This is a genomic window from Cryobacterium sp. TMT1-19, from assembly GCF_004403055.1.
Classification (GTDB): domain Bacteria; phylum Actinomycetota; class Actinomycetes; order Actinomycetales; family Microbacteriaceae; genus Cryobacterium; species Cryobacterium sandaracinum.
Window position 1 is genome coordinate 55,887 of record NZ_SOHB01000042.1, and the last position, 55,998, is coordinate 111,884.

55 protein-coding genes, 1 tRNA gene and 1 pseudogene (2 of these 57 running past the window's edge) are annotated in these 55,998 nt (G+C 67.4%); 29 read left to right on the top strand and 28 right to left on the bottom strand.

All coding sequences use genetic code 11. From position 1 onward, the window contains the following. The 11 genes from E3T40_RS11615 to E3T40_RS11665 all read right to left on the bottom strand — a co-directional run. On the bottom strand, positions 1-114 hold the beginning of the coding sequence (locus E3T40_RS11615) for a thioredoxin family protein (RefSeq protein WP_134543667.1). 207 nt of this gene lie to the left of the window's left edge; 114 of the gene's 321 nt are visible here — the first part of the coding sequence; it begins with the start codon at positions 112-114; the stop codon falls past the left edge of the window. Beyond that, positions 114-695 carry a peroxiredoxin gene (locus tag E3T40_RS11620; protein WP_241981763.1) on the bottom strand — a complete coding sequence of 194 codons (582 nt, stop codon included), beginning with the start codon at positions 693-695 and terminating at the stop codon, positions 114-116. The genes E3T40_RS11615 and E3T40_RS11620 overlap by 1 nt, the downstream gene beginning before the upstream one ends. 92 nt (positions 696-787) lie before the next feature. Continuing rightward, positions 788-1,708 carry a cytochrome c biogenesis CcdA family protein gene (locus tag E3T40_RS11625; RefSeq protein WP_134543670.1) on the bottom strand — a complete coding sequence of 307 codons (921 nt, stop codon included), beginning with the start codon at positions 1,706-1,708 and terminating at the stop codon, positions 788-790. Positions 1,709-1,789: 81 nt separating this feature from the next. Then, entirely contained in the window at positions 1,790-2,767 is a 978-nt protein-coding gene (locus E3T40_RS11630; protein ID WP_134543673.1) for a prolipoprotein diacylglyceryl transferase family protein, read from the bottom strand. A gap of 108 nt (positions 2,768-2,875) precedes the next feature. Continuing rightward, positions 2,876-4,093, bottom strand: a complete 1,218-nt coding sequence (locus E3T40_RS11635; protein ID WP_166786625.1) for a M23 family metallopeptidase — start codon at positions 4,091-4,093, stop codon at positions 2,876-2,878. 43 nt (positions 4,094-4,136) lie between these two features. Continuing rightward, a complete protein-coding gene (locus E3T40_RS11640) occupies positions 4,137-4,577 on the bottom strand; it encodes a M23 family metallopeptidase (protein WP_134543678.1) in 441 nt (146 codons plus the stop codon). A gap of 48 nt (positions 4,578-4,625) precedes the next feature. After that, complete coding sequence (locus tag E3T40_RS11645; RefSeq protein ID WP_134543680.1) at positions 4,626-4,844, bottom strand: hypothetical protein; 219 nt, start codon at positions 4,842-4,844, stop codon at positions 4,626-4,628. Positions 4,845-4,988: 144 nt separating this feature from the next. Continuing rightward, positions 4,989-5,594: a DUF305 domain-containing protein gene (locus tag E3T40_RS11650; RefSeq protein WP_134543683.1), complete on the bottom strand. Its 606-nt coding sequence runs from the start codon at positions 5,592-5,594 to the stop codon at positions 4,989-4,991. A 95-nt stretch (positions 5,595-5,689) separates the two neighbouring features. Next, complete coding sequence (locus E3T40_RS11655) at positions 5,690-6,151, bottom strand: hypothetical protein (RefSeq protein WP_104195134.1); 462 nt, start codon at positions 6,149-6,151, stop codon at positions 5,690-5,692. Between the two features lie 102 nt (positions 6,152-6,253). Further along, the gene (locus E3T40_RS11660) at positions 6,254-8,545 is read right to left on the bottom strand and encodes a cation-translocating P-type ATPase (RefSeq protein ID WP_134543686.1); all 2,292 of its coding nucleotides are present in this window, start codon (positions 8,543-8,545) and stop codon (positions 6,254-6,256) included. Beyond that, the gene (locus tag E3T40_RS11665; RefSeq protein WP_104171648.1) at positions 8,542-8,763 is read right to left on the bottom strand and encodes a heavy-metal-associated domain-containing protein; all 222 of its coding nucleotides are present in this window, start codon (positions 8,761-8,763) and stop codon (positions 8,542-8,544) included. The genes E3T40_RS11660 and E3T40_RS11665 overlap by 4 nt, the downstream gene beginning before the upstream one ends. Before the next feature lie 343 nt (positions 8,764-9,106). Between E3T40_RS11665 and E3T40_RS11670 the strand changes: the two genes are divergently transcribed. After that, positions 9,107-9,433 carry a metal-sensitive transcriptional regulator gene (locus E3T40_RS11670; protein WP_304481776.1) on the top strand — a complete coding sequence of 109 codons (327 nt, stop codon included), beginning with the start codon at positions 9,107-9,109 and terminating at the stop codon, positions 9,431-9,433. Positions 9,434-9,473: 40 nt separating this feature from the next. On the opposite strand, the gene E3T40_RS11675 is transcribed toward E3T40_RS11670, so the two are convergent. Next, positions 9,474-10,589 (bottom strand): beta-propeller fold lactonase family protein, encoded by a 1,116-nt coding sequence (locus tag E3T40_RS11675; RefSeq protein ID WP_233194168.1) that lies wholly within the window; start codon positions 10,587-10,589, stop codon positions 9,474-9,476. A gap of 233 nt (positions 10,590-10,822) precedes the next feature. Next, the gene (locus tag E3T40_RS11680) at positions 10,823-11,011 is read right to left on the bottom strand and encodes a MerR family DNA-binding transcriptional regulator (RefSeq protein ID WP_241981764.1); all 189 of its coding nucleotides are present in this window, start codon (positions 11,009-11,011) and stop codon (positions 10,823-10,825) included. 125 nt (positions 11,012-11,136) lie between these two features. Between E3T40_RS11680 and E3T40_RS16605 the strand changes: the two are divergent. Then, positions 11,137-11,709 (top strand): annotated as a pseudogene (locus E3T40_RS16605) (FAD-dependent oxidoreductase); the annotation flags it as partial. A gap of 610 nt (positions 11,710-12,319) precedes the next feature. Next, positions 12,320-12,601: a hypothetical protein gene (locus E3T40_RS16610; RefSeq protein WP_194088388.1), complete on the top strand. Its 282-nt coding sequence runs from the start codon at positions 12,320-12,322 to the stop codon at positions 12,599-12,601. Positions 12,602-12,605: 4 nt separating this feature from the next. Here the strand turns inward: E3T40_RS16610 and E3T40_RS11695 are convergent, their stop codons facing one another. The 5 genes from E3T40_RS11695 to E3T40_RS11715 form a co-directional block, all read right to left on the bottom strand. After that, entirely contained in the window at positions 12,606-13,832 is a 1,227-nt protein-coding gene (locus tag E3T40_RS11695; RefSeq protein WP_134543690.1) for an MFS transporter, read from the bottom strand. Continuing rightward, positions 13,825-14,217 (bottom strand): metalloregulator ArsR/SmtB family transcription factor, encoded by a 393-nt coding sequence (locus tag E3T40_RS11700; protein ID WP_104195137.1) that lies wholly within the window; start codon positions 14,215-14,217, stop codon positions 13,825-13,827. Before E3T40_RS11700 ends, E3T40_RS11695 begins: the two co-directional genes overlap by 8 nt. 211 nt (positions 14,218-14,428) lie before the next feature. Further along, the gene (locus E3T40_RS11705; RefSeq protein WP_104195138.1) at positions 14,429-14,611 is read right to left on the bottom strand and encodes a hypothetical protein; all 183 of its coding nucleotides are present in this window, start codon (positions 14,609-14,611) and stop codon (positions 14,429-14,431) included. Next, complete coding sequence (locus tag E3T40_RS11710; protein ID WP_104195139.1) at positions 14,608-16,560, bottom strand: cation-translocating P-type ATPase; 1,953 nt, start codon at positions 16,558-16,560, stop codon at positions 14,608-14,610. Before E3T40_RS11710 ends, E3T40_RS11705 begins: the two co-directional genes overlap by 4 nt. Beyond that, positions 16,557-16,943, bottom strand: coding sequence for a helix-turn-helix transcriptional regulator (locus tag E3T40_RS11715; RefSeq protein WP_104171653.1), 387 nt, complete (start codon positions 16,941-16,943; stop codon positions 16,557-16,559). The genes E3T40_RS11710 and E3T40_RS11715 overlap by 4 nt, the downstream gene beginning before the upstream one ends. 101 nt (positions 16,944-17,044) lie before the next feature. On the opposite strand from E3T40_RS11715, the gene E3T40_RS11720 reads away from it, so the two are divergent. The 8 genes from E3T40_RS11720 (at position 17,045) to E3T40_RS11760 (ending at position 26,652) form a co-directional block, all read left to right on the top strand. Then, positions 17,045-17,989, top strand: coding sequence for an arsenic resistance protein (locus tag E3T40_RS11720; protein WP_241981757.1), 945 nt, complete (start codon positions 17,045-17,047; stop codon positions 17,987-17,989). A 299-nt stretch (positions 17,990-18,288) separates the two neighbouring features. After that, positions 18,289-19,770 (top strand): NAD(P)/FAD-dependent oxidoreductase, encoded by a 1,482-nt coding sequence (locus tag E3T40_RS11725; protein ID WP_134543696.1) that lies wholly within the window; start codon positions 18,289-18,291, stop codon positions 19,768-19,770. A 110-nt stretch (positions 19,771-19,880) separates the two neighbouring features. Then, entirely contained in the window at positions 19,881-20,243 is a 363-nt protein-coding gene (locus E3T40_RS11730; protein ID WP_241981758.1) for an SRPBCC family protein, read from the top strand. 1,151 nt (positions 20,244-21,394) lie between these two features. After that, positions 21,395-21,718, top strand: a complete 324-nt coding sequence (locus tag E3T40_RS11740; protein WP_104195142.1) for a zf-TFIIB domain-containing protein — start codon at positions 21,395-21,397, stop codon at positions 21,716-21,718. Between the two features lie 132 nt (positions 21,719-21,850). After that, positions 21,851-23,029, top strand: a complete 1,179-nt coding sequence (locus E3T40_RS11745) for a DUF2092 domain-containing protein (protein ID WP_134543699.1) — start codon at positions 21,851-21,853, stop codon at positions 23,027-23,029. Between the two features lie 10 nt (positions 23,030-23,039). Further along, complete coding sequence (locus E3T40_RS11750) at positions 23,040-24,023, top strand: ABC transporter ATP-binding protein (protein ID WP_241981759.1); 984 nt, start codon at positions 23,040-23,042, stop codon at positions 24,021-24,023. Further along, entirely contained in the window at positions 24,010-24,891 is an 882-nt protein-coding gene (locus E3T40_RS11755; protein ID WP_134543705.1) for an ABC transporter permease, read from the top strand. Before E3T40_RS11750 ends, E3T40_RS11755 begins: the two co-directional genes overlap by 14 nt. A gap of 273 nt (positions 24,892-25,164) precedes the next feature. Then, positions 25,165-26,652, top strand: coding sequence for an amino acid permease (locus E3T40_RS11760; RefSeq protein WP_104171661.1), 1,488 nt, complete (start codon positions 25,165-25,167; stop codon positions 26,650-26,652). Here the strand turns inward: E3T40_RS11760 and E3T40_RS11765 are convergent. After that, positions 26,649-27,875 (bottom strand): CdaR family transcriptional regulator, encoded by a 1,227-nt coding sequence (locus E3T40_RS11765; protein WP_104171662.1) that lies wholly within the window; start codon positions 27,873-27,875, stop codon positions 26,649-26,651. The two genes, E3T40_RS11760 and E3T40_RS11765, sit on opposite strands and share 4 nt — an antisense overlap. A gap of 357 nt (positions 27,876-28,232) precedes the next feature. Here E3T40_RS11765 and ald point away from each other — a divergent pair, with 357 nt between their 5' ends. Next, a complete protein-coding gene (gene ald, locus E3T40_RS11770) occupies positions 28,233-29,351 on the top strand; it encodes an alanine dehydrogenase (RefSeq protein WP_104171663.1) in 1,119 nt (372 codons plus the stop codon). A 245-nt stretch (positions 29,352-29,596) separates the two neighbouring features. Here the strand turns inward: ald and E3T40_RS11775 are convergent, their stop codons facing one another. The 5 genes from E3T40_RS11775 to E3T40_RS11795 all read right to left on the bottom strand — a co-directional run bounded on the left by E3T40_RS11775 (position 29,597) and on the right by E3T40_RS11795 (position 35,074). Continuing rightward, a complete protein-coding gene (locus tag E3T40_RS11775; protein WP_134543708.1) occupies positions 29,597-30,286 on the bottom strand; it encodes a TetR/AcrR family transcriptional regulator in 690 nt (229 codons plus the stop codon). Beyond that, positions 30,279-31,580 (bottom strand): ABC transporter permease, encoded by a 1,302-nt coding sequence (locus E3T40_RS11780; protein WP_104171665.1) that lies wholly within the window; start codon positions 31,578-31,580, stop codon positions 30,279-30,281. The genes E3T40_RS11775 and E3T40_RS11780 overlap by 8 nt, the downstream gene beginning before the upstream one ends. After that, complete coding sequence (locus tag E3T40_RS11785; RefSeq protein ID WP_104171666.1) at positions 31,577-32,299, bottom strand: ABC transporter ATP-binding protein; 723 nt, start codon at positions 32,297-32,299, stop codon at positions 31,577-31,579. The genes E3T40_RS11780 and E3T40_RS11785 overlap by 4 nt, the downstream gene beginning before the upstream one ends. 195 nt (positions 32,300-32,494) lie before the next feature. Then, entirely contained in the window at positions 32,495-34,165 is a 1,671-nt protein-coding gene (locus E3T40_RS11790) for a hypothetical protein (protein ID WP_134543711.1), read from the bottom strand. Positions 34,166-34,435: 270 nt separating this feature from the next. Beyond that, positions 34,436-35,074, bottom strand: coding sequence for an MBL fold metallo-hydrolase (locus tag E3T40_RS11795; protein ID WP_104171668.1), 639 nt, complete (start codon positions 35,072-35,074; stop codon positions 34,436-34,438). Positions 35,075-35,129: 55 nt separating this feature from the next. Here E3T40_RS11795 and E3T40_RS17125 point away from each other — a divergent pair, with 55 nt between their 5' ends. The 11 genes from E3T40_RS17125 (at position 35,130) to E3T40_RS11845 (ending at position 44,953) form a co-directional block, all read left to right on the top strand. Further along, positions 35,130-35,510 (top strand): diacylglycerol kinase family protein, encoded by a 381-nt coding sequence (locus tag E3T40_RS17125; protein ID WP_233199372.1) that lies wholly within the window; start codon positions 35,130-35,132, stop codon positions 35,508-35,510. An 11-nt stretch (positions 35,511-35,521) separates the two neighbouring features. Further along, positions 35,522-36,073, top strand: a complete 552-nt coding sequence (locus tag E3T40_RS17130) for a hypothetical protein (RefSeq protein ID WP_241981760.1) — start codon at positions 35,522-35,524, stop codon at positions 36,071-36,073. A 10-nt stretch (positions 36,074-36,083) separates the two neighbouring features. Continuing rightward, positions 36,084-36,156: transfer RNA gene (locus E3T40_RS11805), tRNA-Glu, on the top strand. A 238-nt stretch (positions 36,157-36,394) separates the two neighbouring features. Continuing rightward, on the top strand, positions 36,395-37,420 hold the full coding sequence (locus tag E3T40_RS11810) for a TerC family protein (RefSeq protein WP_104171669.1): 1,026 nt from the start codon (positions 36,395-36,397) through the stop codon (positions 37,418-37,420). Between the two features lie 44 nt (positions 37,421-37,464). Continuing rightward, positions 37,465-38,307, top strand: a complete 843-nt coding sequence (locus E3T40_RS11815) for a PP2C family serine/threonine-protein phosphatase (protein ID WP_241981761.1) — start codon at positions 37,465-37,467, stop codon at positions 38,305-38,307. A 200-nt stretch (positions 38,308-38,507) separates the two neighbouring features. Next, complete coding sequence (gene leuC / locus E3T40_RS11820) at positions 38,508-39,953, top strand: 3-isopropylmalate dehydratase large subunit (protein WP_104171670.1); 1,446 nt, start codon at positions 38,508-38,510, stop codon at positions 39,951-39,953. Between the two features lie 3 nt (positions 39,954-39,956). Beyond that, the gene (leuD, locus tag E3T40_RS11825; RefSeq protein WP_104103024.1) at positions 39,957-40,565 is read left to right on the top strand and encodes a 3-isopropylmalate dehydratase small subunit; all 609 of its coding nucleotides are present in this window, start codon (positions 39,957-39,959) and stop codon (positions 40,563-40,565) included. 98 nt (positions 40,566-40,663) lie between these two features. Further along, complete coding sequence (murA, locus tag E3T40_RS11830) at positions 40,664-41,986, top strand: UDP-N-acetylglucosamine 1-carboxyvinyltransferase (RefSeq protein ID WP_233194190.1); 1,323 nt, start codon at positions 40,664-40,666, stop codon at positions 41,984-41,986. 133 nt (positions 41,987-42,119) lie between these two features. Continuing rightward, the gene (locus tag E3T40_RS11835) at positions 42,120-42,815 is read left to right on the top strand and encodes a 1-acyl-sn-glycerol-3-phosphate acyltransferase (RefSeq protein WP_233194191.1); all 696 of its coding nucleotides are present in this window, start codon (positions 42,120-42,122) and stop codon (positions 42,813-42,815) included. Then, positions 42,805-43,932, top strand: a complete 1,128-nt coding sequence (locus tag E3T40_RS11840) for an NAD(P)H-dependent glycerol-3-phosphate dehydrogenase (protein WP_233199374.1) — start codon at positions 42,805-42,807, stop codon at positions 43,930-43,932. Before E3T40_RS11835 ends, E3T40_RS11840 begins: the two co-directional genes overlap by 11 nt. Beyond that, on the top strand, positions 43,835-44,953 hold the full coding sequence (locus E3T40_RS11845; RefSeq protein ID WP_104171672.1) for a D-alanine--D-alanine ligase family protein: 1,119 nt from the start codon (positions 43,835-43,837) through the stop codon (positions 44,951-44,953). The genes E3T40_RS11840 and E3T40_RS11845 overlap by 98 nt, the downstream gene beginning before the upstream one ends. Before the next feature lie 28 nt (positions 44,954-44,981). Here E3T40_RS11845 and E3T40_RS11850 read toward each other — a convergent pair whose 3' ends face one another. The 3 genes from E3T40_RS11850 to E3T40_RS11860 all read right to left on the bottom strand — a co-directional run bounded on the left by E3T40_RS11850 (position 44,982) and on the right by E3T40_RS11860 (position 47,031). Next, positions 44,982-45,209, bottom strand: a complete 228-nt coding sequence (locus tag E3T40_RS11850) for a sulfurtransferase TusA family protein (protein WP_104171673.1) — start codon at positions 45,207-45,209, stop codon at positions 44,982-44,984. A 35-nt stretch (positions 45,210-45,244) separates the two neighbouring features. Continuing rightward, positions 45,245-46,303: a YeeE/YedE family protein gene (locus E3T40_RS11855; protein WP_134543713.1), complete on the bottom strand. Its 1,059-nt coding sequence runs from the start codon at positions 46,301-46,303 to the stop codon at positions 45,245-45,247. A gap of 212 nt (positions 46,304-46,515) precedes the next feature. After that, the gene (locus E3T40_RS11860) at positions 46,516-47,031 is read right to left on the bottom strand and encodes a DUF3515 family protein (RefSeq protein WP_104171675.1); all 516 of its coding nucleotides are present in this window, start codon (positions 47,029-47,031) and stop codon (positions 46,516-46,518) included. Between the two features lie 24 nt (positions 47,032-47,055). Between E3T40_RS11860 and thiL the strand changes: the two genes are divergently transcribed. Then, entirely contained in the window at positions 47,056-48,063 is a 1,008-nt protein-coding gene (thiL, locus tag E3T40_RS11865; protein WP_369828391.1) for a thiamine-phosphate kinase, read from the top strand. 7 nt (positions 48,064-48,070) lie between these two features. Here the strand turns inward: thiL and rsmD are convergent, their stop codons facing one another. Beyond that, positions 48,071-48,649, bottom strand: coding sequence for a 16S rRNA (guanine(966)-N(2))-methyltransferase RsmD (gene rsmD / locus E3T40_RS11870; RefSeq protein WP_104171677.1), 579 nt, complete (start codon positions 48,647-48,649; stop codon positions 48,071-48,073). A 95-nt stretch (positions 48,650-48,744) separates the two neighbouring features. On the opposite strand from rsmD, the gene E3T40_RS11875 reads away from it, so the two are divergent. From E3T40_RS11875 to E3T40_RS11895, 5 genes are all read left to right on the top strand, one after another. After that, positions 48,745-50,940, top strand: a complete 2,196-nt coding sequence (locus E3T40_RS11875; protein ID WP_104171678.1) for an ATP-dependent DNA helicase RecG — start codon at positions 48,745-48,747, stop codon at positions 50,938-50,940. Positions 50,941-50,997: 57 nt separating this feature from the next. Beyond that, entirely contained in the window at positions 50,998-51,486 is a 489-nt protein-coding gene (gene coaD, locus E3T40_RS11880; protein ID WP_104103054.1) for a pantetheine-phosphate adenylyltransferase, read from the top strand. An 86-nt stretch (positions 51,487-51,572) separates the two neighbouring features. Further along, a complete protein-coding gene (locus E3T40_RS11885; protein ID WP_104171712.1) occupies positions 51,573-52,544 on the top strand; it encodes a MoxR family ATPase in 972 nt (323 codons plus the stop codon). Between the two features lie 58 nt (positions 52,545-52,602). Then, positions 52,603-54,204 carry a DUF58 domain-containing protein gene (locus E3T40_RS11890; protein ID WP_166786626.1) on the top strand — a complete coding sequence of 534 codons (1,602 nt, stop codon included), beginning with the start codon at positions 52,603-52,605 and terminating at the stop codon, positions 54,202-54,204. Next, positions 54,191-55,998, top strand: the 5' portion of a protein-coding gene (locus E3T40_RS11895; protein ID WP_134543719.1) for a DUF3488 and transglutaminase-like domain-containing protein. It continues 634 nt past the right edge of the window; 1,808 of the gene's 2,442 nt are visible here — the first part of the coding sequence; the start codon lies at positions 54,191-54,193; its stop codon lies beyond the right edge, outside the window. The genes E3T40_RS11890 and E3T40_RS11895 overlap by 14 nt, the downstream gene beginning before the upstream one ends.

Here is a 55,998-nt window from a genome sequence, read left to right on the forward strand (position 1 = left end):
GTCGAGGCCGATCGTCTCGACCTGAAAGGAGTAGTCCGCGGCGAGTCGGGACAGTACCAGCTTGGCTTGATCGCAGGCGTGGCACGAGGCTTGCGTCAGTACGGTGATTCGCATCAGGCGTCGGTCCGGAGAGCCTGCATCTGGGTGAGGATCTCGTCTACCGGCACGTACATGGTGTAGTTAGGCGGGCCGTCGTAGTCGGCTCGCCACTCAATTTCCCCCGTCGGCCCAACCAGGATGAAGCTGTGTCCGTTGCGGGATTCACCCATCATTCCGTACTTGTTGGTCTGGTAAGTCAGGGAGAAATCCAGACGGGTGTCGGCCAAAGCGACCGCCGTCAGCTTGTCGTCGGCCATTTTTTGGGCGATCAGGTCCACCGGCCCGCTGGTGATGGTGAGGAGCTGATCGACGCCGACGGACTGCAGCTCGGTCTCGGCGGCGTCCAGATCGCGGATTTGGTCCCAACACGGCTGGCACCCGATCCCCTCATGGAAAAAGAGCAGGACGGACTCGCCACGGTAGTCGCTAAGATTGACCGTCCCCCCGGCCGTGGAAGCGAGAGAAAAGTCGGGGGCTTCCGCGCGCGGGCCGGGAGCACCCACGGCATAACTGACGGAGGCGGTGTTTTCCACAGCCGTGGGGGTCCCGTTCCAAGTGCTTTCCATGACCACCAGGATGGCTGCCGCAACCGCCATGATGCCCACTATCATCGTTGCCCGGCGCAACCCGGTGCTCCTGGCGCGTGACTGCAGGCATGTGCCCGGACGGCCTTTCTTCCGTGATGCCACTACTGTGACTCCTCTGTCTGGGTGCGCGTATGCGCCTGGTCGGGTCGGTTGCCGGAGGCGGTCGGCGTGGCTGCGTGCTTTCGGCTGCGCATCGCCGTCCAGACCAAAGCGCCGAGAGCGGCGAAGACGGCGAGCGTCGATATCCACCCTGGAATGAAGGCCAGGAACTGCTGGATGACGGTGGCCCAGTGCCCCACTGCTGCGGCAAGTTCAACCTGCCACCCGTCCGGTGCCATGCCCGGTCCCTGCACTGCGAGGACGACGGTGAGCACGCCCATGGCGATCATCAACCCGCTTGAGAGCACTGTTCCCACGGGCAACCGCCACCGGGCCCCGGGCCCGATCGGGATGGTCGTGGCCGCGAGCAGGCGACTGGCTCCCCAGTCTTTTCTGTCCCACACCAACGCCAAGGCGCACACGGGAGCGACCATCCCGAATACGTAGGCGACGCCCACTGCGGCGGCGGCCGGGAAAGACGAAGTGGCACCGGAGAGCGCCGCCACTCCGGCGAGGACTGGGGCGCAGCACGCGCTGGCGGCACCGGAGAACACTCCGAGTCCGTACACCGAGCCGATGCCCGTTCCGCCGCCGCGTCCAGAAGGCATCGATAGCATCATTTTCCAGCCCCCCAGGGTGGCAACGCCCACTGCCACCATCGCGAGACCGACGACACTGAAAATTCCAAAATGGTACTGGAACAAAATGCGGCTGAGGAACGCAGCGCCTAAGGCGATGGGGAGGATGATGGTGCCGACCCCGGCGGCGAACACCAGTGTCATGCCGAGGATCTGGCTCCGGCTGCGGAAGCTGGCAGCGAAGAACGCCGGCAACATGACGGAGGCGCAGCATGGGGCCAGGAGGGCCACGACGCCGCCGAGAAACGCTGCCAGGATCGTTGTCGAGAGCAAGACCTGCCCCATGAACGAGCTCCATTCAATACCAGTCGGGCGCATCCCAAACTACTATTCACCATAGTAGTTAAGCGTGGCTGAGCGTTCACCCTACGGCCGACGACGGCTCCTGGAGGCTGCTGCACTGTCTTGAATGACGACGTTTGGCTGGACGGCGGGGGTGACCGCCTGGACGCTTCCGCCATCGATCAACCCGTGGAGTAGCTCGCGGGCGCGCGATCCGAGATTCGCGAAACTTTGGTTCACTGTCGTCAGCTTGGGCAACCAGATCTTCGCGAGCGGATGGTCGTTGACTCCCACGACGCTCACGCCAACCGGAACTGACTTGCCACCGTCGGCGAGGCCGCTGATGACCCCTATCGCCAGGACGTCGTTGCCGCAGAAGATGGCTGTGATCTCACCGATCTTCGCGAGTAGACGGCCGATCTCTCGTCCTGAATGGGGGTCTACACTGGCGTGAATGACCTCGGGTGGGACCACCCCGGCGGTGCGGAGAGCACGTCGCCAGCCCGCGCCTCGGTCGTCTTCTTCCTGCTGTGGGGGAGCGTTGACGTAATGAACTTGCGAGTGGCCGAGGTTCAGGAGGTAGGTGACGAGTTCTTCGGCTGCGCTTGTGCTGACCCGCGCGGTTCCGTTGACAACGCGAGAGACGGTCGCCACGGCAACGCCGGCTAGGCGAGCGATGTCGTTGATGACCGGCTTGGTGTTGTGGTCAGTATCAGGCATTAGCCGGCGCATCGATAGTGTGAACGGGGACCCCCGGTCGAGCCTGCGGAGCCCAGCACCTCGAATTCGGGTCGTCCATAAGTTGGCTCCGGGACACAAATAGTCCGTCGGATGGGTGGCCCCATGGTGGAGCCGCCCGCTGATGACCCCGAAAGGGACCGTCCACAAGGTGAAATCAAGGACGATTCCGGGTCCTCCACCACGGTGGGTAAGCCGCCGGGAAGTCAGGATGAGGGCGGCTGCGATGGCCGCGAGGATGAACAGGGCGTAGAAGTGGAGCAGGATCGGCTCCAGTTGGATGGACCTGACATCGGGGCTCGGGATGCGGGCATGAATGTTCATCAGCGGGGAGATCTTTCGTAAGTTGAGTGTGGATGGCGCGTATTGCTGTGGGGCTGGCGGAGGGGCCCGTCTGATGCTGCCGCGCGTTTTCGGGACGCCCGCCTGGGGCTAGCCAAGGGTGATTCCTCGCGCGCTCATGAAGGGTGCCGGGTCAATGCGCGCTCCATCAACCCGAGCCTCGAAGTGCGAATGGCAACCGCTGGACGCCCCGGTCGTGCCGACGAGGGCGGTCGTCTCGCCGGCGGCCACGCTCTGGCCATTGCCGACAAGGATCTGGCTGTTGTGGGCATAGCCGGTCTGCACACCGTTGCCGTGATCGAGGAGAACCCAGTTGCCGTAACTGCCGAGATAACCGGAGTAGATGACGGTGCCGCCGGTGGCCGCCGAGACCGCCTGCCCGCACCCGGCAGCGATGTCGGTGCCGTAGTGAAAGGCTCCGACACCGTCAACGGGTTTGGAGGCTCGTGGGCCGAAGGAGTCGCCGATCCATCCAGACACAGGAAGCGCCCATCCCCGGCCGCTGAGTTGACCGAGATCGCGGTCCGCGCTCCCAGCGTCACCGCCGGTGCTGGGGGCAGCGGTTGCAGCGGCGGCCGCCGCAGCCGCCGCCGCCGATCGTCGTGCTTCCTCGTCCGTGGCAAAGTCAGCTTCTGTTGCCGCACGATTTTCGGTCAGGACCGCCAGTTGAGCCTGGAGGGTGCCCGAGTTCTGTTCTTGTTCGGTGAGCTTGGTCTCCAAGGCGGTGCTGGCGGTGGTGGCATCGGTCAGAGCCGTCTCCGCTTTCTTGGCCAACGCGCCAAGCTCCTTCTGTGCAACATTCGCCTGGTCGGTCAGGGAGGTCGCGGAGTTACGGTCTGCTGCTGCCTGGTCATAGATCTTGCTTGAACGCTCGGTGAGATTGCTCATGGCGCCGAGCTGGTAGAGCAGCGCGTCGGAGTTTTCTCCTTCAAGGAAGATGTTCATCGAGAGGTCGAAGGCACTCGCACGCGCCAGCAAAGCCGCCAATCGGCCGGCTTGTTGCTGCGAAATGTTGGCGAGCTGGGTCGCTTTATCGGCCTGGCCCTGGAGCGTCGTGGCACGGTAGGTGGCCTCGTCGAATGCGCCTTGAGCGTGCTCGTATTCAGCGCCACGGCGCGTGGCCAGGTCACGGGCCGCAGCCACCTCGGTCGTCAGCCCGGCGATGAGGTTTTTGAGCACTGTGATTTGAGTTTGCTTCGCCGTCTCGTTTGTACGGGAGGTCTCAACGTCTGACCATGACGGGTATTCGGCTGCCGCCGCACGCGGCGCGACCCCGATGATGGCGAGGAGGGAAAGAGTGGCCACCATCCCTCCAGCCCACTTCGGGAGAAGCGGGTGTCGAGGTCGTGATTCAGTTTGCGTCATTGGGGCGAACTCTCTCTGTGAGCCAGGCGAATGGGTCCGTCGGCTTTGAACCGCCGAGGAGGATCTCGAAATGAAGGTGTGGACTGGTGCTCTGCCCGGTGCTGCCGACGTTGCCGACGAGCTGGCCGACGAGTACGGGTTGCCCGATTTCGAGAGCTAGGGTGCCTTCCGACATATGGGCGTAGAGGCTTCTGACCAGGCGGCCGTCGATCATGTGCTCGATGATGGCGTACACGCCGAGTCCGCTGTCGTCGGTTGCCGAGACGTCCTTCACGATGCCGTCCGCGACTGCCTGGCTGGGAGTGTTCACGCCGGGATTCATGTCCAGGCCCTTGTTGAAGCTCGAGCAGCCGTCGCAGGGCGGCACGCGCGGACCGCGGTCCGTCGTGATGAAGACCCCGACTGTGAACGGCCACTGAACTGGCAAAGTCACGTCCTTGACATAGCTGCTCGACCTTTGGTTATAGGCGCCTGGCTACGGCTTCTGCACTCGTCCCACGGTGAAACCGTCGCGCAGGACGCTGACGGTGTCTGCTTCGTTGATGGGCACGACCTGGGGTGAGTCAGCGGCCAGTTGGCTCTGTGGATTCGCCGCGGCCGGGCCGGGTTTCACAGCGAGAGCGGGGAGCGAGACACTGACGGCGAAAAGCGCGACGAAGGCCATCGCCACGACGCCGAACAATCGCCGCCGCACTGGTGGCGGAGCCGGTCGGTCGGACTGTTGTCGGCGCGATTTGTGTGCCAGCCTGCGGGGCTGCCGATGACGCTGGTGTTTTTCTGCCGCCCGCAGAAGGCGACGGGTCTCGATAGGCTTTACCGCCGGGAAAGGTGAGGGGTCCTACGGGGTGGAGAGGATGTCCTTCATGACATCGATCTCATCGGTCTGGCTCGTGACGATGTTCGACGCCATGGCCTTGGCGTCCTCGTTTCGACCTTCATCCAGTTCCAGCTCCGCCATCATGATCGCGCCCTGATGGTGGACGATCATCTGTTCCAGGTATAGCTCGCCGGCCTGCGGGCCCGACGCATTTTCGAGGGCCATCATGTCGTCGTCGGACATCATTCCGTCGGAACCGTCACCCATCCCCGACATCCCATCCATGCCGCCGGTGCTGGTCTCATCGGTGCCCCACTCGGCGAGCCAGTCTCTGAGTTGCTCTATTTCCGGTTCTTGGGCGGCTTTGATCTGCGTGGCGAGGTCGGTGATGCGTACGTCGACCTCGTCCTTGGCGAGGATGTCCTCGCTCATCTCGACGGCTTGCTCGTGGTGGGGGATCATCATCTGTGCGAAAGTCACATCAGCCGACCCGAAAGAAGCGGACGCAGTGGGGGTGCTGGATGACCCGGACGAACTGTCGGGGGCTGTCCCGTTGGTGCAGGCGCTGAGCGTGAGCACGGCGGCGAGGGCCGCCCCCGTCAGAAGGTACTTACGTGATTCGAGCATTGTTTTTCCATTCATTAGTCAGACTTGAGAAACCGAGGCGCCGGCGGGCGCGAGGATGCCACGCGTCCATGGGGGCGCGTCGGCGGCGGTTCGGTCTAAATGCGACTGATGGAAAGAATGGTCAGATTCGGCCTGTGAATATCCAGGACGAGGCGGTGAGAGAGCCGAGCGATGTGTCCGCCCGCGTCGAGCAGTCGGCGGTACGTTGACGGCAACCGAGCCAACAAGATCAATGATGCAATCACCAGCAGAATGGTGCAGGTCATCGCGACGATCGCACAGTCCAACAAGCAGTCGGAACAATCGACGGCTCCGAGACCGGTGTGGGCGATGACGGACATCGCCGGGACTGCGACTGCCGCGACGTTCGGGACGACACCGGCCTGTGTGGTGTGGTCGGACGCAACTTGGGTCCAACCTGTCTCGTGCCCGGCATGCGTTGAGTTCATGGCCAGCACACCGAACAGAAGTGCGGCCATGGCGACCAGCGCCACCAATCCGGACGTGAGGACGGGGCGGTTGCGCGAAGCAATGTGTGCCGTGCTATCCAGCTTCATGTCACCTCCGGTACCGTGCGTGGCGGAGTCGATTCCCGCACATGCCTCCACCAAGAGTATCGACTTTCACATGGTGTGACCTGTGAGATGCGATTCCACAGGTCACCCGATGGTGGCAGGATGTTCGGTGAGCGTTCCGGTAGGTATCGGGGCACTCGCCACGTTGAGTCCGCGAAAGCCGCGCAGCCGGAGGCTGTTGCTCACCACGAAAACAGATGACAGCGCCATGGCCGCGCCGGCGATCAACGGGTTGAGCAAGCCCAGCATGGCCAGCGGGATCGCCGCCACGTTGTAGGCGAAGGCCCAGAACAAGTTGGCCTTGATGGTCGACAGGGTGCGCCGGGAGAGTCGGATCGCATCAGCTGCCGCGATGAGGTCGCTTCTGACCAGGGTCAGATCGCTGGCCTCGATGGCGACATCCGTTCCCGTTCCCATCGCAATGCCCAGGTCCGCGGTGGCCAGTGCCACAGCGTCGTTCACGCCGTCGCCGACCATGGCAACCACGCGACCCTCGCTCTGCAGCTCCCGGATGATCTGAGCTTTCTCGGCCGGCAGCACACCGGCACGAACGTCGCTGATATCGACCTCAGCCGCAACGAAGGCCGCGACGGCCTCGTTGTCGCCGGTGAGGAGCACCGGCTGCAGACCCAGGCGACGGAACTCCGCGATCGCGGCAGCGCTGGTGTCTTTGACGACGTCAGAGACGGCGAGGATACCCCTGGCCTGGCCGTCCCAGGCGACGGCGACCGCGGTTCGACCCTGTGCCTCGAAGGCGGCCAGCACCGTCTCGAGCTCTGACGGAAGCGGGATAGTCCACTGTTCCGTCAGCCAGCGCGGACGTCCCACGAGAACGACCCGACCGCCGACCAGGGCTTGAACGCCGAGACCGTCCGTCGACGCGAAGGACTCGGGTGACGGTAGTTCGCCGGCGCGTTCCCGGGCACCAGACACAATCGCCTGGGCGATGGGATGTTCGGAACCCGTTTCCGCGGCTCCGGCGAGGTGAAGCAAGAGCTGCTCGTCTCCACCAGCGACGGGAACGGCGGCCACGAGCGTCATCCGGCCGGTCGTGACCGTGCCGGTCTTGTCGAGCACGATGGTGTCTACCCGGCGGGTTGATTCGAGAATCTGGGGTCCCTTGATCAGGATGCCCAACTGCGCACCACGCCCGGTGCCCACGAGCAGAGCGGTCGGGGTCGCCAAGCCGAGCGCGCACGGGCACGCGATGATGAGCGTCGCCACGGCCGCGGTGAATGCGACGACGGTCCCTGCTCCGAGCAGCAGCCAGACCACAAGGGTGGCCAGCGACAACCCGATCACGATCGGGACGAAGATCGCTGAGACCCGGTCGGCGAGGCGCTGTACTTCGGCCTTACCGGTCTGCGCCTGTTCGACCAAGCGGCCTAGCTGGGCGAGCTGCGTGTCCGCGCCAACGCGGGTGGCCCGCACGACCAGGCGACCACCCGAGTTCAAGGTGGCGCCGACCACGGCTGCGCCGGGCCCGACCTCGACCGGAACGGACTCGCCGGTGAGCATGCTGACGTCGATCGCCGAGTTACCTTCTACAACGGTTCCATCCGTGGCGATCTTCTCGCCGGGACGGACGACGAACTGGTCGCCGACGACCAGCGACGCGGTGGGGACGGTGGTCTCGACACCATCCCGCAGAAGGGTCGTCTCTTTCGCCCCGAGTTCGAGCAGCGCCTTCAGCGCGGCACCAGACTGTTTCTTCGCACGGGCCTCGAAGTAACGGCCGGCCAGGATGAACACCGTGACGGCGGATGCGACCTCCAGGTAGATTTCATCGGCACCGCTTCCCGGGGTGGTGGTGAAGCTGAAGGCCATGGTCATGCCCGGGACTCCAGCCATTCCCAGGAAGAGGGCGTAGAGCGACCAGCCGAGTGCGGCGAGCACTCCGATACTGATCAGGGTGTCCATAGTCGCAGCACCGTGGCGCAAATTCACCCAGGCAGCGCGATGGAACGGCCATGCTCCCCAGACGGCGACCGGGGCGGCAAGGGTGAGAGCCAGCCATTGCCAATTGGTGAATTGCAGCGGGGGGATCATCGAGAGCAGGAGCACGGGGGTGGCGAGCAGGGTGGACAGGATCAGCCGCTGGCGCAGGCTGGCCACTTCGCGGTCTTGGTCCGTGGGCATATCGAGTGTCGGCGCCTCAGGCGGTTTCGGACGTGCGGCCGTGTATCCGGTCTCCTCAATCACCGCGATGGCATCCTCAACCGTCGTGCCGTCAGGGATGAGGACACTGGCCTTCTCGGTGGCGTAGTTCACCGATGCCTCGACCCCGGGCATCCGGTTGAGTTTTTTTTCAATTCGCGCCGCGCAGGAGGCGCAGGTCATGCCGCCGACGAGAAGGTCGACCTGCTCTCCACTCATCGGGTCGCCGTGACCAGTTCGTAGCCTGCCTCATCGATGGCGGCGGCCACAGCGGCGGGATCGAGGGGTCCGGAGCTGGAGACGGTGACCACGGAGACGCCGCCCGGAACAAGGTCAACGTCCACGGCTTCGGCTCCGGCGACCTGGCCCACTTCGGCCGTCACGCTCTTCACACAGTGAGAGCAGGTCATTCCCGATACCTGGAAAGTGGTGGTCATGCCGGTAGGTTCTGCGGTGCGCTCGGATTTGTGATCGTGCGACCCGCACGTGCACGAAGAGTCAGAAAGGCCAGGGTCGTTCATATTCAACGTCGACATAGTATTCGCGATTCCTTTCGTTCCTCGGCGATCGAAGCAACCGTCGGGACGTACTCCCAGGGGATACACCCACGGTATACCCCAGGGGGGTACCCGGTCAACATGAGACCGGTGCGCACAGTTGGTCACCCCGCCGCGTGTGAGGTATACCACCCGGGGGTATACTCGGAAAATTCAAAGTGCCACCACTCGCCGGCAGGCCACCGGGATCGCGCGGGGCAGACCAGATCGGATACACACATCAATGAGTGATTTCAACGACGAGAGCGCGATGACAACCCACGCTGGCCCGCGCGGCTATATATCGAGCAAAGACGCGTATGTGAAGCGCCTCCGACGAATCGAAGGACAGGCCAGGGGATTGCAGGGAATGGTCGCAGATGAGCTGTACTGCGTCGACATTCTGACGCAGATATCAGCTATGACCAGCGCTCTGCAGTCCGTGGCCTTGGGCTTACTCGAGGACCACATGAGCCACTGTGTTGTTGCCGCTGTCGCTGCTGGCGGTGAAGAAGGCGACGCCAAGATCAAGGAAGCTTCAATCGCAATCGCACGATTGGTCCGCTCCTAACCTCCCCCATGCGCACTGCGCCGCCAGCGCCTGACAGTGCCTAGTGCTTCATCGTCGACGAGTCGCCAGAAACCACCGGAAGCTCCAGCTTTGTTTCCGGGGACGGTTCGACGGTTTGCGTTGAGAAGCTAATTCCATTTGGTGTGGATCCGACCGGGATACGTGCCACGACGGTGAGCGACTTCAGATCGAGGACGGCGACCGTGTCTGCGGCCATGTTGGTGACGTACGCGTGTCGGCTGGAGGGGTCAATGACGACGCCGTGGGCGCCGTCGCCCGTCTTCACGCTCTTCACAACCTTGAATGTATCGACACTCAGGATCGAGACTGTTGTGCCTGGTTCGTCGTCGGTGCCCTGGTTGGCTACCAGTAGGTACTTGTTGTCCGGGCTCACGAACGTCTGGATCGGTCCGGAGCCGACCGCGGTCTTTCCGACCAGCTTGCGGGTGGCCACGTCTACCTTGGCAACGGCATTTTCCCCACTGAGCGAGGCGTACACGAAGCGTCCGTCCGGCGAGAATGCCACTTGGGCGGGCGCCGCGCCGACCTCAATCTCTGCGACCTGTGAGTTAGTTGCGGTATCGACGACGCTCAGAGTCGTTCCGCCGATGTTGGCGACGTAAATCCATTTTCCATCGGGGCTTGGCCGGAGCCCGTGTGGGCCTGTCCCGACGGGGATGGTGGCCACCGACTGCATCGTCGAGGCATTGACTGCCGTCACGGTGTCGTCAGCGTTATTGGTTGTGTAACTCGTCGTGAGATCCGGAGTGACGACAACGTGAGCAGGCATGGCGCCGGTGGCGACCATTCCCGTCACAGCCAACGTTGATGCGTCGAGCTTGATCGCCATAGACGTGGATCCACTGACGGCCCACACGGACTCCCCATCGGCTGTCGCCTGCACATTGTGTGGGCTCTTAAGACCGGTCAGGGTGGTTGCGACCTTGTTCGAGGCCGCGTCGATCGCGCTCAGGCTGGCGCCATCTTCGTTGGCGACCCAGACCGTTCCGGTCACGAGACCCTCATGCATGGCTACCCGGGCCTCCGGGTCATCGGTTGTGGTCATCAGAATTGCCGTCGCGGCCGCCACGATGACAAGGGGGATCGAGCCCATGGCCACTGCACGTCTTCTGTTCATTGCATTCCCGTCACTCATGCCGTTGTCTCTTCGGACGGACCCTCAGCGAGACCATGATTCGTCGAATTGTATTATTTACGATAATACTGCTTTCTATACAGGCCTGAGCAAAAACTCGCCTGCGCATCGGCTGCTGATGTGGTCGCGGCGACCGGCGGTCGGAGCACGTGCTCTCCGATGCCGCTGTTCCCGCAGCCCATGGCACGGTTCAATGTGTTCGACGCGAGGTCTTCAGGTAGTTGCAGATCTCGTCAGGATCGCATCCTGTGGGGTCTGCCGCAGCGACGTCTTGATGGAAGCCGGCAACTGTCGCGCGCCCGCCGAATGAAGCTCAGCCGACTGAGGGTGTCGTGCCCATATTCCCGATACCCCTTCGAGGCTCGCTCCGGCGGAGGAAGCAAGCCTCGATCCTCGACATAGCGCAGCGTTTTCGCCGTCATCCCGGCCACATCAGCCGTTCCTCCTATGCGCACCCTGTGCTCCTGCCATGACCGGACTTGAGGTCCGTGCACACCGCACTGCGCGGCGGCAGCGCGATTGCCGATTGGAAGCACTTGGAGGATTCATGTGTAAAACAACGCCGACCGACTTTGACTTGGCGATCATCGGTTCCGGTGGTGCAGCATTCGCGGCCGCGATCCTGGCGACCAGGCTTGACAAGCAAGTGGTAATAGTCGAGCGTGCAACTATCGGAGGCACCTGCGTCAATACGGGATGTATGCCGTCTAAGGCCCTGTTGGCGGCCGCCGAAGCTCGCCATGTTGCCTTCGATACGAGGCGATTCCCCGGCATCGCAGCCTCTGCGGAGCCGGTGGATATGAAGGAGCTAATCGAGGGCAAGCGCGCTCTGGTCACCACGATGCGGGCCAGCAATTAGGGGGACTTGATCGCCGAATACGATTGGGCCTTCCGTCACGGCGACGCAACGTTTACGGGAACTACGGAGGAGCCGCTACTGGAGATCACCTCGGACGACGGCAGCGTGGAAACCATGCGTTCGGACCAGTACCTCGTGGCCATCGGCTCCGCCCCGTGGGCACCACCCATTGAGGGGTTGTCCGAGGTGGGCTGCCTGACCTCGGCGAACGCCATGGAGCTAGACGACGTGCCCGAGTCATTGCTGGTCCCGGGGGGGGGGGGGGGGGGGGGGGGGGGGGGGGGGGGGGGGGGGGGGGGGGGGGGGGGGGGGGGGGGGGGGGGGGGGGGGGGGGGGGGGGGGGGGGGGGGGGGGGGGGGGGGGGGGGGGGGGGGGGGGGGGGGGGGGGGGGGGGGGGGGGGGGGGGGGGGGGGGGGGGGGGGGGGGGGGGGGGGGGGGGGGGGGGGGGGGGGGGGGGGGGGGGGGGGGGGGGGGGGGGGGGGGGGGGGGGGGGGGGGGGGGGGGGGGGGGGGGGGGGGGGGGGGGGGGGGGGGGGGGGGGGGGGGGGGGGGGGGGGGGGGGGGGGGGGGGGGGGGGGGGGGGGGGGGGGGGGGGGGGGGGGGGGGGGGGGGGGGGGGGGGGGGGGGGGGGGGGGGGGGGGGGGGGGGGGGGGGGGGGGGGGGGGGGGGGGGGGGGGGGGGGGGGGGGGGGGGGGGGGGGGGGGGGGGGGGGGGGGGGGGGGGGGGGGGGGGGGGGGGGGGGGGGGGGGGGGGGGGGGGGGGGGGGGGGGGGGGGGGGGGGGGGGGGGGGGGGGGGGGGGGGGGGGGGGGGGGGGGGGGGGGGGGGGGGGGGGGGGGGGGGGGGGGGGGGGGGGGGGGGGGGGGGGGGCTACGTGGCCCTCGAACAAGCACAACTGTTCTCCCGGCTCGGCTGCGAGGTGACCGTCCTGGTGCGCTCCCGGCTGGCGTCGCAGGAAGAATCCGAGGGCACCCGCGACGTGATCGCCGAGGTGACAAGCGCCACCGGCAAGGAGACAATCCGGACCAGCAAGCTCCTCGTGGCCACCGTACGTAGACCCGCCACCGCGGACCTGCACCTCGACAAGGTCGGCGTCACAGTCGGGACACGAGGGCAGATCGAAGTCTCAGGCATGTTGACTCACACGAAGCCGTAGTCCTTCACCTATTGGCCTCCTGAAGCTGTGTTGACGCCGATGTCCACGACCGGGCCGCCGCGAGTCCGGCGAGTACGGCGATGGCGGCCAGGACGAGGGCAGTCGGGGCAAGTCCGAGCGTTGCCCCGAGGATCCCGGCCAGCGGGTAGGTGATGATGAAGCAGGCGTGGGAGAGCGAAAAATGGGCGGCGAAGACCGCTGGCCGGTTGGTGTCGTCGGAGTAGCGTCGGAGGAGCCGGGCCGACGGCGTGAGGATCAGTGCGGTCGCGGCGCCGAGAACGAACCAGACCGTGAGCACGCCTGGCCAGGCCGGCGCGGAGTCCTGAGCCAGGACCAGCAGCGCGACGGCGACGAGCCCGCTCGGGAGGATGGCGCATCCGGTCAGCATCACGCGTCGATCCGGATAGCGATCCAGCACCCGCGGCAGGTTGAGGGCGACGAGCATGGAGCCTAGTCCGTAGCAGGCGAGGGTGATCGCGAAATCGACCTGGGTTCGTTCAAGGCTGTTCTGCACGAGGATGACGGTGTTGACGATCACCATCGCGGTAGACGCGGCGACGACGAGGTTCATCGCGAGCAGTGCACGGAGCGGCGGGGTGCGCCAGAACACGCGCACGCCTCGAGTGAGCCGGTCGACGAACGGTGCGGCTGCGGTGGATCTCATCGCCGGGAGGGTGGTGGAGAGCACGAGTGTGGCCGAGCCGACGAAGCCGAGCGCTGTTCCCACGAACAGGGAGTGGTAGCTGATCACGGTCAGGAGCGCGGCCGCCAGGATGGGACTGAGCAGGGATTCCAGGTCGTAGGCCAGACGGGACAGCGACAACGCCCGCGTGTATTCGCTTTCCTTAGGAAGAACATCCGGGATCAGCGCCTGGAACGCGGGCGTGAAGGTCGCGGAAGCGGCCTGCAGCACGAAAATGAGAATGTAGATCTGCCAGGCCTCGGTGACGAACGGGAGCGAGATCGCAACCCCGACCCGGAGAACATCTGAGGACACCAGCAGCACCTTGCGGGGGACGTGGCTGGTGAGCGCGGACACGACCGGGGCGACGCCCACGTAGGCGAGCATCTTGATCGTCAAGGCGATGCCCAGGACGATGCCGGCGTCCCCGCCGGCCAGATCGAAGGCGAGCAGCCCCAGTGCGACGGTGAGCAGGCCGGTGCCAATCAGCGCCACAACCTGGGCGCTGAACAGTTTTCGGTAGGCGGTGTTCCGCAACACGTCACGCATGCGCGTCCACCTCAAGTTCTGTGCTGGCGGTGTCGTGCGGGTGCCGGTGGTGGGCCGGAACGCCATCGAGGGCGTGCTCGGCCTGGAAGATGGCGTCGGCGACAAGCTGGCGGGCGTGCTCGTTCGCGAGGCGATAGAACACCCGGGTTCCTTCGCGCCTGGTAGTCACGATGCGGGCGAGGCGCAGCTTCGCCAAATGCTGCGATACGGCGGCCTGGGACTTGTTGACGATTTTCGCCAGTTGGTTCACCGACAGTTCCGAGTCGCGCAACGCGAGTATGACCCGGATGCGCGTGGCGTCGGCGAGCATCGCGAAGACCTCCACGGCCAACTCCACATACTCACTTTCTGGGCCGAGCGTGCAACCATCCTCATATGCATTCATGCGCAGATTATTGCACACGGGCGAGCACGTTGCGGTGGCTGATACGGCCAAGCTACGAGTGTCCGCCTGTCGAGCCGGTCGATGAAGTTTCTGGCGTTTCCGCTGAATCGTTGGGCCGTGCCTGCGTGGAGGGTCCTGACATGCCCGGCGCCGAAGGGATGGTGTACACGGTCAGCGCTGCATTGATCAGACCGGTAATCGCGGTAATGGTCTACGGGTCCAGATGCGCGTCGATCGCCGCGTCGGTCGCGGCCCGCACGGCCACCCAGCCGATATGCGCGGACCTGAATCCTCGTGCCGTCCCGGCGGACGCGCGGGGGTTGTAGAGGAGCCGGATGCTGATCAACCCCAGGTCGGGGGCCACCCCGCGCGAGAGCGTGGCTTCGGCGTTCACGCTGCCGCTTCCAGTGCTGGGGCGGACTGCGCGGCTCCCAGCGCGGTTGTGCGGCTCAGCCGGCCCGCCCGGACGCCGTTGGCGATCACGACGATTTCGGCCAGTTCGTGGATCAGGACCACGGCGGCCAGGCCGAGCGTGCCGAATAGTGCCAGGGGAATGAGCACGGCGATCAGCAGCAGGGACAGGCCCACGTTCTGGAGCATGATGCTCCGGGTTCTCCGCGCGTGGTCGAGCACCTGGGGTAGGTGGTTCAGGTCCTCGCCCATCAGGGCGATGTCGGCTGTTTCGATGGCGACGTCGGAGCCCATGGCGCCCATGGCGATGCCGGTGTCGGCGGTTGCGAGGGCCGGCGCGTCGTTGACGCCGTCGCCGACCATGGCTGTGGGCTGGCGGGCTTTGAGGGTGCGGATGATTTCCGCTTTGTCCTCGGGGCGGAGGTCGGCGTGGACTTTGGTGATGCCCGCAGCCTTCCCCAAGGCGGTGGCGGTGATCAGGTTGTCGCCGGTGAGCATGACCGTGGTGTATCCGGATGCGCTCAGCCGGTCTATGACCTGCCGGGTTTCGGGACGCAGCTCGTCACGGACTGCGATGGCGCCGATGACCTGCCCATTGTCCTCGATGAGGACAGCGGTGGCGCCGGCCTGTTGCATCCGCTGGACGTCGGCGGCCAGGGGGCCGGCATCGATCCACCCCGGCCGGCCGAGACGTACACGTCGCCCGTCCACCCGGCCCTCCAGGCCGGCGCCGGGGACGGTATCCACGTCGGTGACAAACGCCCGGTCCGGAGCCGCGGCGAGAATGGCGTGGGCGAGGGGGTGTTCGCTGCGGGATTCCAGACCGGCCGCGAGGAAGAGGACATCGTCTTTGGAAGCGGATCCGGTGGTGGCGACATCGATCACGGCGGGTTTGTTGCGGGTGAGGGTTCCGGTCTTGTCCAGTGCGATGGTGCGGATCCGGCCGAGGGTTTCCAGGGCACCCCCGCCCTTGATGAGAACGCCCATGCGGCTGGCGGCGCCGACGGAGGCGACCACGGTGACCGGGACAGAGATGGCCAAGGCGCAGGGCGAGGCGGCGACCAGGACGACGAGCGCACGTTCGAACCACAGCAGTGGTTCGCCGACGATGAAGCCGAAGATGATGATCAGGACTGCAACGATCAGGATGCCCGGAACCAGCTTGCTGGCGATCGAGTCGGCCAACCGCTGACCGGGCCCCTTGCGGGACTGCTCAGCCTCCACGATCTGAACGACCCTGGCCACCGAGTTGTTCTCAGCGGTGCTGGTGACCTCAACTTCGAGCGGGCCTGTGCCGTTGATGGACCCGGCATAGACCTCGGTTCCCGGTCCCGCCTCGACGGGGACGGACTCTCCGGTGAGCGCAGAGGTGTCCAAAGACGTGCGGCCGATGATGATCCTCCCGTCGGTGGCTAGACGTTCCCCGGGCCGGACGACCATACGGTCGCCGGGGGCGAGTGCTGACAGGGCGACGGTGACCTCGGCGCCGTCGCGCAGGACGATCGCCTCAACCGGGACCAGGTCCAGCAGGGCGCGCAGACCTCGGCGGGTTTTCGCCAGGGAGTATTCCTCAAGCCCTTCCGAGATCGCGTAGAGGAATGCCAGCACGGCTGCTTCCTCGAACTGCCCGAGCGCGACCGCGCCGGCGGCGGCGATCGTCATCAGTGTACCGACCCCGATTTTGCCTTTGAGCAGTCGTCGGAGGGTGGACGGAACGAATGTCCAGGCGGCAATCAGAAGCGCCATGATTTCCAGCGGTAGCAGCAGCCCCTGGGGACCGCCGGTCAGCGAGACGATCCACGCGGCAAGGAGAAGTGCACCGGAGGCTGCCGCCGCCCGGATCTCGCTCACCTGCCAGAAACTGGCGGCCTCCTCCTCTTCGGATTCCTCGGTCCCGTTTTTCTCGTCGCTGCAACCGCAGGCAGCACTCATGGTGTGCGCTTCTTTGTCAGGGGGACGCCGGTACTGCCGGTGCCGTAGATCGGGCACAGGCTGACCGCGTTGCCGGTTGCGGCGAGTAGAACCTCGGCCTGGGCGAGCATGTCAATCAGCTCCGGACGGGACAGCGAGTAGTACACGCTGCGGCCCTGCATACGGCCTTCCACCAGGCCGCACTCACGCAGGCACGCAACGTGCGCCGAAACCGTGGATTGGGCGAGGCCCAGCTCGCCGGTAAGGTCACTGACCCGTACCTCGCCGCCGGCCATTCGCTTCACAATGCTCAACCGGGTTGGGTCACTGAGGGAGTGGAACAGCGCCGCCGCAGGATCGCGTTGCCCGCACCCATCGGACAGAACCGAAGATTTGATCGTCATTAAACGATGATAGCGCTCAAGGTGGATCCTTCTTCGCTCACCGCCGGGAGTCGGACATCGGCCCATCCGACGCGATGGTAAGGGCGTTGTACGTTTGCACGATGGCGGGACCCGTGCGTTGGATGGAGCGCCGGCAGATTGTGGACATCCGTTTTCTGGGCACCGTGATTGCCGTCAACTTCATCGTCGTTCCGGTGGTCGCGTTCGGCCTGTCACGATTCGTTGCCGGCGACCGGGCACTGCTCCTCGGTGCCCCGCTCGTGCTGCTGACTCCGTGTGTCGACTATGTGATCGTGTTCACCGGTCTGGCCGGCGGGGCACGTGAACGACTCCTGGCGGCCACACCTCTGCTGATGCTTCTGCAGATTGTTCTACTTCCCATTTACCTGCTGCTGTTCGCCGGCCCGGACACCGTCTCGATGATCGAGATTGAGCCGTTCCTCGAGGCGTTCCTCGTCTTGATCGTGATTCCCCTGCTGGCTGCGGTCACGGTTCAATGGGTTGGCCGTCGGCACCGGTTCGGCCGGGCAATCGAAGCCGTCATGCAGGTCCTTTTGGTGCCGCTGATGATGGCCACCCTGGCGGTGGTGAGCGGATCCCAGATCGCGGCGGTGGGCACGCGGATCGCCTCGCTTCTGCTGGTGGTGCCGCTGTACATCGCGTTCCCGGTCATCATGGTCGTCGTCGGGTTGTCAGCGAGTCGACTCGCACGCCTGGAAGTGCCGGCGACCCGTGCGCTCGTCTTCAGCGGGTCCACCCGCAATTCCCGGGTGGTGCTCCCTCTGGCGCTTGCGCTACCGGAGTCCCTGTCCGTGGCCGCACTGGCCGTGGTTCCCCAGACGCTCGTGGAGCTGGTCGGCATGGTGATCCTCGTGCGTCTCGTACCTCGGCTCACCGGCCAGCGTCGAGCCGCCGACAAAATCGCACATCGATGGCGGATGTGGCGGCGCATCCAGTGCCGCCTTCGGTCTATGAGAGGCCTTTCACTCTGTGTACGGCACGCGCGAGGATGTGACCGGAAACGCACCGAAAACCCCTTGGCGTGACCAGAGTAGGCCCGTATTCGTCCGTGCCAGCGCGTGCACTAGCCATATCAAAACCGCGGAAATCCGCGGCATTTTGCCCCTATTGCGGGTGGGCCGCACGGCCGAGATTGCTATCAGTTGTTCTTGGTTCGAGTCCAGGCACCTCAGCACTACCGTGAGTTTTCATGAAAACCTGAGATTTGCGTATTTCCAGTCACACTGTTCGCACCGGGGACACTCAATCGCTGTCGTCGGCATGGTGTCTGTGAACGACGTCAGGGCACTAGGGAAGACTCTTCCCATGACGAGTGGAGAGTGACATGGTGACTGCGTGCCGAGGAGTGCCGGAAGTTGATGCGATCGTGGTCGGCTCCGGGCCCAACGGCCTCGCCGCCGCGGTCACCCTCGCCCGGGCCGGACTCTCTGTGCGCGTCTACGAGAAGTCCGCCGGCGTCGGTGGCGGCGCCGCGACCGCGGAACTGACCTTGCCGGGCTTCCACCACGATGTCTGCTCCGCCGTGCACCCACTCGCGCTGGCTTCGGAGTTCTTTCAACGATTCGGGCTCGCGGATCGGATCGAACTGGCAGTTCCCGAGGTTTCTTACGGCCACCCGCTGCCGGGCGGCACCGCCGGCCTCGCCTACCGCAGCTTGACGCGCACCGTCGCCGAACTGGGCAGGGACGGCGCGGCCTGGAATCGGTTGTTTGCGCCCCTCGTGGCGCATGCCGAGCAGGTCGCTCAGTTCACCGGTGCGCAGCTCCTGCGACTGCCGAAGCATCCGGTCACCGCACTGCGCTTCGGCTTACGCTCCCTCGAACAGGGCAGCCCGCTCTGGGGCCTGCGCTTCTCGGGCGAAGCCGCGCCTGCCCTGCTCTCCGGCGTCAGCGCCCATACGATCAGGTCGATGCCGAGCATCGTCACAGCCGGTGCGGGCCTCACCCTCGCCACGTATGCGCACGCGGGCGGCTGGCCGATACCGGTCGGCGGCAGCGGCGCGATCGTGACCGCGCTTGTCGACGATCTGCTCGCTCACGGCGGTGAGATCGTCACGTCGACCGAGGTGCGGCGGCTGAGCGAACTGCCGCCGGCCCGCGTGGTGATGCTTGACCTGACGCCGCGTGCGCTCCTGCGACTCGCCGAGGGCGAGCTTCCCGGCGCCTACGCGCGACGGTTGCGCGCCTTCCGGTACGGAAACGGCGTCGCCAAGGTCGACTTCGCGCTTTCGGGTCCGGTGCCCTGGCAGGCTGCCGGGGTGCGGGCGGCTGGCACCGTGCACGTGGGCGGCACTCGGGCTCAGATCCGGCGAGCCGAGAACACCGTTGCGCGCGGCGGACACGCCGAGGAGCCGTATGTTCTCGTGTCCCAGCCCAGCGGCACCGACCCCAGTCGCGCGCCGGCCGGTCAGCACACTCTTTGGGCGTACACCCATGTTCCGCGCGGCTCAACCATCGACCAGACCGAAGCGATCGTGCGCCAGATCGAGCGCTATGCCCCGGGTTTCCGTGACACGATCCTGGCCAGCGCCGGTCGCACCGCGACGGAGATGGAACAGCTCAATCCCAACTACGTCGGCGGTGACATCTCGGCCGGCGAGGTGAGTCTGACCCAACTCGTGCGCCGCCCGGTACTGTCCACTGACCCTTGGCGCACCCCCCTGAGCGGCGTGTACCTGTGCTCGTCGTCCACACCGCCGGGCCCCGGCGTGCACGGCCTGGCCGGCTGGTACGCGGCCCTAAGCGCTCTTCGACACGACCTCGGGGTGCGCACAGCCCCCGATCTTTCCCCGACTAACCAGAAATAGGTGACACAGTGGCCGTGAACTACCGCACCATGAGCTGTCCGCCCGAGAACGTCTTCGCCGTCCTCGCTGACGTCTGGCTGTACCCGAGCTGAGTCGTCGGAGCCTCCCGCATGCGGGCTGTCGACGCGGCCTGGCCGACAGCCGGAAGCTCCATCCATCACTCGGTGGGCGTCTGGCCGGCTCTGATCGACGACTCCACCTCTGCTCTGGAGTGGGAATCACCTAGGCACGCGCTGTTCACGGCCAGTGGCTGGCCGATCGGGGAGTCCCACGTGGCCCTCGATGTGAAGGCACGAGGTGGCGGATGCGTCGTGCGCATCACCGAGGACGCCACCGCCGGCCCCGGCCGGTTCGTGCCCTCCTTCCTGCGCGACCCGGCCATCAGTATGCGAATCGTGGAGACTTTGCGCCGACTCGCTTTCCTGGCCGAGGGCGGTGCCGGGAGGGGCCCGAGAGCGCTCACCGACGCGTGACCACCCCCGGGACCGCGGCCATGATTGAGATGACCTAGTCCCAGTCCCAGCACGCTGGAGCGCACAGGAACAGCCGGGTCACGGGTGACCTCGGCCAGCAGATCACCCAATGAGGTGTCTGCGGCATGTCGCTCGGATGGGACGGGCCAACATATTATTGACGGCACTGCCGCGGCCGCGGTGAAGAGAGTCGTGCCGTTCCATATGCACCTGGAAGGACCACAATGTCAAAGTCATCAATCATCTGCCGGCGTAGTCCCGTATGAGCGCAGGGAACCCGAAAAAGTGACCATCCCGAATCGTTTAGACGCCGATGAGTACGACCGGCCTCGACACAAGAAGTCCGACTCCGTGCCCGATCCCGCCGCGCAATCGGGGAAGTAGTTCGTGTTCCTTCTCTTCGGCACGCGTGCGCATCGTGCCGTGATAAACGTTGTCTCGTTTGTGTGCGGATATTGTGGGATTCTGGCCCAGCAGCGGGTGGTGAAAAAGTCGACGAAGCTTACGCTGTTCTTAGTGCCATTGTTTCCCCTTGCCAAGTCGTACGCCAACGAGTGCACCAACTGCGGTGGCACCACACGACTCACCGCCACCCAGGTTCGGCACTCATTGGATTGGGCGACATCACGGGCCGCAGAAGACTAGGAAAGTTCAAAACAGCAAAGAGTTGTCTGCCCTGAGCCCGTGCCGCTGCGCACTGGCGTCGACGGACAGGCCTGGTTCGGAGAGCAACGCCCGAAGTCCTCCGGGAAATGGTTCGATTGAGTCGACCGCGTTGTCCTCAACGACCGTCTTATCGACACCCAGCAAAGTCCGCCATAAAGTTAGAGACCGCACGCCGTTTTCCTGCCCCTTGAGTTTCTGTTCCTAGACAGTCAGAAACCTAGACAGGAAGCGGCGTGCGGCCGTCAAGGCGCTCCGCAACACCCACGGATGAAGCAGGAGAGCCAAAATCTCCGTCGAATTCGTTCAGGACGGAGTCGTCCATCCGTGAAACCGTCACCGCCGAAAGCGATTGGTGCGCACTCCTCTCACACCACCGCAAGCGCGCGTGAACGTCCATAGGGACGATTTCTGTCATCCGACGACTCTCAGGATCAGTCCGGTCGGGCGTCTAGGATCGAAAGTCCACGACGTCCTGGAGGAATCTTATGAAGTGCCCAAATGACTCAACCACCCTCGTGATGAGCGAACGCAGTGGCGTGGAAATCGACTACTGCCCCGAATGCCGCGGCGTGTGGCTGGACCGCGGCGAACTCGACAAGATCCTCGACCGCGTGGAAAAGGAAGCCGCCCAGGCGGCGCCGGTCCCGCCGGTCGCCGGGACACCGGTTCAGCCGTATCCGGACACCCGCAACCGCGCGCAGTACGGCGAGCGCGACCGGAGTTATGACGACCGAGACCGTGGCTACGACAACCGTGACGGGTACCGTCCCAAGAAAAAGGAGAACTGGCTCGGCGAACTCTTCGGTTAGACGTGCGCGGGCTCACCCGCTCACGGCTCGGCGTCTCTATTTGTGAGCAACCTCCCAGCGGGATTCCGAGCTGACTGTCAGAGCCCCGGCGTAGCATCAGGGTATGAACCGTTTCGGAACAGGTCGTTGATCATGTCACGCAATTCAACCAAGTGGCTTCCCGCCATCGTCGTTCCGGTTGTCATCGTCGCCGGTGTGATTGCTGTACCTCTGCAGGCCGGTGCAACCGTCGATTTGCCCGACAAAACGCCCGAGCAAGTGCTACTCATGGTCAGTGACAGCACGATCAGCGCCTTCTCCGGCACCGTCGAGAAAACAGCCGAGCTGGGACTACCCGACATCGACCTGAGCGCTGGCATGTCCGAGTCCATGAGCGACTCGATGGCCGAGTCCGCACCGGAAGGTACGACCGAACCGGGGGCGGCGGCCACCGGAGCGCTCGCCTCCGTGATGGAACTTTTCAGCGGCTCGCACACGGCCCGCATTTACGTGGACGGCAGCGACTCCGACGGCCCCGCGAAAGCCCGCGTGCAGATCCAGGACCGCATGGCCGAACGCAACGTGGTGAGCAACGGCACGGATGTCTGGACCTACGACTCCGAGACCAACACCGCCAGCCACCTGAATATCCCCGCCGACGCCCGGGCCATCGCCGAGGCGAAGTTCGCCGAAATAGTTGACTCTGCCCCGGCCGGCCTGTCGACGCCCTCGCAGGTTGCCGAGCGCTTTTTGAGCGAGATCGACCCGAGCACCACCGTCTCGGTCGGCACCGACGGCACCGTGGCCGGTCGCACAGCCTACGAGCTGGTGCTCACCCCCAAGACCACACGGACCCTGGTCGAATCGGTGTCGATCTCGGTCGACTCTGAGACGGGGGTGCCGCTGCAAGTCACCGTGCGCGCCGACGGCCAGGAAGACCCGGCTTTTCAGGTCGGCTTCACCGCCGTCGACTTCAGCACCCCGTCCGCCGATTTGTTCGACTTCAGCCCGCCAGCCGGTACCACCGTCGAAGAGGTCGCCCTTCCGGTCATGCCCGAGATGACCGAGATGCCCGCCGACCAGGCCAAGCCTGAGATTCCGGCTGAGAAGCTTCCCCTCGTGACGGGAAGCGGCTGGGACGCCATCGTCGAGGTGCCCGCGGCATCCGTTCCGTCCGAACTCAACGCCAATCCGCTCATGTCGGAACTGGCGACCGCGGTCGACGGAGGGCGACTATTCTCGACAGCCCTGGTCAACGTGTTCCTGGCCGATGACGGCCGTGTCTTCGCCGGATCCGTTCCGGTGGAGATTCTCCAGGCCGCCGCCCAGTGATCACGACACAGTGACAGCCGCAACCCCGGCTCCCGATCTCGCGATCGAGAGCCGGGGTCTCACCAAGCGCTTCGGCGAGCAGATTGCCGTGAACGAGATCGACCTGGCCGTCCCGCGCGGAGCGGTCTTCGGATTCCTCGGGCCGAACGGCTCCGGTAAGACCACCAGCATCCGCATGCTGCTCGGCCTAACCCAGGCCAGCAGTGGGCAGATCAGCGTGCTGGGGCAGACCATGCCCGACAGTCTGCACGTCGTGCTACCGCGCGTGGGCGCTCTCGTGGAGGGACCGGCGTTCTACCCATTCCTCTCCGGAGCCGCCAACCTGCGCCGGCTCGACACCGCCGACCGCAACGCGCCGTCTGGCACGCGAGGCGCCCGGGTCGAGCAGGCACTGGCGCGCGTGGGCCTGACCCACGCCGCCGGCAAGAAGGTAGCTGCCTACTCGCTGGGCATGAAGCAGCGCCTCGGCATCGCCAACGCGCTTCTGCAGCCGCGGGAACTGCTCGTGCTCGACGAACCCACAAACGGGCTCGACCCGCAGGGCACCCGCGAGGTGCGCAGCCTGGTGCGGTCGCTCGCGGCCGAGGGCACCACGGTCTTCGTCTCGAGCCATCTGCTCGCCGAGGTGGAGCAGATGTGCACTCACGCCGCGGTGATGAGCGGCGGCAACCTCGTGGCCCAGGGCACGCTGGCCGACCTGCGCCACGTGGGCCAGACGCGGGTCCGCGTGCGCACACCGGATGCCGCCGCGGCCGCAGCCGTGCTGACCGGCCTCGGTCTGGCACCCGTGCACAGCGACGTGCCCGAGCAGGACCCCTGGGTCGCGGCTCCGCTGCCCCGAGAAATGTCGGTCGACCTGACCGGGCAGCCGGAGTCCATCGTCACGGCTCTCGTCGCCGGTGGTGTGCGCGTGCGCGGTTTTCTGATCGAGGAATCCAGCCTGGAAGAACGTTTCGTGGCCCTGACCGGAGAAGGTTTCGATGTCCTCCAATAGCGTGGCGAGCTCGAAGGTGTCGGGTAGCGGCGTTCCGAGCAGGCGCCGATCAGCCGGACCGGCCCTGCTCGGCTCCGAGTTAACGGTGCTGTTCCGCCGCCGCCGCACCTGGGCGATGCTGGTCGCCATCGCTCTCATCCCCATCCTGCTCGCCGTCGCCGTGCGGCTTTCGTCGGAGACCTTGGCACCGGGAGAGGGCCCGCCCTTCCTGGACCGGGTCACCCAGAACGGCCTGTTCGTGGCGTTCACCGCCATGATCGTGGCCATCCCGTTGTTCCTTCCGCTCACCATCGGCGTCGTCGCCGGCGACACCATCGCGGGGGAGGCCGGGCAGGGCACCCTGCGCTACCTGCTCGTGGCCCCGGCCGGTCGTTTGCGCCTGCTACTCGTCAAGTACGCCGGCGTCGCCGTGTTCTGCCTGGCCGCGACGTTGACCCTTGCGGTGGCCGGGACCCTGATCGGGGCCGCACTGTTCCCGGTCGGGCCGGTGACACTGCTTTCGGGCGATGTGATCAGCGTGCCGGAATCGCTGCTGCGCTCCGGGCTGATCTCGCTCTACGTGACAGTCTCGCTGCTCGGCTTTGCGGCGATCGGGTTGTTCATCTCCACCCTCACCGATGTTCCCGTGGGGGCGATGGCCGCCACGGTCGTGGTGTCGGTCGTCGTGCAGATCCTCGACGTGCTCCCGCAACTGTCGTGGCTGGATCCGTGGCTCTTCAGCCACTACTGGCTGGGCTTCGCCGACCTGTTGCGGCAGCCCATGGACCTGGGCTCGTTCGGCGACAACGTGCTCCTGCAACTGGGCTACATCGCCGTGTTCGGTGCCCTGGCCTACGGCCGGTTCTCCACCAAAGACATCTTGTCCTGACCCTTCGTCCGGTTGGGACCACCACGCCCGAACAGCCGACGACGTTTGGCCCGCGGATGCTCGACATCTGTCGATCAGGTCTGGCCCGCGGCCGCGGGGTGCGGGCTGGGGTGCGCCTCGGCTGCCACCCGGGTTCGGGGGACGCCCGCCCGAGGACGTAGCGTTGCTACTTGAGAACCCGAGTCGGGCCGCTTCACAACCGTGAGGCCCCAACGGGTTGACACGGTCGTCCTCTAGGTGGCTGTGTCTGCGCCGTTTTGAGGAAGAAGCCCCATGCCTGAACGCACCACCGCGGTACCCGGAACCTCACGTACCGGGGCCGCAGCCCGAGACTCGCACGCGGATCCGAGCCTTGCTCGCTCGTTGAGTCGGCGGCACATCCAGATGCTCGCCATCGGCGGCACGATCGGAACCGGGCTGTTCATGGGCGCCGGCAAGACCATCTCCCTCGCCGGGCCGGCCGTGATCTTCGTCTACATGATCATCGGCTTCATGCTTTTCTTCGTGATGCGGGCCATGGGCGAGATCCTGCTGTCCAACCTGGACTACAAGTCGTTCAGCGACTTTGCCGGTGACCTGCTCGGCCCGTGGGCGAGCTTCTTCACCGGCTGGTCGTATTGGGCGTTCTGGGTGGTCACCGGCGTCGCCGACATCGTGGCCATCTCCGGCTACGTCGACGTGCTGGCACCGGGCACGCCGCTGTGGATCCCCGCGCTGCTCACTCCGGTTGCGCTGATCCTGCTCAACCTGCCGAGCGTCAAGGCGTTCGGTGAAGCCGAGTTCTGGTTTGCGCTGATCAAGGTCGTCGCCATCGTGGCCCTGATCGGAACCGGCCTGGTAATGATCATTACGCACTTCACCTCCCCGTCGGGTGCCGTGGCCGGCTTCGAGAACATCTGGAACGACGGCGGGATGTTCCCGCACGGCGTCGCCGGCTTCGTGCTCGGCTTCCAGATCGCCATCTTCGCCTTCGCCGGAATCGAGCTTGTCGGCACCGCGGCCGCGGAGACGAGGGACCCGGAGAAGAACTTGCCCCGGGCCATCAACACCATTCCGCTGCGGCTGCTGCTCTTCTACGTGGGTGCCCTGGTGATCATCATGTCGGTCAACCCGTGGCGCACCATCGACCAAGGCAGCAGCCCTTTCATCGGCATGTTCGCCCTCGCCGGGCTGGGGGTCGCGGCCATCGTCGTCAACCTGGTCGTGCTCACCTCCGCCGCCTCGAGTGCCAACTCCGGCATCTACTCGACCTCCCGGATGGTCTACGGCCTCGCGCAGGACGGCAATGCCCCGAAGACCTTCGGCACGCTGAGCAGCCGCAAGGTGCCGAGGAACGCCCTGCTGTTCTCCTGCATATTCCTGCTGGCCGGGCTGGTGCTGCTGTACACGGGTGATTCCTTCATGGGTGCTTTCACGCTTGTCACCTCGGTGGCATCTGTGCTGACGATGTTCGTCTGGTCCATCATCATGGTCAGCTACCTCGCCTTCCTGCGCCGCCGTCCCCACCTGCACGCCGCCTCGAAATACAGGATGCCGGGCGCTCGGTTCATGCCCTGGGTCGTGCTGGCGTTCTTCGCCTTCATGCTCTGGGCCCTGGGCCAGGCTGACGACACGCGCCTCGCGCTGGTCGTGGCCCCGGTCTGGTTTCTGGCCCTCGGCGCCGCGTGGTACGTCAACCGCAAGGCGCCGCTGCAGCAGGCCCGGATCGTGGAGTGGAAGGCCGACGTTCAAGCAGAGAAGGCCACGCTCGTCCGGCGCTAGATCCGCGGCCGCCGCGACCAGCGGTCTGCCTTCATCGCGAGGTGCAGTTCCAGCCGCACCTGGCCGCCCAGCGGGTCAGCGCCGATCAGGGTGCGGATCTTCGCCAGCCGGTTGTAGATGCTGCTGCGGTGCAGGTGCAGGGCCGCCGCGACATCCTGAACCGACCCGTCGGTGTCGTAGAGCAGTTCCAGCATCGGAAGCAACTCGTGGTTGTCGTCGAAGTCCCGCAGCTCGGCGAAGTAGACCGATTCCACGGGGGAAAGGTTGCGGCTGCTGGCCGCGAGGAACTGGTAGACGCCGATCTGGCGGAAATCGGCGATGGTGCCCAACCGGGCGTCGACGGCGGCGGCCTGCACCGCTTTGCGGGACTGGATGTAGGCATCCGGGAACCGTCTGAGATCGGTGAACACCTCGCTGAAGCCCATCAGGTCGGGACGCTCGGGGGTGCCGCCACGCCGGGCGAGTTCGGACCGATAGCGGTGAAGCATCTCGGTGTGTGCCACCTTGCCCGGTGAATCGCGCAGCAGCACAACCGCGTGGGTCTCGGTGCCGGCGCTGAACCGGGCCGCGTCGATGCCGACCGTGGCGTGCAGCGCCGAGATCCGCTGGAGCAGAACGCCGGCGGCGAAATCGGGCGTGGCCTCGCCGCCGTCGGCCTGCTCGACGGGGCGGGGCATCAGGGTGGCGAGATGCCACGGTCCGGTCCCATGAATCTGCGGCCAGCCCGCGATCTCCTCGATGGCGGATGTCTCCGCGTGGCAGGCCGCGAGGAATAGGGCCTCACGTTGCCGGCGGTGCTCGGATTCGGCGGTGTTGGTGTCGAGCAGGGTCTCGGCCAGCCGGTCCAGCTGGCCGCGCACAGCGGGCAGCTCACGGAGGATCGCCTCCGGGGATTCGTCGTGCGACCCCTGCATCGCCCACAGGTAGCCGACCCGGAACCCCCGCACCATCAGCGGCACACAGACGCGGCCGAGCATGCCCAGCGCGGCGTTGGCGGGAACGGCGACGGGACGGACCGCTGTGCTGATTCCGTGCTGCAACTGCCAAGCGCTGACGTCGGCGGGCACCTTCTTGCTCAACAGGAAATTGACACGCACGCTGTCGGCGAGCGGCTGGTCCCTGCTGTACGCCAGCAGGCCTCCGTCGAGGTCCTCGAGCGAGAGGGCGCGGTCCAGGCCGGCCGCGAGGTGTTCGACCAGGTCTTCGATTTCCGCGGTTCTCATTGGCTCAATGCTAGGGGGCCGGAGCAGGCCGGAAACGGACATCAGGCGACGCTTGCCGGGTTGACGCGCGACAACTGTCGAGTGACAAAGCGGTTCCCCGTTTCGGTGACCGGTGCGGTCCGGAGCGAAGCCGACCGTGATCACCAGGAAAACCCCTGAACACGAGGCTTATTTATGCTGCGGTGGAGCCGTTGTCGGCATCGGTCTCCGTCGCTGGAGCGCAGGGCCGACGGCGGCGTGCGGCTCGGGCCGAATTGGTGGATTTAGTCTTGACCCCGCTGCGGTTCACCGTCGAAAGTGGCGCCGCAGCCACCTGTCACAAGTTCAACGAAGCAGTACTGAGCAACGGAGTCGGCCATGATCATCGGTGTACCCAAGGAAATCAAGAACAACGAATTCCGCGTAGCCATCACAGCCTCGGGCGTGCACGAGTTCCTGGCCGCCGGCCACACCGTGTTGGTCGAAAAGGGTGCCGGCCTCGGATCGCACATCACCGACGACGAGTACCACGTGGCCGGCGCCGAGCTGGTCGACTCCGCCGACGAGATCTGGGCCCGCGCCGACATGGTGATGAAGGTTAAGGAACCGGTCGCTTCCGAGTACCACCGCTTCCGCGAGGGTCTGATCCTCTTCACCTACCTGCACCTGGCCGCCGAGCCTGACCTCACCCGCGCCCTGACCGAAGCCGGCGTCACCGCCATCGCCTACGAGACGGTGCAGACCGCCAACCGCGCGCTGCCGCTGCTGGCCCCGATGAGCGAGGTGGCCGGCCGACTGGCCGTGCAGGTCGGCGCGCAGTCCCTGATGGCCCCGGCCGGCGGCAAGGGCGTGCTGCTCGGCGGCGTGCCCGGGGTGCGCCCCGCGAAGGTCGTCGTGCTGGGCGCCGGCGTCGCCGGCACCAACGCGGCCGCCATGGCAATGGGCCTCGGCGCCGACGTCACGATCCTCGACATCAACATCGACCGGCTGCGCCAGCTCGACGCGCAGTACCAGGGCCGGCTGAAAACTGTCGCGTCCAACTCCTACGAGATCGAGAATGCCGTGACGGATGCCGACCTGGTCATCGGCTCCGTGCTGATCCCGGGCGCCAAGGCCCCGAAGCTGGTCACCAACGCCCTCGTGGCGCGCATGAAGTCCGGCTCCGTGCTGGTCGACATTGCCGTGGACCAGGGCGGCTGCTTCGAGGACACCCACGCGACCACGCACGAAAACCCGACCTACCGCGTTCACAACTCGATCTTTTACTGCGTCGCCAACATGCCCGGCGCCGTGCCGAACACGTCGACCTACGCGCTGACCAACGTCACCCTGCGGTACGCCCTCTCACTGGCCAACCTCGGCGTGAAGGCGGCGCTCGAGCGCGATGACGCCTTGGCCCTCGGCCTGAACGTCGCCGCCGGAGCGGTCACGAACCGTTCCGTGTCCGAAGCCCACGGCCTGCCGCTGGCCGACTGGCGCGAGCTCGTCACCGCGTAGCGCCGCGAGCGCTCCTGGCCTGCCGCCGGTCGAGCAACCGGTGGTCGGGCTCGTCGAGAAGCGGCGACCCGACGTCCGGAGGCTCCCGTTCGGCGCTCGAACTCGTCGAGACCCGGTGCGCCACCCCGCGCTAACTTCGGAGATTTTCGCAACACGCCGCTCAGCCGGGCGCGAAAACCGGGGTTTCCCGAAAATCTCCGAGATTGCGTCACGATGGATGCCCGTTTGCGACGCTGCGGCGCCCGTTAGCGGGGCGCCGGAACAGCCGTCTCCGTCAGGCGCTGCACCAGGGCGAGGGAGTGGTGCAGTAACTCGCCGGGGCTGCCGGTGAAGCCGCCGGAGAACCACTTCTGCATCGAGTAGCGCATGACACTGCCCGCGAGGGCGACGACCATTCTGGCCTCGTCGGCCAGATCGGGGGTGCCCGTCTCGGTGCGCCCCTGGGCGTGGAAGCGGTCGAGGACCAGCTGCACCAGATGCTCCTCCAGCTCCGCGATGCGGGACGTCTCCCCGGTGAGGAGTTCCGGGGTGCGCTCGATCAGCATCCTACGGTTACGGAGGAGTTCCGTGTCGGGGGAGTGGTCGGCCACGGCGGCAGCGATCATTTCAACGAGGTCGCCCAGCACGTCCCGGCCGGTGCCGTGCACGAACGCCTGGTGCTCGGCATCCGTCGGCTGAGGCGGCGCACCGCCGAGGAACGCGCCGTCCTTTGTGCCGAAGTAGTTGAAGAAGGTGCGCGGCGAGACCACGGCCGCCTCGCAGATCATGTCGACCGTCACCCGGTCGTAGCCGTGCTCGAGGGCCAGCGAGATGGCGGCCCGCTCCAGCGCCGACTGGGTGGCCGCGCGCTTGCGGGCGCGCAGCCCCAGGTCGGCGGCGGGGCCGGCCGGACCGGGGCCGTTCGGGCCCGCACCGCTCGGGCCCGTGCTACTCATACCGCAGGGCGTCGATCGGGTTCTGCCGCGCCGCGGCCCGGGCGGGCAGGGTACCGGCCAGGAAGGCGATCAACATGACGACGCCGATGATGATGGCGATCGAACTCGGCGCGAACTGCACGACCTGAAGTCCGGGCAGGTTCTCGAACACGGTCGTAGCGAGGATGTTGCTGATCACCGAACCGACGCCCACCGCAACGAGCGCGCCCAGGGCGCTGCCCAGGAAGCCGATGAAGACGGCCTCGGTGCTGAACAGGGCGTAGACACGGCCGCCGTTCATGCCCATAGCCTTCATCAGCCCGATCTCCCGGGTGCGTTCCTGCACGCTCATCAGCAGCGTGTTGATGATGCCGAAGCCGGCGGCGATCAGCGCGATCACGGCGAAGGCGTTGAGCACGCCGATGATGACGTTGATCACGGTTTCGAACGAGCCGATCTGGTCCGCGACGGTCTGTGAGGCGTAGCCCTGGTCGGCGAGGTCGGCCTTGAGCGCGACGATCTCCTCGTCGGAGGCGTCCAGGTCGAACCGGGCGGTCGCGCTGGCGTAGCTCTGTGGTGCCCCGGCGGAGGTGCCGGCGAGTTCGACGTCGTGCAGCCGGTCGGTCAGCGGCTGGTTGAGGCCGGCCCCAGCGCCAAGGATGGTCTCGTTCTGCACGCCGACGATGGTGGCCGGAACCTGCTGCGGGGTGCCCGCGAAATCAGTGATGCCGATGGAGACGGTCTGGCCGATGGCCGACTCCGGGGTACTGAAGCCCAGCGCGTCGAGGTAGGTGGTCGGCAGCAGAAGCTGGTCGGTGGCGCTCTCGTTGTCCAGTTGAGCCCCGGCCGCCAGGTCGGCCGTGGTGAGGGTGGCGGCCGCGTTCACGGTCAGCTCGAACTTTCCGCTGCCGTCGTACTCGATGAAGTCGGGCGTCACCTGCACCGCCGGGTCGACGCCGAGGATGCCGCTGGTGGCCTTGATCGTGTCGAGATCGGCGTCGGTGAGCGCCTGGATGGTGCTGCCAGGGCGCGAGCCGTTGCCCAGGCTGATCGTGGTGGCCTTCTCCGGGTCATACGCCGCCGGTCCGTCGCTCTCCGTCGCCGCGGCGTCGTCGGTCTTGGAGACCGTGAGAACATCCGCCGCACCGATCGCCGAGACCTGGCTGTTGATGTAGCTCGTCACCCCGGTGCCGATGCCGCTGGTGATGGTGAGCGTGAACGCGCCGATGAAGATGGCGATGACGGTCAGGCCGGTGCGGAGCTTGCTGCGAAAACTGTTCGCGATCGCGGTTGTGATGATGTCGACGAATTTCATGCGCGCGCTCCCTCGGGCTTCGAGATGGCTTCAGGAGATCTGGTGACGTCCTCGATCCCGTCCCGGATGAAGATCTGGCGGTCGCAGCGGGCAGCGAGATCGATGTCGTGGGTGACGATGATGAGCGTGATGCCCTTGTCCTTATTGAGGGAGAAGAGGATGTCCTCGACGACGGCTCCGGTGGCCGTGTCGAGGTTGCCGGTCGGTTCGTCCGCGAAGATCACCTTCGGGTTGTTGACCAGGGCCCGGGCGATGACGGCGCGCTGCTTCTGCCCGCCGGAGAGGTTCATGGCCTTGTTCTTCGCCTTGTCGGCCAGCTCCAACTGCTCCAAGGCCTTCATTCCGCGCGCCCTGCGCGCCTGCGGGCTGACCCCGGCTATCTTCAGGGGGAGCACGACATTCTCGAGCACACTCGCATTGGCGGTGAGGAAGAACTGCTGGAAGACGAACCCGAAGTCCTGGTTACGAAGCCGGTTCACCTCCTTGCCCTTGAGCTTCTTCGCATCCGTTCCCTCGACCAGCAGCGCGCCGCTGTCCGGGTCGTCCAGCAGCGCCAACAGGTGCATGAGCGTGGACTTGCCGGACCCGCTCTTGCCGACGATGGCGACGGATTCACCGGCGCGGATGTCGACGGAGACTCCCTTGAGCGCGTCGAAACGGTTCGCCCCGCTCCCATAGGACTTGCCGATGTTCTGGGCCGAGAGAACGGGAACAGTCATAGGGGCAGCATCCTTCGGGGGAGACGTCATCGGGTCGCACTTGTGCAGAGCCATCAAAATTACAGTAGCTGCACCGATGCCCCGTCAGCTGGGTGCGCCCTGTGCAGGGGCGGTGCATCCCCTTCTTTGGTTTTGGGCCGGACAAAGCGGGGCCCGGATCAGTGGATCCAGGCCCCGCGGCCTATCGGTTCTCGGTCAGCGCCCCATTCTCAGGCGGCGGATCAGCCAGACGGTTGCCCCTGCCAGGACCAATCCGATTAGGACCATGATCCCGGGAGCCGCGCGATTGAAGCTCAGCGTCTCGGCGCCATCGGCCAGCTTGCCTGAACCCGCGGCCACCTTGGCATAGCCGGCGCTCAGCTCGGCGGTGCCGGCGGCGAGCGTGTTCGCACCGTCGAGGAGCGTCCCGGATCCGTCCGACACTTTCTCGGTGCCTTCGGCCAGGGCAGTGGACCCGGTTTCGAGCGCAGTGGTGCCGGCGACCAGCGTGGACGCCCCCGCCGCGAGGGTCTGCGTGCCGTCGGTCAATGACCCGGCGCCGACCGAGATGCGGGTTGCGCCGTCGGCGAGACTCACAGCGCCAGTTGCCAGGGTCGTCGCTCCCGTGAACAACGACGAGGCGCCGGCGGCTACTCGGCTGGTGCCGCCCTGGAGGGAGCTTGCACCGGTGGAAACCGCGCTGGTGCCGGCCGCAACCCGTTCGGAACCGGCGGTGAGGGCCTGCGTACCGACCTGGAGTTCCGAGGCCCCCGTCGCGACGGCACCTGTCCCCGCGGCCACCGCGGCAGCTCCGCCGGACACCTGGGCCGCGCCGGCGGCGAGGGTTGTGAGCCCGTCGCGCAGTTCTGCGGATCTCGTCTGGAGCACCGCAGTGCCCTCGCTCAGGGGCGTCAATCCGTCGCGGAGGACGGCCGAACCGTCCCGAAGGGCAACAGCCCCGGACTCAACCCCCGTGGTGCCCGTGTGCAGGCTGGAGGCGGCGGAGCTCAGCCCCTGGAGAGTGGCCAGAAGGGCGTCCGGGGTGATCGTGTCCGCCTCGACCTGGTCGGCCAGGGTGGCGAGGGCGGCATCCAGCCTCGTGGCGCCCGCAGCGACGCTGCGGGCTCCGTCGCTGAGCTCGGTCGCCCCCAGCGCGAGGGCCTCGGCGCCGCGCCGAGCCTGGTTCGTGCCCTGGGCGGCGGATGCCGTTCCAACGGCGAGCAGGACCGAGCCGTCGCGAGCCGTCCTGGCGCCGAGGGCAGCCTGGCCGGCGCCGGTGGCCAGGGTTGCCGCACCCGCGGCAACCTGCGTTGCGCCGGCGGAGACCTTCATGGCGCCGGTCCCTGTCGTGGCGACGCCGGCGGCGAGAGTCGCCGCACCGGTCGCAGCAGCTCCGGCACCGGCGGCGAGAGCGCTCGCTCCGCTGGCGGCGGTGGCGGCGCCGGCGGACAGCGTCTCCGCGCCCCGTGCGGCCGATTCGGCGCCGAGCACCAGCCTGGTGCTGCCGCTGACGCTCGTGAGTGCTCCGTCGAGGAGGGTGCCGGCGCCGGCCGAAGCGTTCGCCGCACCTGTCGCCAGGCTGATGGCGCCCGTGTTGGCCCGGGTCGCCCCAGCCTGGAGGTCGGTCGCACCGGCGGCCGCGGCGGCCGCGCCCTCCGACAGCGTTTCGGCGCCCACGGCGAGTTGTGCCGCGCCGCCGGTGACTTTCAGGGAGCCGGTTTCCACCGTGACGGCTCCGGTGGAGAGTTCTCCGGCGCCGCTGGCCAGCCGCCCGGTGGTCAGGAAGAAGAACGTCAGCAGCATGACCAGCATGAGGCTGAGCCCGGCCACAGTGGAGCGAATGCCAATGGTGCCTGGGCGGGATAGTGCACGGTCAGATCTCGTCATTGAGGCTCCTTGAAAGACGTGAGCAGGCATGCGGGCATGCCGGAACTCACATGGTGTGGTGTGCGGTGCGCGGTCAGACTCCGACGTCACGGCCGGTGGTTCACGGCCGTGCGGCACGGTGGCGCGCCGGAGTGACACGACCGTAGCAGTGGGGAGAGGCCACGAACCGAAGCCCGGAAAAGTTCGGGGCCAGGGCTAACGCATTCCGCGCTGACTATATATCGTTTGTGGGATTCCTACAGGGCTACCCCCCGAAAGGAGCGTCAAACATCACAGGTCAAGGGACTCGTTCGGCTCGAGCGGGAAGAACTCGCCGCCGTTCTGCTCGGTGGCCCACTGAATCCGGGCGTTGGACAGTTCCTTGCCACCCCGGGAGAGTCCCATTTCGTGGGTGGGGAAGGTGCGGCGCGGCTCGAGGGCCAGCACGTAGTCCATCACCTCGCTGATCTTGAGCCAGGGCGCGCCGGCCGGAACGGCGAGGGTCTGCACTGTCACGCCTTCCGGAATCGCAAACGAGTCACCGCCGTAGTAGAGCTCCTCGTCGACGAGTACGCCGAGGTTGTCGATCACCGGAATCGTTTTGTGGATGATAGCGTGCGTGCCGCCGAAGAAGCGCAGCCGAAACGGCCCGGCCTGCACGGTGTCGCCCGCGCTGACGACGGTCACGGGATAGCCGGCGGCGGCGGCCGCGACCCCGGCCGGGGCAAAGATCGCCACGTCGGGGTTCAGGGCGATGATGCGGTCCAGCTGTTCCGGGGTCCAGTGGTCGGGGTGCTCATGGGTGAGCACGACGGCGACGGCCCGGGCGGTGTCGGTGAGCGGGCTCGTGAACGAGCCGGGATCGATGAATAACTTCTGGCCGGCCTTGTCAAGAATCAAAGCCGCGTGCTCGAGTTTCGTCAGTTTCATGGATTGAGCTAATACCCAATCCCAGAGCGCTGCAAGCTGAGACCATACTGGAGCGGTGCCTCCATGTCTTCACCTCGTCGTCGCCATCAACGCCGCCGCCGCTTTCGGTCGCCGCAGGGACGTCGGCCCTCGGGTTGCCCAGGCCCTGGTCGCGGCCGGCCATCAGGTGACCAGTCTGAGCGCCCCCAGCTTCGACGCGCTTCGCCGCGACGTCCAGGGCGCGCTGGTGTCGCGGGTCGACGCGCTCGTGGTCGTCGGCGGCGACGGGATGGTCAGCCTTGGCACCAACCTCCTGGCTGGCACGAGTCGACCTCTGGCCATTGTGCCGTGCGGCACGGGCAACGACCTCGCGCGCGGGCTGGGGATCCCGGTCGCGACACGGATGCCGCCATCCGTCACCTGCTCGATGCCCTCACCCGCCCGCCGCGGGCCATAGGCGCCGCCCGGGTGCGGTGCGGCGACACGACGATCTGGTTCGCGGGCGTGCTTTCGGCCGGGCTCGACGCCGTGGTCAACGAACGGGCCAACCGGATGCGCCGGCCCCGCGGGAAGAGCCGCTACACCCTGGCCATGCTGCTGGTGCTGACGACGTTTCGGCCCATCTCCTACCGGCTGACCGTCGACGGCCGGCCACGCCGGGTGCGGGCCATGCTGATCTCCGTCGCCAACAACGTGTCAATCGGCGGCGGCATGCGCATCGTTCCGGGTGCGGTGATCGACGACGGCCTGCTGGACCTCTTCATCGTGGCCCCGCTGTCGCGGGCGGGTTTCCTCCGTGTCTTCCCGAAGGTATTCTCGGGCACGCATGCAACCCTGCCGCAGGTGGAAATCACCCGGTGTCGCAGCATCCGGATCGACGCCGATTGGTCGCCGCCTACGCCGACGGGGAGAGGGTCGGGGCAATGCCGGTGCAGGTCGACGTGGTACCCAAAGCCCTGCTCGTGCACGCCTGAGCCGCTCAGTTTGGTTTTAGCTATCGGCGTGTGGCATATTAGGTGAGTTGCAAAACGGCCCCATCGTTTAGCGGCCTAGGACATCGCCCTCTCACGGCGGTAACGCGGGTTCGAATCCCGCTGGGGTCACAACAGCCCGGTTTCCTTCTTTTCGAGGGGCACCGGGTGTCTTATTTAAGCGAGACCCCGGTAGACTCCACGGAGTGAAGGGGAATATCCCTGTGCCCGTTTCGGGCACCTCGCCGTGAACGTCAACACGGGCCGCGTCGCAGGGGCCCGGCACGGCGGTATCGATCCATCGATACGGGAGAGACTCTCAGGTTTCCTGCTGCCTCCAGCATCCCCTTCAGTGAAAGGCTCAACACGCATGGAAATTGCTCTTCCGCTCTGGTTTGAGATTGGGTCGCTCGTCGTCCTGACGCTCGTCCTGGTTGCCGACCTCCTCATCGTCTTCAAGCGGCCGCACGTGCCCTCGATGCGCGAGGCCAGCCTGTGGGTTGCCTTCTACGTGGGACTGGCCCTGATCTTCGCCCTGCTGATGCTGGTTCTGGGCGACGCCGAGCACGCGGGACAGTTCCTCGCCGGCTGGCTCACGGAGTACAGCCTCAGCATCGACAACCTGTTCGTTTTCGTCATCATCATGGCGAGGTTCTCGGTGCCCCGGAAGTACCAGCAGGAGGTGCTGATCGTGGGCATCATCATCGCGCTGGTGCTGCGCGGCATCTTCATCCTGCTCGGAGCCCAGCTGATCGAGAACTTCAGCTGGATCTTCTACATTTTCGGCGCGTTCCTCCTCTACACGGCCGTGCACCAGGCGGTCGCAAAAGAGCCCGACGTGGACGAGGCCGACAACGGGCTGATCCGTTACCTGCGTCGGCACATGAACATCTCGTCGACCTTCGACGGTTCGAAGTTGCGCACCCTGGTCGACGGCAAGAAGGTCTTCACCCCCATGCTGATCGTGCTCCTCGCGATCGGCACCACCGACCTGGTCTTCGCCCTCGACTCCATCCCGGCGATCTTCGGCATCACGCAGAGCCCCTTCATCGTGTTCACCGCGAACGTGTTCGCCCTGATGGGGCTGCGTCAGCTGTACTTCCTGCTGGGCGGGCTGCTCGAACGCCTCGAATACCTCAATTACGGGATCGCGTTCATCCTGTTCTTCATCGGCGTCAAGCTTGTCTTCCATGCCCTGCACAACAATGAGGTCTTCTTCATCAACGGCGGCGAAGGCGTGGGCTGGGCTCCGGAGATCGACACCTGGACTTCTCTCGGGGTGATCGTGGTTTCCATGGCCGTGGCCACCATCGCCAGCCTGATCAAGGCTCGGCGGGATGCTCGCCGGCGCGGTCACACCCTCGCCGAGGAGATCCCCCACTTCGTCGAGGAGTGACATTCGCCGACGTGCCTCGCACGCACTCGAACACAGGAGCTGACGTGGCCTCGCAGAGTGAGAGCGAACTGGTGCTCCCCGCAACCCGTGCGCGGTTCGTGTTCAGTGCCCGGAGCGACGTCGGCCGCGAGCGCAAGGTCAACGAGGACAGCTTCCTGGCCCTGGCCCCGGTCTTCCTGGTCGCCGACGGCATGGGTGGTCACGCCCAGGGCGACGTGGCCAGCCAGACAGTCGTGCGGGTCTTCGAGGAACACATCGCCTGCGACGCACCTTCGACCCCGGAACGCGTGCTCGACGCCATCCACTCGTCGAACGATGCGGTGCGCGACCTCAGCGCCGTCGACGACTACGGCACCGCGGTGTCCGGCACGACGCTGTCGGGCATCGCGTTCGTCGACGCCGGCGACGACGTCGGCTTCCACTGGATGGCCTTCAACGTCGGCGACTCGCGGGTCTACACCTGGGACGGGCACACGTTGGCGCAGCTGAGCGTCGACCATTCCGCTGTGCAGGAGATGGTCGACGCGGGTCTCATTTCCAGTGACGAGGCGGAGCAGCATCCGGAACGCAACGTGATCACCCGCGCGATCGGCGCCGACGAGTCCGTGGACGCCGACGTGTGGCTGCTACCGGCGTCCGGGCGGCACGCGTTCCTGATCTGCTCCGACGGACTGACCAAGGAACTCGGCGCGGCCGAGATCGCGAAGATCCTGGCATCCTATGACGGTGATAGCTTGCCCAGCCGGTCCCGCGCAGACGTGCTCGTCGACGCTGCTCTGGCCCGCGGCGGACACGACAACGTGACGGTCGTCTATGTGGAGTCGGAACTGGGCAACCCTGAGCAGGACGACACCGCCGACACGGGCGAAGCAGCGCGCCACAGATAGAGTGGCGTCGTGGACACAGCGGAAAGCACCCTCGAATGAGGGGCGTCAGGCAAAGCTCGCACACGCAAAGTGTTAGCCTGTCAGGGTGCTGCTGCGTCGACTCTCTCTTCCCTGCCGCGACGAGTCCCAGTTCTGAGGCCTCTCTCGTCGTGGAGTTCTGGTTGGCTGCATACCCATCGTTGAGGAAGACGCACACACACATGACTGACGCACCACTGCTGGAAGAACGTCCGCGTACTCTGGCCGAAAAGGTTTGGGACAAACACCTCGTCGCCAAGGGCGAAGACGGCACGCCCGACCTGATCTACATCGACCTGCACCTCGTGCACGAGGTCACCAGCCCGCAGGCCTTCGACGGGCTGCGCCTGGCCGGACGCCCTCTGCGCCGCCCCGATCTCACCATCGCCACGGAAGACCACAACACGCCGACCCTGGCGATCGACCAGCCCATCGCCGACCTCACCAGCCGCACCCAGATCGAGACGTTGCGGCGCAACTGCGAGGAATTCGGCATTCGCCTGCACTCGCTCGGCGACATCGAGCAGGGCATCGTGCACGTCGTCGGACCGCAGCTGGGCCTGACCCAGCCGGGCATCACCGTCGTCTGCGGCGACTCCCATACCTCCACCCACGGCGCCTTCGGGGCCATGGCGCTCGGCATCGGCACAAGCGAGGTAGAGCACGTGATGGCCACCCAGACTCTGCCCCTGACACCCTTCAAGACCATGGCGATCACCGTCGACGGCACTCTCCGCCCCGGCGTGACGGCCAAGGACATCATCCTCGCCGTGATCGCGAAGATCGGTACCGGCGGTGGCCAGGGCTACGTGCTCGAATACCGCGGCAGCGCCATCCGCGCCCTCTCCATGGAGGGTCGCATGACCATCTGCAACATGTCGATCGAGGCCGGCGCCCGCGCGGGCATGGTGGCCCCGGATGCGATCACCTACGACTACCTTCAGGGTCGCGCACACGCCCCGGAAGGCCAGGATTGGCTCGACGCGGTCGGCTACTGGGACACCCTCGCCACCGACGACGGCGCTGTGTTCGACGCCGAGGTGCTGCTCGACGCCGACACTCTCGAACCCTTCGTGACCTGGGGCACCAACCCCGGGCAGGGCGTGTCCCTGAGCGATACCGTGCCGGACCCGTCCGGAATCATCGACGCCAACGAGCGCTCGGCCGCCGAACGCGCCCTCGAGTACATGGACCTGGCGGCTGGCACCCCGATGAAGGAGATCCGGGTAGACACCGTCTTCCTCGGCTCCTGCACCAACAGCCGGGTCGAGGACCTGCGCGCCGCCGCCAACATCATCCAGGGCCATAGCCTGGCCCCCGGCGTGCGGATGCTGGTGGTGCCCGGTTCTGCGCGGGTGCGCATCGAGGCCGAGGCGGAGGGCCTCGATAAGATCTTCACCGACTTCGGCGCCGAATGGCGCTTCGCCGGCTGTTCGATGTGCCTCGGCATGAACCCCGACCAGCTCGCTCCCGGCGAGCGGTGCGCTTCCACGAGCAACCGCAATTTCGAGGGCCGTCAGGGCAAGGGCGGGCGCACGCACCTCGTCTCCCCGCTGGTCGCGGCGGCGACCGCTATCCGCGGTACGCTGTCGAGCCCGTGGGACCTGGTCCAGGATGGAGACGAGTAAGTAATGGAAAAGTTCACAACCGTCACGGGCATCGCGCTTCCACTGCGCCGCTCCAACGTCGACACCGACCAGATCATTCCCGCCGTCTACCTCAAGCGCGTCACCAAGACCGGCTTCGAAGACGCCCTCTTCGCCCGCTGGCGCGCCGACCCCGACTTCGTACTCAACAACCCGGCCTACGAGGGTGCCCGCGTGCTCGTGGCCGGCGCCGACTTCGGCACCGGCTCCTCGCGGGAGCACGCCGTCTGGGCGCTACGTGACTACGGCTTCGACGTGGTCCTCAGCCCCCGCTTCGGCGACATCTTCCGCGGCAACTCCGGCAAGCAGGGTCTGCTCGCCGGCCAGATCTCCGAGGCCGACGCCCAGCGCCTGTGGGACATCATCGAGGCCTGTCCCGGAGTCGAACTGACGGTCGACCTCGTGTCGAGGACCGCCCGCGTGGGCGGCCTCACCGTTCCGTTCGAGATCGATGACTATACCCGGTGGCGCCTCCTCGAGGGCCTCGACGACATCGGCCTCACACTGCGCGATGAAGCGCGGATCGCAGAATTCGAATCCCACCGGGAGCCATGGCGGCCCCGCACTCTCCCCGCAAGGCAGGTACGTTTGTGAGCACCATCAGCGAAATCACCCAGGACCGTGAAGACGACCAGAACCGGTCGGACGCGCAGAACCGCGAGAACGCCCAGAACTGGGGCGCGGCCGTCGGGCTGCAGGGCGACCGGATCACCATCCGCGGCGGCATCCCCCTGGTCGGCCGGATCGAACTTAAAGGCGCGAAGAACCTGGTCACCAAGGCCATGGTCGCGGCCCTTCTCGGTGAGAGTCCTAGCACGCTCAAGAACGTGCCGAACATCAGCGACGTGCGCATCGTGCGCCAGCTGCTCGAAGTGCACGGCGTCAAGGTCACCGACGGCGCCGAGCCCGGCGAACTGCTGCTCGACCCGGTCGACGTCGAGAGCGCGCATTTCGCGGCGATCGACGCGCACGCCGGTTCCTCGCGCATCCCGATCCTGTTCTGCGGCCCTCTGCTGCACCGCCTCGGGGAGGCGTTCATCCCCGATCTCGGCGGCTGCCGCATCGGCGACCGCCCGATCGACTACCACCTGGACGTGCTGCGCAAGTTCGGCGCCGTCGTCGAGAAGCAGCCCAACGGCATCCGGATGTCCGCGCCCAACGGGCTCAAGGGCACCAAGGTGTCCCTGCCCTACCCGAGCGTCGGCGCGACCGAGCAGGTACTCCTGACCGCCGTGCGCGCGGAGGGCATCACCGAGCTCAAGGGCGCGGCGATCGAGCCCGAGATCATGGATCTCATCAACATTCTGCAGAAGATGGGCGCCATCATCACGGTCGACACCGACCGGGTGATCCGGATCGAGGGCGTCGAGCGCCTCGAGGGCTACAACCACCGCGCCCTGTTCGACCGGAACGAGGCGGCCAGCTGGGCGGCAGCGGCCCTGGCCACCGACGGCGACATCTTCGTCGGCGGCGCGCGCCAGCCCGAGATGTTGACGTTCCTGAACGTGTTCCGCAAGGTCGGTGGGGCGTTTGACATCGAAGACGACGGCATCCGTTTTTACCACCCGGGCGGCGACCTCAAGCCCGTCATCATCGAGACGGATGTGCACCCCGGCTTCATGACGGATTGGCAGCAGCCGCTCGTGATCGCCTTGACCCACGCGCACGGCGTCTCGATCGTGCACGAGACCGTCTACGAGCAGCGCTTCGGCTTCGTGGACGCTCTCGTCGAGATGGGCGCCACCATCCAAATCCACCGGGAATGCCTCGGCGGGCACCCCTGCCGGTTCGGCCAGCGCAACTTCAACCATTCGGCCGTGATCACCGGGCCGACGAAACTGACCGGCGCCGACATCGAGGTTCCCGATTTGCGTGGTGGCTTCAGCCACCTGATCGCGGCGCTGACCGCGAAGGGAACCTCCACCGTCAGCAACGTCGGAATCATCAGCCGCGGCTACGAGAACTTCATCACCAAGCTTCAACTGTTGGGGGCTGACTTCGATCTCGAAGGATAATGGGGCTGTGCCAGCATCCGATCCAGCGTCCGTGTCCGATCCAACGCCCCAGACCCACATCTCCCGTGACGTCGTGAACCCCGGGCGGGAGCGTTCGGAGACCCGGCGGCCATCCGTGTTCTGGGTGCTGGCGATGATGATCCTTCCGGTGATCAATCTCGCCGTGCGGTACAAAGTCACCGACGCCGCGAAGTTCCCCCGTTCGGGGGCGTTCGTGATGGCGCCCAACCACTTCAGCGAGATCGACCCGCTTCTGATGGGGGTGCTGAGCTGGAATATGGGGCGCGCGCCCCGGTTCATGGCGAAGGCATCCGTCTTCAAAATCCCGGTGATCGGGTGGCTGCTGCACAAGTCGGGACAGATCCCGGTGCAGCGCGGCGGCAGCGTGCGCGGCAGCGAGCCCGTGAAGGCGGCCGAGCGACTGGTCGAACGTGGCCAGATGGTCGTCGTCTACCCGGAGGGGTCGCTGACCCGGGACCCCGCGCTGTGGCCGATGCGTGGCAAGACCGGCGCCGTGCGGATCGCTCTCGAGCAGGGTATCCCGATCGTGCCGGTGGCCCACTGGGGAGCGCAGGCGATCATGCCGCGCTACTCGAAGCGCCTGAGCCTATTCCCGCGCAAGACCGTGCTGGTCAAGATCGGTGACCCGCTCGACCTGGCGCAGTTCCGGGGCCGCAACCTCGACCCGGCGACGCTCAACGAGGCCACCACGCTCGTCATGGCCGCCATCACCCAGTTGCTCGAAGATCTTCGGGGCGAGACGGCGCCGTCCAAGCGCTGGAACCCGACCGAACACGATCAGAAAGAGACCGGCCGTTTTGAAGCCTAAGGTTCAGCCAGGCAAACGGGTGGCCGTTCTCGGCGCCGGCAGCTGGGGCACCACGTTCGCCAAGATCCTGGCCGACGGCGGGGCCGACGTCGTGCTGTGGGCCCGCCGTCCCGAGCTCGCCCGCGAGATCACCGAGGCCCGGCGCAACAGCGACTACCTGCCCGGCATCAACCTGCCGGAGGGCCTGCGGGCCACCGCGAGGCTCGACCTGGCCCTCGCCGGCGCCGAGCAGGTGTTCGTATCGGTGCCGAGCCAGTCGCTGCGCGAGAACCTGATCCTGGCCGAGCCGTTCCTGGCTCCCGGCGCCATCGTGGTGTCGCTGATGAAGGGCGTCGAGCGCGGGTCCGGCCTGCGCATGAGTCAGATCATCGCCGAGATCCTGCCGATCAACCCCGACCTGATCGCGGCGATCTCCGGACCCAACCTGGCCCTGGAAATCGCCAAGGAACAGCCGACGGCGGCCGTGGTCTCCTCGAACAGCCTCGAGACCGCGCAGGCCGTTGCCATGCTGGCCCGCAACCGCTACTTCCGCTCCTACGTCAACACGGATGTCATCGGCACCGAATTCGGCGGCGTGCTGAAGAACCTCATCGCCGTGGCCATCGGCATCGTCGACGGCGTCGGCTACGGGGAGAACACGAAGGCGTCGATCATCACCCGCGGCCTCGTGGAGATGACCGATTTCGCGGTGGCCTACGGCGCGCATCCGGAAACGCTGGCTGGCCTGGCCGGCCTGGGCGACCTGATCGCGACCTGCCAGTCGCCGCTGTCGCGCAACAACACCGCCGGCCGGCTCCTCGGCCAGGGCTACGGCATCAACGACGTCGTCAAGCAGATGCAGCAGACCACCGAGGGTCTTGCGTCCGTCGGACCGATTCTCGATCTCGCCCGCGCCAAGGGGGTGGACATGCCCATCGTTGAGCAGGTCCGCCAGGTGCTGGCCGGTACTCTGAAACCGCGGGATCTCGCCCCGCACCTGACCACGGACTCAGCGGAGCCGCAGGGCGAAAGGACGATTGATGACGAACAAGCTCACGGTGGCGCTGCTCTTTGGGGGTCGGTCAAGCGAACATTCGATCAGTTGCGCCACAGCGGGCGGCGTCCTGGCGGCGATTGACCGCGACCGCTACCACGTCATTCCGGTCGGCATCACCCGCGACGGAGCCTTCGTGCTCGAAGCGGATGACCCGGCCCGGTTCACATTGGACGCGGACGAACTGCCGGAGGTCTTCGACAACGGCACCCGCATCCGCTGGCCGGAGAGCAGCCTCAGCCGCCAGTTGACCGTCAGTGACGGCGCCGGCTACCGTTCGCTCGGCAACGTCGACCTGGTCTTCCCGATCCTGCACGGCCCGTTCGGCGAGGACGGCACCGTGCAGGGGCTGCTCGAACTCGTCGGGCTGCCCTACGTGGGCTCAGGCGTGCTCGCGTCGGCGCTCGGAATGGACAAGCACTTCACCAAGACCGTCTTCCAGCAGGCTGCCCTCCCGGTCGCCCCGTGGCGGACCATCACCGCCGGCGATTGGGCCGAGGCTCCCGGGATGGCGTTCGCGGCGGCCGAGGAGCTCGGGCTGCCCGTGTTCGTGAAGCCGGCTCGGGCAGGGTCGAGCGTGGGCGTGAGTCGGGTGTCGACCCTGGACCAGCTCGCCGAGGCGATGCGGGTTGCTCTGCTCGAGGACAGCAAGGTTCTGATCGAGGCCGGGTTGCGCGGACGCGAACTCGAGATCGCGGTGCTGCAGGGGCGTCCTGGGGAGCCGACGCGGGCATCCGTCGCCGGCGAGGTGCGGGTCACCGGGCGGGACTTCTACGACTTTGCCGCCAAGTACCTCGGTGCGTCCGGCATCGACCTGGTCTGCCCGGCCGACCTCACCTCCGAGGAACTCGCCCAGATACAGGCCCTGGCCATCCGCGCGTTCGACGCGATCGATGGCGCCGGCCTGGCGCGGGTGGACTTCTTCCTCACCGATGACGGCTGGGTGATCAACGAGATCAACACCATGCCCGGGTTCACCCCCATCTCGATGTTCCCGAGCTGCTGGCTGGCCAGTGGCTTCACCTACCCGCAGTTGATTGATGAGCTGATCGAGGTGGCGATCGCCCACCGCGCCGCGTCGGCCGCGCTGCACCTGGCGGTCTAGCCGCCCAGCCGCGCGCCCGGCGCGGCGATCAGGCCTTCTGCACCGTGATGGTCCAGTGGGCGTCCCCGACGCGATCGAAGTGCGTGACCGGGTAGCCGCTCTCCGCCGCCCAGCGTGGCAGGGCGTCCGTCGCTTGCGTGCAGTCGAAGTTGATGGTGAGCTCGTCGCCGAGGTCGAGCTTCTCGATTGCGGCTCCGGCCTCCACGAGCGGGAACGGGCAGACCTGACCGTCGGTCTCAAGTACGTACTGTGCCATGTCGGGCTTCTTTCTCCTGGTTGGCTACGGGGTTGCTACTGGTTGGCCGGAACGCGAGCGGGGGAGACCCCTACCCGCGCGGACCCGGTGATGAAGAGGCGCGTCGCGGCGCCGGTGCCGATGATCATGAACACCAGCGCCACCCAGCCCTGGAGGCCGAAGGTGGCGGTGTCGACCATGCCGTTGCCGATGGTGCATCCGCCGGCCAGGCTGGCTCCGACGCCCATCAGCACTCCGCCGAGGATGCTGCGGATGGTGGTGGTGACATCGGGCAGTCGCACCCGGAACTCGCCGCTGCCCTTGGCTGCGATGACCGAGCCGAGCAGGATGCCGATCACCAGGTACACTCCCCAGTCGATCAACTGGGGATTGCCGCGCACGAGGTAGTTGACGATGTTCGAGGACGGCCCGGTGATACCGAGCCCGGACTCGCGCCCGGTTGCCCAGCTGAGCGGCCAGGCGAGGATGGCGAGCGGCGCGATGATCAGGGCGGTGGTGAACGCGCCCCATTTCTTCTCGAACAGGAGATGCTGGATGCCGCTCGTGCGGGCCGGGAGCGACGCGACCGGCAGGGACGACCGCAGCCGCAGGTGGTGCCGGGCGAGCAGGCCGACGCCGGTGACGAGCACCGCGACCAGCACCCACGGTGAGATGCCGAGGACTCCGTGGATGGTGGAGGCCTCCACGGTGATACCGCGCAGCGCCGCGACCGGAGCGGACAGCGCGCCCGTCTTCGAGATGGCGGAGAAGAGGGCGTAGAAGATCAGGGCGAACCAGCTGCCCACCAGACCCTCGCCGGCGCGGTAGTAGGTGCCCGTGGCGCATCCGCCGGCCAGCACGATGGCGAACCCGAAGATGAACGCACCGATGATCGTGGCCAGCCAGGCGAAGGGCTGGGGGTCGAGGGTGATCACACCGGCAGCGTCGAGGCCGAAGACTCCCACACTCTGCACGGCGATGACGATCAGAAAGGCCGTCAGCCAGCGGGTGCTGCCCGTGAGCCACAGGTCCCGGAACGCGCCGGTGACGCAGAACCTGCCCCGCTGCATGGTGAAGCCCAGGGCGACGCCCAGGCCGAGTCCGGTGAGAAGCATGTCGTGTCCCCGTCCATCAGAGGCCGCACGCCGTGTGACGGCGACTCCCCGGCGACGTTACGGGCCGGCCGGCGGCGCTGCTCCCAGACGTCGCGGCGTAACGAAATGAGACGTAACACTTGACAACTCCGTACCCGCACTCGTCCGTGCGGCCGCAACCCCTAAAGCTGTCGACTCGGGGCAGCAGGCCGGCGGGGTGGCGGGGTGGCGGGCTATGGAGCGGGCGCCACCGTCTCGCCGTCGGTCGGCAGCAGCAGGTCCGCGGCGCCGAGGCACTGGCCCGTCGCGGGGATGTTACCCACGGCCTGCGCCAGGTCTACGAGCACCGTGGACCCGCTGACCTTGTCCGAGTCGATGACCAGTTCGGTTGCCGGGTCGCGGCCGTAGGTGGTGTAGCGGTAGAGCGGGGCATCCGAGTCGTCTTCGATCCAGTCGATGCCGTTGACCGTGAGGCAGGGGAGCGTCGTCGGTGGGGGAACGGCAACGCCGCAGTGCAACAGGACCGCGCTCGGGGTGCCCCACGCGCCCGTGGCCTGGGCGTTCGTCTCACGTTCCGGAAGCGAGGCCACCGAGGTCGGAAGGCGAACGATGAGGTCGGCGCAGGTGGGATTGACGGCATCCGCGGCCGGTTCCAGCGGCACGACCGCCGTGCAGCCGGTGAGGAGCACGGTACCGGCGACGAGCGTGAGCGCGAGGCCGGTGTGGAGGAAACGGATGCGGGGAGTCATTACATTCAGGCTACCGTTTGAAGCATGACGAATGCTGCGGGCGCGATGTTCCCCATGAGTGCGACGCTGGCCGACCTGAGCGAAGGGGAGGTTCTCGCTCGGATCTTCCCGCGACTGCCGGGCTCCGCGGCCCAGCTCCTCGGCCCCGGCGACGACGCCGCCGTGATGCGGGCCCCGGACGGGCGCTACGTCGTCACCACGGACATGATGATCCAGGGTCCGGATTTCCGGCTCGCCTGGTCGTCCCCGCACGACCTCGGCTGGAAGGCCGCCGCGACGAACCTGTCCGACGTCGCCGCCATGGGGGCCCGTCCCACCGCACTGGTGGTGGCGATCGCCGCCCCGCCGTCGACGCCGATCACGGTGATCGAGGGCATCGCCGACGGGTTGCGCGACTGCTGCGAGGCGCTGGCCCCCGGCTGCGGCGTCGTCGGCGGCGACCTGTCCGCGTCCGACGCCCTCACGCTCGCTGTGACAGCCTTCGGCGACCTCGAGGGACGCGAGCCCGTGCTGCGCTCCGGGGCGCGGCCAGGCGACGTCGTGGTCCTGGCCGGGCGCCTCGGTGAGGCCGCCCGAGGCCTGGACCTGCTCTTCCGTCTCGCCGTGGACGAAAACGGTGTTCCGGATGCTGCGCTGGCGGATGCACTGCGGGCGCAGCATCCTGAGGCGGTCGCCGCGCAGCTCGCACCGGTGCCGCCCATCGACCGAGGTCCGGCCGCCGCCGGCGCCGGCGCGACCGCGATGCTGGACGTGTCCGACGGACTCGCCATCGACGCCGGGCGCCTCGCCCGGGCCAGCGGCGTGGGCATCGACTTCGCCCGGTCGGCCCTCGGCGAGAATGTCGAGCGTTCCCTCGGCGGCGGCGAGGACCACGGCCTGCTGGCCACTTTCCCGCCGGGCGCCGTGCTGCCCGCCGGCTTCCGCGCCGTCGGCGTGGTGACGGATGCCGCAGGCTCGGTCCTGGTGGACGGCCGCCCCCACGACCAGGCCGGTTGGGACCCCTACCGCGGCTGGGACGGCGCCGTCGCCTGAGAGCGCCTCAGGCCGCCGGCAGCACGGGGGAGGCGTACCAGACGGTCGTGTCGCCGTAGTCCTTGCGCCGGTCGGATCCGAGGCCCGCTCCCCAGACCGGTTCGGGGGAGCGCGAACTGCGCTCCACGATGACGAGTGCGCCCGGGTCGAGCAGCGGCGCCAGGGCGGCAAGGTTGTGGCCGAGCTCGGTCTCGGCCAGGTCGTAGGGCGGGTCGATGAAGACCAGGTCGAACCCTTCGCCGGTGGCCGCGAGGAACGACTGCACGGCCTGGCTGCTCACCTTGATCTTCGGGGCGCCCCGCCCCGGTGCCGCCCGCAGCACGGCCTCGGTGTTCTTCCGGCACATCTGCGCGGCGCCGAAGTTGTTCTCGACCAGGGTCACGATGCGCGCTCCCCGGCTGGCCGCCTCCAGGCCGAGCCCGCCCGATCCGGCGTACAGATCGAGAACCCGAGCGCCACGGATGATGTCGCGCGCGTCGAGGGCGGAGAAGATCGCCTCCCGAACGCGGTCGCTGGTGGGGCGGGTGCCGGTCTTGGGCACCGCCAGGGGCAGGGAACCGGCAAACCCGGCGACGATTCGCGTCATAACCCGTCGAGTTTATCGCCCGTCGGCGGCCGAGCTCGCGGCGCACCCGCGCCGACCCGGTGCCGCATGTCGCACGTGCCGCCTACGATCGAGACATGACCGATTCGGAGGCTGGGGAGACTCTCGCCCCGGTGACCCTCGACAGCAAGCTGGCCACCGTGGTCGGCGGCAAAACGGCCGTCGCCCTGGGCAAGGCCTTCGGCTCGCACACCGTGGGCGATCTGCTCAGCCACTACCCGCGCCGCTACGCCCGCCGCGGCGAGCTCTCGTCGATCAGCCTGCTGCCGCTCGACGAGAACGTGACCATTGTGGCGGAGATCCGCTCGGTCGAGGAACGCCCGATGAAAGCCCGCAAGGGGTCGATCGTCGAGGTGAAGATCTCCGACGGCCGCGGCATCCTCAGTCTCACCTGGTTCAACCAGTCCTGGCGGGCCAGGCAGCTCCAACCCGGCATGCGCGGAATGTTCGCGGGGAAGGTCACCGACTACCGGGGCCACCTGCAGCTCACGCACCCGACCTACAAGCTCTTCGGCCCCGGCGCCGACGACGAACCCGAGATGCCCACGGATGCCGCGGCCGCCAAACTCTGGATCGAGCAGCCCGTCGCGATCTACCCGGCCACCAACACCGTGGCCAGCTGGCAGGTCGCGCAGTCCATCGCGATCCTGCTGGACAGCGTGGGCCCGGTGCCCGACCCGATCCCGCCGGGGCTGCGCGCCGAGCGCGGGCTGCTGCCGCAGGGCCGGGCCTTCGAGCTGATCCACCGCCCGGAAACCGATGCGGACTGGCGCCGCGCGAGGGACACCCTGCGGTTCACCGAGGCCTTCGTGCTGCAGAGCGCCCTGGTGCAGCAGCGGCTCACCGCCCGGCAGCAGCACTCCACCCCGCGAGTGGCGTCGTCCGGCGGCCTGCTCGAGCGCTTCGACGCCGGCCTGCCCTTCAGCCTCACCGCGGACCAGCAGGGCGTGGCCACGGAGATCTCCGCCGACCTTATCGAGACCCACCCGATGAACCGGCTGCTGCAGGGTGAGGTCGGCTCCGGCAAGACCGTCGTGGCCCTGCGGGCCATGCTCACTGTCGCCGACACGGGCGGCCAATCGGCTTTCCTCGCTCCCACCGAGGTTCTGGCGGCCCAGCACCTGCGCACGATCGTGCGGTCGCTCGGCCCCGAGCTGGCGGGCACGCTGATGCCCACCCTGCTCACCGGGCAGCTGCCGGTGGCAGAGCGCCGCAAGGCGCTGCTCCGAGTGGTGTCCGGACAGGCCAAGATCGTGATCGGCACGCATGCGCTGCTCGGCGACAAGGTCACGTTCTTCGACCTCGGACTTGTCGTCGTCGACGAGCAGCACCGGTTCGGCGTGGACCAGCGCGAGGCGCTGCGGCTGAAGGGGGCCGTGCCGCCGCACGTGCTGGTGCTTACCGCCACCCCGATCCCGCGCACCGTGGCCATGACCGTGTTCGGCGACCTCGACGTGAGCACGATCGCGGAGCTGCCGGAGGGGCGGCAGGGCATCGAGACGTTCGTCGTGCCTGTGTTCGAGAAGCCCGGCTGGGTCACCCGGGTGTGGACCCGGCTGGCGGAGGAGCTCGCTCAGGGCCGCCAGGGTTTCGTGGTGTGCCCGGCCATCGCCCCGAAACAGCTCGAGGAGGGCGCGGAGGTCGATCCCGAGGCTGCAGCGCCGGCATCCGTCGAAATGGTGCTCGCCGAACTGCGTCGTAACCCGGCCCTGGCCTCTGCCCGCATCGAACCGCTGCACGGGCGCATGACCAGCGAAGAGAAAGACGTGGCCATGCGCGCGTTCGCGGCCGGTGAGATCGACGTGCTCGTGGCGACGACCGTCATCGAGGTTGGCGTCGACGTGCCCAACGCCTCCGCCATGGTGGTGCTGGACGCCGACCGGTTCGGCGTCTCGCAACTGCACCAGCTGCGCGGCCGGGTGGGCCGCGGCGGCGTGCCGGGGCTCTGTCTCCTGGTCACGAGCGCGGAGGCCGAAACCATCGCGCGCGAGCGAGTCGAGGCTGTCGCTGCCACCCTCGACGGGTTCGAGTTGGCCCAGGTCGACCTGGAGCTGCGCCGGGAGGGCGATGTGCTCGGCAGCAACCAGTCCGGGGGCCGCTCTTCGCTGCGTCTGCTGAGGGTGGCGACCGACGGCGACCTGATCGGGGAGGCCAGAGGCTATGCGCAGCGCCTGAGCGAGCACGACCCGCACCTCGAATCGGTCCCGGCGTTGCGGGAGGCGGTGCGGCGGCGCCTCGACGACGCGGAGCGGGCCTCGCTCACCAAGTCCTGACAGCAGGATCGGAGCGCGCTCAGGCACCGTTCACGCACTGGGGCTAGGGTGATCGCTATGCGCAGGATCGCCGTCGTCCCCGGTTCATTCGACCCCGTCACGCGGGGTCATCTCGACGTGATTGAACGGGCGTCCGGTCTCTTCGACGAACTGCACGTGCTCGTCGTGCACAACCCCGGCAAGACGGCTCTGCTGCCGATCAGCCAGCGGGTTTCCCTGCTGCAGCGGTCCATCCTGGACGCCGGGCTGCCGGGCAACATCGTGGTGGCCTCCTGGGGCATGGGGCTGCTCGTCGAATACTGCACGGAGGTCGGCGCAAGCGTGCTGATCAAGGGCATCCGCTCACAGGTGGACGTGGCCTACGAGACCCCAATGGCGATCGTGAACCGCAACCTCGCCGCCGTGGAAACGATCTTCCTGCTGCCGGACCCGGCCAACGCCCACGTGTCCAGTTCCCTGGTGCGCCAGGTCGCCGCGCTCGGCGGCGATATCACCCCGTATGTGCCGCCGGCCGTGGCGGCGTTCCTGCAGAAGACACGCGTGTGAATACGTCGCCCGTGCGCTCGGTTTCCGTTCCGGCGCTCGCCGGGAACGCGGGCGGCCCTGTCGCCGACACGGACGACGAGACCCTGATGGACCTTCCGGCCGTCGAGGCTGCGGCGCGTGCGATCATCCGCAATGTGGAAACCGTCATCGACGGCAAGCACACGGCCGTCACGACGGCTCTCACGGTGCTGCTGGCCCAGGGGCACCTTCTGATCGAGGACGTTCCCGGCGTCGGCAAGACCATGCTGGCCAAGGCGCTGGCCAAGTCCGTGCACTGCACGGTCAGCCGCGTCCAGTTCACCCCCGACCTGCTGCCCTCCGACGTGACGGGCGTGTCGGTGTTCAACCAGGTGGACCGCCGATTCGAGTTCAAGCCTGGCGCCATCTTCGCGAACATCGTGATCGGGGACGAGATCAACCGGGCGAGCCCGAAGACCCAGTCCGCGCTGCTGGAATGCATGGAGGAACGCCAGGTCACCGTCGACGGCTCCACCTATCTGCTGCCGCTGCCCTTCACGGTCGTGGCCACGCAGAACCCGATCGAGATGGAGGGCACCTATGCGCTTCCCGAAGCCCAGCGGGACCGGTTCATGGCGCGCATCTCGATGGGGTACCCCGACACCGAGTCCGAGCTGATGATGCTGGATGCCCGCGACACGTCGAGCCCGCTGGCCGGCATCGAGGCGGTCGTCTCCGGCGCCCAGCTGCGCGGAATGATGACGGCCGTACAGCGGGTGTTCGCCTCTCCCGCGGTGAAGGAGTACACGGTCAGCCTGGTGCGGGCCACCCGCGACGACCGCGACCTGCGCCTGGGCGCCAGCCCCCGTGCCACACTGCAGCTGATCCGGGCGGCCAAGGCCCAGGCGGCGCTGCACGGCCGGGACTATGTGCTGCCCGACGACATCGACTCTCTCGCCGTCGCCGTGCTCGGGCACCGCCTCGTGGCGAGCAGCCGGGTGCTCGGCCACCATCAGGACAGCGGCCCGGTGGTCGACGACATCGTTCGCCGGATCGTGACGGCCACCCCCGTTCCCGTCGGTGCCACCGGGCATCCCTGACGCCATGCCGGCGAAGCAGCGGCGCGTCCGGTTTCCCCGGCTCACCCTTCGAGGCGGGATGTTCCTCGCCGCGGGAGCCGGCCTTCTGCTGCTCGCCCTGCTGACGAACCAGCGCGACCTTCTGTTCATCGCCGGTGTGCTTTTGGCCATCCCCGTCGCCGCCCTCGGGTACGTCTCGATCCATCGGGTGCGCCTGCGCGTCACCCGGATGCTGCGCCCACCGGTCGTGCCGGCCGGCGGCGAGGTCGTCGTGGGGCTCGGGGTGCGGAACCTTTCCCCCCGGCCCCTGGCGGGCCTGCATCTGCGGGACACCGTGTGGGGGCGGGACGCCGGCGACGCCGGACTGACCGTGCCGGCCGGAACGCCGCTGCCGGCCCTCGACCGCTACGAGGGCGGCCCGGACACCGGTGCAGACAGCGTGAGGTTCGAGTACCGGTTCAGCTTGCCCCGGCGGGGTCTCTACGCAACGGGCCCGGTGCTGATCAGGCGTTCGGATCCCTTCGGCCTTGCCTCGGGCGAGTGGGCCGTGGGGGAGCCGCACGACCTGGCGGTGACGCCCCGGGTGACCGCCCTGGCCGGCCGGGGCCTCACCGGCACCCTGAACGACGGCGACGTTCCGGAGCGGCTCCGGCACCTGAACCACAACGCAGACCCCTTGATCGCGCGCGAATACCGGCCGGGCGACCCGCTGCGCCGCGTGAACTGGCCGGCCACGGCCCGCCTGGGCGCGATCATGGTGCGGCAGGAGGAAGAGCAGAGCAACCCCGGAGCCCGACTCGTGCTTGACACCGCGCTGCGCGGCCGCCGCGGCCGCCCGACCGTCGTCGGTGCCGACACTGGTGCCGGTGCCGACAGCGGCACCGATCTCGGCGGGCCGCGCCTCGAGCAGGCGTTCGAGGTGGCCGTCGAGCTCGCGGCATCCGTGGGGGTGCACCTGCTGGCGGCCGGCTACCGGCTCGACCTGGTTGCGCTGGGACCGAGCCTGTCCGGACCGAGCCTGTCCGGACCGAGCCTGTCCGGACCGAGCCTGTCCGGACCGAGCCTGTCCGGACCGAGCCTGTCCGGACCGAGCCAGTCCGGACCGAGCCTGTCCAGTCCCAGCTCGGGCTCGTCCGGCAGGCTGGCGAGCCCGGGTCAGGCGAACGCCACCCCGGGGCGAGCCGGCGGCCGCGGCGGCCTGCGCGGCGACCCTCCCACCGTCTTCCTGCCGCCGGGCGGAGTCGCGCTGCTGCTCGAAGGGCTGGCCGGGGTCAAGCCGGCGGACCCGCCCGACCCGGCGGAGACCGCCGAGGACGCAGCAGAACAGACGTACACGTTCGGCGGCCCCGCAGTGAAGCCCGGACCCCCGGCATCCGTCGAACCAAGTACGCCCGAGTCCGGGACCGCCGCGAAACTCAGCACGCTCGTGGTGCCCGGCGGGCTGCTGCCGACCTTCGCGGTGCTCGTCGCCGTCGACGACCGGGATCTGGCCGAGCTCGCCGACCTCGTGTCCCAGAGCCGCCCCGCGGTGGCGTTCGTGCTGCCCACGGTGCGAACGGATGCCGTGCGCCGGCTACGCGAGGCCGGCTGGCGCTGCATCCCCGTGCACCAGACCCCGGACATCCCCCGTGCCTGGGAGGACTTTATCGGCGCGAGGAGGCCCCTGAATGACGCCGTCTGACCGGGTCGCTCCCGACCAGGCCGCTCCCGACCAGGGCACTCGCACCGCCTGGCGCGACCCCTCCGCCCGCGCGGCCCGACTCAAGCGGGCGGAGTGGCCCCTCGCGTTCGCACTCCTATTGCTGTTGGTCGTGGCCGACGCCGGCCTCGGGCCGCTGCTCGAGGACACGGGCTGGTGGTGGCTGATGACGTTCACGGCCGCCGGCGTCCTGCTCGGTTCCGCCGGGTTCCGCCGCGCCGGGCTGCCCGTCTTCCTCGGGTCGCTCGCTGGATTAGGGGTTCTTGTGGCGGTCCTGACGCTGCTCTTCGGCGCCGGAAGCGGCTGGCTCTGGCTGATCCCGACCGGGGAGACGATCGACCGGTTCCGCGATCTGGCGCTCTCCGGGGCGGTCTCCATCGAGCAGCAATCGACGCCGGCCGAGGCGACCGCCGGCATCCTGTTCCTGCTCAGCGCCGGCGCCGGCGTGATCGCGATCCTGATCGACACGCTCGCGGTCATCCTGCGCGTGCCCGCGCTCGCCGGACTGCCCGTGCTGGTGCCGCTGCTCGTGCCGGGGCTTGCCCTCGGCCACGAGGCCAACCTGGAGGCCCTCGTGCTCACGGCCGCCACCTACCTCCTGCTCCTCCATGTCGAGATCCGGATGCGCCGAGCCGGCAGCCTGCCCGGCCCGCCGGCCGCAGCGGGGCCCGGCACGGTCGCGCCCGGGCGGCGCCACGTGCCCGGCTCTTTTAAGGGAGCGGTCGTCGTGGGCAGCGTCGCGATAGTGGCGGCAATCGTGGTCAGCGTCGCCACGCCCGTCTTGCCTGGGGGCAGCCTCACGCGCGCGCGCCCGGGCAGCAGCCTGCTGTTCGCCAACGGTGTCAGCCCCATGATCAACCTCGGTCAGGACCTGCGCCGGCCGGACGCCGAACCGGTGCTGCACTTCCGCACCACGGCGACTCGGCCGCCCTACCTTCGGCTGCTGACACTCGATGAATTCTCCGGCCGCAACTGGACCGCCGGGGAGGCGCCCGGGAGCCGCGCGAACGCCGTCGACGACATCGACCTGCCGCCAGGGTTCTCACCCGATATCAAGACGAGCGAGACGATCACGACCATCGGCATCGACAACCTGGCCGCCCGGTGGCTGCCGACCCCTGCGCCGCCCCGCTCGGTGACCGGCCTGCTCGGCGCCTGGTACTGGAACGAGGCGACCGGGTCCATCACGAGCCCCGGCGACACGACCCGCGGCCAGGAATACACCGTCACCGCGCTCACGCTGGAGCCGACGGCGGAGCAGTTGCGGGAAGCCGAGGGTGCCTATCCGGCGGAGATCCGGCGCAGCCTGAGGCTGCCAGCCGAGACTCCGGCCCTGATCGGCGACACCGCGCGTGAGGTCACCGCCGGCACCACGAGCGCGTACGAGGCCGCGCGGGCCCTGCAGGACTACCTGCGCGGCAGCGACTTCGCTTACGACACCGAGGCTCCCGTCGAGGCCGGCTATGACGGTGGCGGCATTGACGTCGTCAGCACCTTCCTCGAGGTGAAGACCGGGTACTGCGTGCACTTCTCCTCGGCGATGGCGGCGATGGCCCGCTCGATCGGCATCCCGTCCCGGATCGCGATCGGCTACCAGCCCGGGTCGCTGTCCGCGTCGGGTTCCGTCGCCGGGGTCGGCCGGTACAGCGTCGACACCCACGACCTTCACGCGTGGACGGAGGTCTACTTCGAGGGCGTCGGCTGGGTGCCCTTCGAGCCCACGCCCGGCCGCGGCGCCGTGCCTGCGTACACGCGGGACGATGCCGTCACCGTGCC

What these genes read in the sequence shown, in the direction of transcription:
- E3T40_RS11660 (WP_134543686.1), bottom strand. Translation starts at nt 8,545, where the DNA reads ATGAGTGGAGAGCAGGTCGACCTTCTCGTCGGCGGCATGACCTGCGCC.
- E3T40_RS11835 (WP_233194191.1), top strand. Translation starts at nt 42,120, where the DNA reads ATGATGATCCTTCCGGTGATCAATCTCGCCGTGCGGTACAAAGTCACC.
- E3T40_RS11635 (WP_166786625.1), bottom strand. Translation starts at nt 4,093, where the DNA reads ATGGTGGCCACTCTTTCCCTCCTCGCCATCATCGGGGTCGCGCCGCGT.
- E3T40_RS11680 (WP_241981764.1), bottom strand. Translation starts at nt 11,011, where the DNA reads ATGACGGCGAAAACGCTGCGCTATGTCGAGGATCGAGGCTTGCTTCCT.
- E3T40_RS11780 (WP_104171665.1), bottom strand. Translation starts at nt 31,580, where the DNA reads ATGAAATTCGTCGACATCATCACAACCGCGATCGCGAACAGTTTTCGC.
- E3T40_RS11700 (WP_104195137.1), bottom strand. Translation starts at nt 14,217, where the DNA reads ATGAATGCATATGAGGATGGTTGCACGCTCGGCCCAGAAAGTGAGTAT.
- leuD (WP_104103024.1), top strand. Translation starts at nt 39,957, where the DNA reads ATGGAAAAGTTCACAACCGTCACGGGCATCGCGCTTCCACTGCGCCGC.
- coaD (WP_104103054.1), top strand. Translation starts at nt 50,998, where the DNA reads ATGCGCAGGATCGCCGTCGTCCCCGGTTCATTCGACCCCGTCACGCGG.
- E3T40_RS11725 (WP_134543696.1), top strand. Translation starts at nt 18,289, where the DNA reads ATGGTGACTGCGTGCCGAGGAGTGCCGGAAGTTGATGCGATCGTGGTC.
- E3T40_RS11845 (WP_104171672.1), top strand. Translation starts at nt 43,835, where the DNA reads ATGACGAACAAGCTCACGGTGGCGCTGCTCTTTGGGGGTCGGTCAAGC.
- E3T40_RS11875 (WP_104171678.1), top strand. Translation starts at nt 48,745, where the DNA reads ATGACCGATTCGGAGGCTGGGGAGACTCTCGCCCCGGTGACCCTCGAC.
- E3T40_RS11885 (WP_104171712.1), top strand. Translation starts at nt 51,573, where the DNA reads ATGGACCTTCCGGCCGTCGAGGCTGCGGCGCGTGCGATCATCCGCAAT.
- E3T40_RS11850 (WP_104171673.1), bottom strand. Translation starts at nt 45,209, where the DNA reads ATGGCACAGTACGTACTTGAGACCGACGGTCAGGTCTGCCCGTTCCCG.
- E3T40_RS11755 (WP_134543705.1), top strand. Translation starts at nt 24,010, where the DNA reads ATGTCCTCCAATAGCGTGGCGAGCTCGAAGGTGTCGGGTAGCGGCGTT.
- E3T40_RS11775 (WP_134543708.1), bottom strand. Translation starts at nt 30,286, where the DNA reads ATGAGTAGCACGGGCCCGAGCGGTGCGGGCCCGAACGGCCCCGGTCCG.
- E3T40_RS11710 (WP_104195139.1), bottom strand. Translation starts at nt 16,560, where the DNA reads ATGAGTGCTGCCTGCGGTTGCAGCGACGAGAAAAACGGGACCGAGGAA.
- rsmD (WP_104171677.1), bottom strand. Translation starts at nt 48,649, where the DNA reads ATGACGCGAATCGTCGCCGGGTTTGCCGGTTCCCTGCCCCTGGCGGTG.
- leuC (WP_104171670.1), top strand. Translation starts at nt 38,508, where the DNA reads ATGACTGACGCACCACTGCTGGAAGAACGTCCGCGTACTCTGGCCGAA.
- E3T40_RS11855 (WP_134543713.1), bottom strand. Translation starts at nt 46,303, where the DNA reads ATGCTTCTCACCGGACTCGGCCTGGGCGTCGCCCTGGGCTTCACCATG.
- E3T40_RS11740 (WP_104195142.1), top strand. Translation starts at nt 21,395, where the DNA reads ATGAAGTGCCCAAATGACTCAACCACCCTCGTGATGAGCGAACGCAGT.
- E3T40_RS11765 (WP_104171662.1), bottom strand. Translation starts at nt 27,875, where the DNA reads ATGAGAACCGCGGAAATCGAAGACCTGGTCGAACACCTCGCGGCCGGC.
- thiL (WP_369828391.1), top strand. Translation starts at nt 47,056, where the DNA reads ATGACGAATGCTGCGGGCGCGATGTTCCCCATGAGTGCGACGCTGGCC.
- E3T40_RS11650 (WP_134543683.1), bottom strand. Translation starts at nt 5,594, where the DNA reads ATGCTCGAATCACGTAAGTACCTTCTGACGGGGGCGGCCCTCGCCGCC.
- E3T40_RS11795 (WP_104171668.1), bottom strand. Translation starts at nt 35,074, where the DNA reads ATGAAACTGACGAAACTCGAGCACGCGGCTTTGATTCTTGACAAGGCC.
- ald (WP_104171663.1), top strand. Translation starts at nt 28,233, where the DNA reads ATGATCATCGGTGTACCCAAGGAAATCAAGAACAACGAATTCCGCGTA.
- E3T40_RS11730 (WP_241981758.1), top strand. Translation starts at nt 19,881, where the DNA reads ATGCGGGCTGTCGACGCGGCCTGGCCGACAGCCGGAAGCTCCATCCAT.
- E3T40_RS11890 (WP_166786626.1), top strand. Translation starts at nt 52,603, where the DNA reads ATGTTCCTCGCCGCGGGAGCCGGCCTTCTGCTGCTCGCCCTGCTGACG.
- E3T40_RS11860 (WP_104171675.1), bottom strand. Translation starts at nt 47,031, where the DNA reads ATGACTCCCCGCATCCGTTTCCTCCACACCGGCCTCGCGCTCACGCTC.
- E3T40_RS11760 (WP_104171661.1), top strand. Translation starts at nt 25,165, where the DNA reads ATGCCTGAACGCACCACCGCGGTACCCGGAACCTCACGTACCGGGGCC.
- E3T40_RS11670 (WP_304481776.1), top strand. Translation starts at nt 9,107, where the DNA reads ATGAGTGATTTCAACGACGAGAGCGCGATGACAACCCACGCTGGCCCG.
- E3T40_RS11625 (WP_134543670.1), bottom strand. Translation starts at nt 1,708, where the DNA reads ATGGGGCAGGTCTTGCTCTCGACAACGATCCTGGCAGCGTTTCTCGGC.
- E3T40_RS11745 (WP_134543699.1), top strand. Translation starts at nt 21,851, where the DNA reads ATGTCACGCAATTCAACCAAGTGGCTTCCCGCCATCGTCGTTCCGGTT.
- E3T40_RS11785 (WP_104171666.1), bottom strand. Translation starts at nt 32,299, where the DNA reads ATGACTGTTCCCGTTCTCTCGGCCCAGAACATCGGCAAGTCCTATGGG.
- E3T40_RS11695 (WP_134543690.1), bottom strand. Translation starts at nt 13,832, where the DNA reads ATGCGTGACGTGTTGCGGAACACCGCCTACCGAAAACTGTTCAGCGCC.
- E3T40_RS11675 (WP_233194168.1), bottom strand. Translation starts at nt 10,589, where the DNA reads ATGAGTGACGGGAATGCAATGAACAGAAGACGTGCAGTGGCCATGGGC.
- E3T40_RS11620 (WP_241981763.1), bottom strand. Translation starts at nt 695, where the DNA reads ATGGCGGTTGCGGCAGCCATCCTGGTGGTCATGGAAAGCACTTGGAAC.
- E3T40_RS11655 (WP_104195134.1), bottom strand. Translation starts at nt 6,151, where the DNA reads ATGAAGCTGGATAGCACGGCACACATTGCTTCGCGCAACCGCCCCGTC.
- E3T40_RS11665 (WP_104171648.1), bottom strand. Translation starts at nt 8,763, where the DNA reads ATGACCACCACTTTCCAGGTATCGGGAATGACCTGCTCTCACTGTGTG.
- E3T40_RS11810 (WP_104171669.1), top strand. Translation starts at nt 36,395, where the DNA reads ATGGAAATTGCTCTTCCGCTCTGGTTTGAGATTGGGTCGCTCGTCGTC.
- E3T40_RS11720 (WP_241981757.1), top strand. Translation starts at nt 17,045, where the DNA reads ATGGCGGGACCCGTGCGTTGGATGGAGCGCCGGCAGATTGTGGACATC.
- E3T40_RS11790 (WP_134543711.1), bottom strand. Translation starts at nt 34,165, where the DNA reads ATGACGAGATCTGACCGTGCACTATCCCGCCCAGGCACCATTGGCATT.
- E3T40_RS11715 (WP_104171653.1), bottom strand. Translation starts at nt 16,943, where the DNA reads ATGACGATCAAATCTTCGGTTCTGTCCGATGGGTGCGGGCAACGCGAT.
- E3T40_RS11630 (WP_134543673.1), bottom strand. Translation starts at nt 2,767, where the DNA reads ATGAACATTCATGCCCGCATCCCGAGCCCCGATGTCAGGTCCATCCAA.